The sequence below is a fragment of the Pseudomonas sp. 1152_12 genome (assembly GCF_052850675.1).
The window spans coordinates 282,743-337,799 of the sequence record NZ_VXCW01000007.1 but is presented as its reverse complement, the minus strand read 5'-3'; the positions used below and the strand labels follow the sequence as shown (position 1 = coordinate 337,799).

Annotated in this window: 50 protein-coding genes, 1 tRNA gene and 4 pseudogenes (1 of these 55 only partly in view); 31 read left to right on the top strand and 24 right to left on the bottom strand. The window is 59.4% G+C overall.

The window, feature by feature from the left end:
- Positions 1–174: 174 nt before the first annotated feature.
- From FW764_RS16070 to FW764_RS16060, 3 genes are read left to right on the top strand one after another with little or no spacing between them, the layout of a single operon-like run.
- Positions 175–834: a paraquat-inducible protein A gene (locus tag FW764_RS16070; protein WP_446434740.1), complete on the top strand. Its 660-nt coding sequence runs from the start codon at positions 175–177 to the stop codon at positions 832–834.
- Positions 821–1,444: a paraquat-inducible protein A gene (locus FW764_RS16065; protein WP_446434739.1), complete on the top strand. Its 624-nt coding sequence runs from the start codon at positions 821–823 to the stop codon at positions 1,442–1,444. The genes FW764_RS16070 and FW764_RS16065 overlap by 14 nt, the downstream gene beginning before the upstream one ends.
- Positions 1,437–3,740, top strand: a complete 2,304-nt coding sequence (locus FW764_RS16060; protein ID WP_446434738.1) for an MlaD family protein — start codon at positions 1,437–1,439, stop codon at positions 3,738–3,740. Before FW764_RS16065 ends, FW764_RS16060 begins: the two co-directional genes overlap by 8 nt.
- A 148-nt stretch (positions 3,741–3,888) precedes the next feature.
- Here the strand turns inward: FW764_RS16060 and mksF are convergent, their stop codons facing one another.
- From mksF to mksB, 3 genes are read right to left on the bottom strand one after another with little or no spacing between them, the layout of a single operon-like run.
- Positions 3,889–6,729 carry an Mks condensin complex protein MksF gene (gene mksF, locus FW764_RS16055; protein ID WP_446434737.1) on the bottom strand — a complete coding sequence of 947 codons (2,841 nt, stop codon included), beginning with the start codon at positions 6,727–6,729 and terminating at the stop codon, positions 3,889–3,891.
- A complete protein-coding gene (gene mksE, locus FW764_RS16050) occupies positions 6,726–7,433 on the bottom strand; it encodes an Mks condensin complex protein MksE (protein ID WP_446434736.1) in 708 nt (235 codons plus the stop codon). The genes mksF and mksE overlap by 4 nt, the downstream gene beginning before the upstream one ends.
- A complete protein-coding gene (gene mksB / locus FW764_RS16045) occupies positions 7,423–8,700 on the bottom strand; it encodes an Mks condensin complex protein MksB (RefSeq protein WP_446434735.1) in 1,278 nt (425 codons plus the stop codon). The genes mksE and mksB overlap by 11 nt, the downstream gene beginning before the upstream one ends.
- 187 nt (positions 8,701–8,887) lie before the next feature.
- Between mksB and FW764_RS16040 the strand changes: the two genes are divergently transcribed.
- Together FW764_RS16040 and rimI are read left to right on the top strand one after the other, a co-directional pair.
- Positions 8,888–9,631, top strand: a complete 744-nt coding sequence (locus tag FW764_RS16040) for an energy transducer TonB (RefSeq protein WP_446434754.1) — start codon at positions 8,888–8,890, stop codon at positions 9,629–9,631.
- Positions 9,624–10,076 carry a ribosomal protein S18-alanine N-acetyltransferase gene (gene rimI / locus FW764_RS16035; RefSeq protein ID WP_446434734.1) on the top strand — a complete coding sequence of 151 codons (453 nt, stop codon included), beginning with the start codon at positions 9,624–9,626 and terminating at the stop codon, positions 10,074–10,076. The genes FW764_RS16040 and rimI overlap by 8 nt, the downstream gene beginning before the upstream one ends.
- A 50-nt stretch (positions 10,077–10,126) precedes the next feature.
- On the opposite strand, the gene FW764_RS16030 is transcribed toward rimI, so the two are convergent.
- Positions 10,127–10,531, bottom strand: coding sequence for a serine kinase/phosphatase (locus FW764_RS16030; RefSeq protein WP_446434733.1), 405 nt, complete (start codon positions 10,529–10,531; stop codon positions 10,127–10,129).
- Between the two features lie 139 nt (positions 10,532–10,670).
- Between FW764_RS16030 and can the strand changes: the two genes are divergently transcribed.
- Positions 10,671–11,315, top strand: a complete 645-nt coding sequence (gene can, locus FW764_RS16025) for a carbonate dehydratase (RefSeq protein ID WP_083360301.1) — start codon at positions 10,671–10,673, stop codon at positions 11,313–11,315.
- On the opposite strand, the gene FW764_RS16020 is transcribed toward can, so the two are convergent.
- The 5 genes from FW764_RS16020 to FW764_RS16000 all read right to left on the bottom strand — a co-directional run bounded on the left by FW764_RS16020 (position 11,312) and on the right by FW764_RS16000 (position 17,037).
- Positions 11,312–11,836: an SET domain-containing protein-lysine N-methyltransferase gene (locus tag FW764_RS16020; protein ID WP_446434732.1), complete on the bottom strand. Its 525-nt coding sequence runs from the start codon at positions 11,834–11,836 to the stop codon at positions 11,312–11,314. The two genes, can and FW764_RS16020, sit on opposite strands and share 4 nt — an antisense overlap.
- Before the next feature lie 146 nt (positions 11,837–11,982).
- The gene (locus tag FW764_RS16015; RefSeq protein WP_446434731.1) at positions 11,983–13,152 is read right to left on the bottom strand and encodes a hypothetical protein; all 1,170 of its coding nucleotides are present in this window, start codon (positions 13,150–13,152) and stop codon (positions 11,983–11,985) included.
- 122 nt (positions 13,153–13,274) lie between these two features.
- A complete protein-coding gene (acpA, locus tag FW764_RS16010) occupies positions 13,275–14,975 on the bottom strand; it encodes an acid phosphatase (protein ID WP_446434730.1) in 1,701 nt (566 codons plus the stop codon).
- Positions 14,976–15,072: 97 nt separating this feature from the next.
- Positions 15,073–15,393, bottom strand: coding sequence for a hypothetical protein (locus FW764_RS16005; protein ID WP_446434729.1), 321 nt, complete (start codon positions 15,391–15,393; stop codon positions 15,073–15,075).
- A 225-nt stretch (positions 15,394–15,618) separates the two neighbouring features.
- Complete coding sequence (locus FW764_RS16000) at positions 15,619–17,037, bottom strand: short-chain fatty acid transporter (protein ID WP_446434728.1); 1,419 nt, start codon at positions 17,035–17,037, stop codon at positions 15,619–15,621.
- A 186-nt stretch (positions 17,038–17,223) separates the two neighbouring features.
- Between FW764_RS16000 and FW764_RS15995 the strand changes: the two genes are divergently transcribed.
- The gene (locus tag FW764_RS15995) at positions 17,224–18,513 is read left to right on the top strand and encodes an MFS transporter (protein ID WP_446434727.1); all 1,290 of its coding nucleotides are present in this window, start codon (positions 17,224–17,226) and stop codon (positions 18,511–18,513) included.
- Positions 18,514–18,516: 3 nt separating this feature from the next.
- Here the strand turns inward: FW764_RS15995 and FW764_RS15990 are convergent, their stop codons facing one another.
- Complete coding sequence (locus FW764_RS15990; protein WP_446434726.1) at positions 18,517–19,887, bottom strand: GntT/GntP/DsdX family permease; 1,371 nt, start codon at positions 19,885–19,887, stop codon at positions 18,517–18,519.
- A gap of 216 nt (positions 19,888–20,103) precedes the next feature.
- Here FW764_RS15990 and FW764_RS15985 point away from each other — a divergent pair, with 216 nt between their 5' ends.
- The 4 genes from FW764_RS15985 (at position 20,104) to FW764_RS15970 (ending at position 26,638) form a co-directional block, all read left to right on the top strand.
- Positions 20,104–21,009 (top strand): cation diffusion facilitator family transporter, encoded by a 906-nt coding sequence (locus FW764_RS15985; RefSeq protein WP_446434725.1) that lies wholly within the window; start codon positions 20,104–20,106, stop codon positions 21,007–21,009.
- Positions 21,010–21,118: 109 nt separating this feature from the next.
- Positions 21,119–22,357, top strand: coding sequence for a TolC family protein (locus FW764_RS15980; protein WP_446434724.1), 1,239 nt, complete (start codon positions 21,119–21,121; stop codon positions 22,355–22,357).
- 18 nt (positions 22,358–22,375) lie between these two features.
- Positions 22,376–23,485, top strand: coding sequence for an efflux RND transporter periplasmic adaptor subunit (locus FW764_RS15975; RefSeq protein ID WP_446434723.1), 1,110 nt, complete (start codon positions 22,376–22,378; stop codon positions 23,483–23,485).
- Between the two features lie 18 nt (positions 23,486–23,503).
- Positions 23,504–26,638 (top strand): CusA/CzcA family heavy metal efflux RND transporter, encoded by a 3,135-nt coding sequence (locus tag FW764_RS15970; protein WP_446434722.1) that lies wholly within the window; start codon positions 23,504–23,506, stop codon positions 26,636–26,638.
- Positions 26,639–26,760: 122 nt separating this feature from the next.
- Here the strand turns inward: FW764_RS15970 and FW764_RS15965 are convergent, their stop codons facing one another.
- The 3 genes from FW764_RS15965 to FW764_RS15955 form a co-directional block, all read right to left on the bottom strand.
- Positions 26,761–28,146 carry a heavy metal sensor histidine kinase gene (locus FW764_RS15965; RefSeq protein ID WP_446434721.1) on the bottom strand — a complete coding sequence of 462 codons (1,386 nt, stop codon included), beginning with the start codon at positions 28,144–28,146 and terminating at the stop codon, positions 26,761–26,763.
- Positions 28,143–28,817, bottom strand: coding sequence for a heavy metal response regulator transcription factor (locus tag FW764_RS15960; RefSeq protein ID WP_446434720.1), 675 nt, complete (start codon positions 28,815–28,817; stop codon positions 28,143–28,145). Before FW764_RS15960 ends, FW764_RS15965 begins: the two co-directional genes overlap by 4 nt.
- A 357-nt stretch (positions 28,818–29,174) precedes the next feature.
- Positions 29,175–30,494, bottom strand: coding sequence for an OprD family porin (locus FW764_RS15955; RefSeq protein ID WP_446434719.1), 1,320 nt, complete (start codon positions 30,492–30,494; stop codon positions 29,175–29,177).
- 226 nt (positions 30,495–30,720) lie between these two features.
- On the opposite strand from FW764_RS15955, the gene FW764_RS15950 reads away from it, so the two are divergent.
- From FW764_RS15950 to FW764_RS15935, 4 genes and pseudogenes are all read left to right on the top strand, one after another.
- Positions 30,721–31,053 carry a DUF2790 domain-containing protein gene (locus FW764_RS15950; protein WP_446434718.1) on the top strand — a complete coding sequence of 111 codons (333 nt, stop codon included), beginning with the start codon at positions 30,721–30,723 and terminating at the stop codon, positions 31,051–31,053.
- A 62-nt stretch (positions 31,054–31,115) separates the two neighbouring features.
- A pseudogene (locus FW764_RS15945) lies at positions 31,116–31,934 on the top strand (PAS domain-containing protein); the annotation flags it as partial.
- A gap of 108 nt (positions 31,935–32,042) precedes the next feature.
- On the top strand, positions 32,043–32,474 hold the full coding sequence (locus FW764_RS15940; RefSeq protein WP_408003456.1) for a methyl-accepting chemotaxis protein: 432 nt from the start codon (positions 32,043–32,045) through the stop codon (positions 32,472–32,474).
- Between the two features lie 50 nt (positions 32,475–32,524).
- Positions 32,525–32,752: pseudogene (locus FW764_RS15935) on the top strand (flavin reductase family protein); the annotation flags it as partial.
- A gap of 7 nt (positions 32,753–32,759) precedes the next feature.
- Here FW764_RS15935 and FW764_RS15930 read toward each other — a convergent pair.
- Positions 32,760–32,981 (bottom strand): annotated as a pseudogene (locus FW764_RS15930) (LysR family transcriptional regulator); the annotation flags it as partial.
- Between FW764_RS15930 and FW764_RS15925 the strand changes: the two are divergent.
- A pseudogene (locus FW764_RS15925) lies at positions 32,981–33,214 on the top strand (MFS transporter); the annotation flags it as partial. The pseudogenes FW764_RS15930 and FW764_RS15925 sit on opposite strands and share 1 nt — an antisense overlap.
- A gap of 117 nt (positions 33,215–33,331) precedes the next feature.
- Here the strand turns inward: FW764_RS15925 and FW764_RS15920 are convergent.
- Positions 33,332–34,141, bottom strand: coding sequence for an AraC family transcriptional regulator (locus FW764_RS15920; RefSeq protein WP_446434717.1), 810 nt, complete (start codon positions 34,139–34,141; stop codon positions 33,332–33,334).
- A gap of 193 nt (positions 34,142–34,334) precedes the next feature.
- Here FW764_RS15920 and FW764_RS15915 point away from each other — a divergent pair, with 193 nt between their 5' ends.
- Genes FW764_RS15915 through ddlA form a run of 4 tightly spaced genes read left to right on the top strand, consistent with a single transcriptional unit; the run spans position 34,335 to position 36,929 of the window.
- A complete protein-coding gene (locus tag FW764_RS15915) occupies positions 34,335–34,898 on the top strand; it encodes a DUF2975 domain-containing protein (protein WP_446434716.1) in 564 nt (187 codons plus the stop codon).
- A gap of 7 nt (positions 34,899–34,905) precedes the next feature.
- Positions 34,906–35,124 carry a helix-turn-helix domain-containing protein gene (locus FW764_RS15910; RefSeq protein ID WP_446434715.1) on the top strand — a complete coding sequence of 73 codons (219 nt, stop codon included), beginning with the start codon at positions 34,906–34,908 and terminating at the stop codon, positions 35,122–35,124.
- A gap of 30 nt (positions 35,125–35,154) precedes the next feature.
- Positions 35,155–35,790: a LysE family translocator gene (locus FW764_RS15905; RefSeq protein ID WP_446434714.1), complete on the top strand. Its 636-nt coding sequence runs from the start codon at positions 35,155–35,157 to the stop codon at positions 35,788–35,790.
- Positions 35,791–35,834: 44 nt separating this feature from the next.
- Positions 35,835–36,929 carry a D-alanine--D-alanine ligase gene (ddlA, locus tag FW764_RS15900; protein WP_446434713.1) on the top strand — a complete coding sequence of 365 codons (1,095 nt, stop codon included), beginning with the start codon at positions 35,835–35,837 and terminating at the stop codon, positions 36,927–36,929.
- Positions 36,930–36,952: 23 nt separating this feature from the next.
- On the opposite strand, the gene pgeF is transcribed toward ddlA, so the two are convergent.
- The 7 genes from pgeF to FW764_RS15865 all read right to left on the bottom strand — a co-directional run bounded on the left by pgeF (position 36,953) and on the right by FW764_RS15865 (position 43,040).
- Positions 36,953–37,675 (bottom strand): peptidoglycan editing factor PgeF, encoded by a 723-nt coding sequence (gene pgeF, locus FW764_RS15895; protein ID WP_446434712.1) that lies wholly within the window; start codon positions 37,673–37,675, stop codon positions 36,953–36,955.
- Positions 37,676–37,698: 23 nt separating this feature from the next.
- Positions 37,699–39,528 (bottom strand): gamma-glutamyltransferase, encoded by a 1,830-nt coding sequence (gene ggt / locus FW764_RS15890; RefSeq protein WP_446434711.1) that lies wholly within the window; start codon positions 39,526–39,528, stop codon positions 37,699–37,701.
- 37 nt (positions 39,529–39,565) lie between these two features.
- Positions 39,566–40,345, bottom strand: coding sequence for a PhzF family phenazine biosynthesis protein (locus FW764_RS15885; RefSeq protein WP_446434710.1), 780 nt, complete (start codon positions 40,343–40,345; stop codon positions 39,566–39,568).
- 101 nt (positions 40,346–40,446) lie between these two features.
- Positions 40,447–41,280, bottom strand: coding sequence for an EamA family transporter (locus FW764_RS15880; RefSeq protein WP_446434709.1), 834 nt, complete (start codon positions 41,278–41,280; stop codon positions 40,447–40,449).
- Positions 41,277–41,843, bottom strand: a complete 567-nt coding sequence (locus tag FW764_RS15875; RefSeq protein ID WP_446434708.1) for a GNAT family N-acetyltransferase — start codon at positions 41,841–41,843, stop codon at positions 41,277–41,279. Before FW764_RS15875 ends, FW764_RS15880 begins: the two co-directional genes overlap by 4 nt.
- 95 nt (positions 41,844–41,938) lie before the next feature.
- A tRNA-Met gene (locus FW764_RS15870) sits at positions 41,939–42,015 on the bottom strand.
- Positions 42,016–42,488: 473 nt separating this feature from the next.
- Positions 42,489–43,040, bottom strand: a complete 552-nt coding sequence (locus FW764_RS15865; RefSeq protein ID WP_446434707.1) for an RNA polymerase sigma factor — start codon at positions 43,038–43,040, stop codon at positions 42,489–42,491.
- A 262-nt stretch (positions 43,041–43,302) separates the two neighbouring features.
- Between FW764_RS15865 and FW764_RS15860 the strand changes: the two genes are divergently transcribed.
- The 11 genes from FW764_RS15860 to sctU are packed head-to-tail and all read left to right on the top strand — an operon-like array spanning position 43,303 to position 53,412.
- Complete coding sequence (locus FW764_RS15860; RefSeq protein WP_446434706.1) at positions 43,303–44,358, top strand: TyeA family type III secretion system gatekeeper subunit; 1,056 nt, start codon at positions 43,303–43,305, stop codon at positions 44,356–44,358.
- Positions 44,355–46,448, top strand: coding sequence for a type III secretion system export apparatus subunit SctV (gene sctV / locus FW764_RS15855; protein WP_446434705.1), 2,094 nt, complete (start codon positions 44,355–44,357; stop codon positions 46,446–46,448). Before FW764_RS15860 ends, sctV begins: the two co-directional genes overlap by 4 nt.
- A 37-nt stretch (positions 46,449–46,485) precedes the next feature.
- Positions 46,486–47,379: an FHA domain-containing protein gene (locus FW764_RS15850; protein ID WP_446434704.1), complete on the top strand. Its 894-nt coding sequence runs from the start codon at positions 46,486–46,488 to the stop codon at positions 47,377–47,379.
- The gene (locus tag FW764_RS15845) at positions 47,376–48,734 is read left to right on the top strand and encodes a FliI/YscN family ATPase (RefSeq protein ID WP_446434703.1); all 1,359 of its coding nucleotides are present in this window, start codon (positions 47,376–47,378) and stop codon (positions 48,732–48,734) included. The genes FW764_RS15850 and FW764_RS15845 overlap by 4 nt, the downstream gene beginning before the upstream one ends.
- Positions 48,721–49,158: a type III secretion system stalk subunit SctO gene (gene sctO / locus FW764_RS15840; RefSeq protein WP_446434702.1), complete on the top strand. Its 438-nt coding sequence runs from the start codon at positions 48,721–48,723 to the stop codon at positions 49,156–49,158. Before FW764_RS15845 ends, sctO begins: the two co-directional genes overlap by 14 nt.
- On the top strand, positions 49,130–49,588 hold the full coding sequence (locus FW764_RS15835; protein ID WP_446434701.1) for a type III secretion system HrpP C-terminal domain-containing protein: 459 nt from the start codon (positions 49,130–49,132) through the stop codon (positions 49,586–49,588). Before sctO ends, FW764_RS15835 begins: the two co-directional genes overlap by 29 nt.
- Entirely contained in the window at positions 49,585–50,598 is a 1,014-nt protein-coding gene (locus FW764_RS15830; RefSeq protein WP_446434700.1) for a FliM/FliN family flagellar motor switch protein, read from the top strand. The genes FW764_RS15835 and FW764_RS15830 overlap by 4 nt, the downstream gene beginning before the upstream one ends.
- Positions 50,595–51,248, top strand: coding sequence for a type III secretion system export apparatus subunit SctR (sctR, locus tag FW764_RS15825; protein WP_446434699.1), 654 nt, complete (start codon positions 50,595–50,597; stop codon positions 51,246–51,248). The genes FW764_RS15830 and sctR overlap by 4 nt, the downstream gene beginning before the upstream one ends.
- Before the next feature lie 7 nt (positions 51,249–51,255).
- Positions 51,256–51,519, top strand: a complete 264-nt coding sequence (sctS, locus tag FW764_RS15820; RefSeq protein WP_446434698.1) for a type III secretion system export apparatus subunit SctS — start codon at positions 51,256–51,258, stop codon at positions 51,517–51,519.
- 10 nt (positions 51,520–51,529) lie between these two features.
- Entirely contained in the window at positions 51,530–52,318 is a 789-nt protein-coding gene (gene sctT, locus FW764_RS15815) for a type III secretion system export apparatus subunit SctT (protein WP_446434753.1), read from the top strand.
- A complete protein-coding gene (gene sctU, locus FW764_RS15810) occupies positions 52,315–53,412 on the top strand; it encodes a type III secretion system export apparatus subunit SctU (RefSeq protein WP_446434697.1) in 1,098 nt (365 codons plus the stop codon). Before sctT ends, sctU begins: the two co-directional genes overlap by 4 nt.
- A 48-nt stretch (positions 53,413–53,460) precedes the next feature.
- On the opposite strand, the gene hrpT is transcribed toward sctU, so the two are convergent.
- Both hrpT and sctC read right to left on the bottom strand, forming a co-directional pair.
- Positions 53,461–53,664, bottom strand: coding sequence for an HrpT family type III secretion system protein (hrpT, locus tag FW764_RS15805; protein WP_446434696.1), 204 nt, complete (start codon positions 53,662–53,664; stop codon positions 53,461–53,463).
- Positions 53,661–55,057, bottom strand: the 3' portion of a protein-coding gene (sctC, locus tag FW764_RS15800) for a type III secretion system outer membrane ring subunit SctC (RefSeq protein WP_446434695.1). The gene runs 733 nt beyond the window's last position; 1,397 of the gene's 2,130 nt are visible here — the last part of the coding sequence; its start codon lies beyond the right edge, outside the window — the gene reads right to left on this strand; the stop codon is at positions 53,661–53,663. Before sctC ends, hrpT begins: the two co-directional genes overlap by 4 nt.

Sequence of the window (55,057 nt, the reverse complement as noted above, 5' to 3'; positions counted from 1 at the left end):
GTGAATGGGCTCATTCAACATTAGCGCGAATGGTGCGGGCAGCCAGTTAAAGCAACGTTCTGATTGCCTGCTTTCACCGGCCCCCCGAGCTCTTCCCGACAAATTTGCACAGTTATTTCTGAACCAGACCACTAGAATAGGCACCTAACCTTTTTTACAGTTCGAGCCCTATCTATGCCCGATCCAGTTGATACCCTCAAGGTGTCGGACTTACCACTGGAGGATCTGGTGGCATGCCATGAGTGCGACTTGCTGATGCGCAAACCCGTACTCGCCCTCGGTGAAAAAGCCCAATGCCCGCGCTGCGGTTACGAGTTATATGCGCACCGCCACAACGTCGTTGAACGAAGCCTGGCCTTGGTGCTTGCCGCGTTATTGCTGTACGTCCCCGCGAACTTTTTACCCATCATGCAGCTCAATCTACTCGGGCAGTCCTCAGAAGACACCGTATGGAGTGGTGTTGTCGGCCTTTTCGATACCGGTATGCAAGGCGTCGCAGCCGTGGTGTTTCTGTGCAGCATGGGCATTCCCCTGCTTAAGTTGCTCTGCCAATTGGCGGTTCTGCTCAGCATTCGCTGGAAGATCGGTCGCAGTTATGGGCTGTTGCTCTACCGCATTTATCATCACCTGAAGGATTGGGGGATGTTGGAGGTTTACTTGATGGGCGTGCTCGTTGCGATCGTCAAACTCGCCGACATGGCCTCCATCACGGTAGGCCTGGGGCTTATCTGTTTCGTCAGTCTATTAATGGTTCAAGTACTGCTTGAGGTGGTGATGTCGCCCCACCAGATCTGGCAAGCGCTGTCAGGAGAGGATGATCATGCGGGCGATTGATGCGGGCATTCTGATTTGTACCGAGTGCCACGAGTTGAACAAGCAAGAGGCTGACACAGAGGAGCAACTCTGCACCCGTTGCGGTGCGCTGGTCCATACCCGTCGCCCCAACAGTCTCACGCGTACCTGGGCATTACTGATCACGGCGGCGATCTTGTACATCCCGGCCAACTTATTACCCATCATGACCGTCAATTCCCTTGGCCAGGGCGATCCTAGTACCATCATGGCCGGTGTGATCCAGCTGGTTCAGCACGGTATGTTCCCCATCGCAGCCGTAGTGTTTATCGCCAGTATCCTCGTGCCGACATTCAAGCTGGTGGGCATTGGCCTACTGTTGTTTTCGGTGCAGCGGCATCAACCGCTGAGCGCGCGACAACGCATTGTCATGTACCGCTTTATCGAATTCATTGGCCGCTGGTCCATGCTGGATATCTTTGTGATCGCTATCCTGGTGGCGGTTGTTAACTTTGGGCGACTTGCCAGTGTCGAGGCCAATCTCGGTGCAGCAGCGTTCGCCAGTGTGGTGATCTTGACGATGCTTGCCGCAGTAACTTTTGATCCCCGACTGATTTGGGACAACACGGAGTCGGACGACGACCATGAGTGATTTGCCAAAAGCTAAAACCCGCCCAGCCTCCAACTGGTCGGCCATTTGGGTGTTGCCGTTGGTGGCCCTGATCATCGGCGGCTGGCTGGGATGGCGTGCCTATTCCCAACAGGGCATCGAGATCCAGGTGCGCTTTGAAAGCGGCGAGGGCATCCAGGTCAACAAGACCGAGGTAGTCTACAAAGGCATGACCGTGGGCAAGGTCAAGACTCTGGCGCTGGACGACGAGGGCAGCAATCGCGGGGTGATCGCTACCATCGAGATGAACAAGGATGTCGAGCAATACCTCAAGACCAACACGCGCTTCTGGCTGGTCAAACCCAGCGTCAGCCTCGCTGGCATCACCGGCTTGGAAACCCTGGTCTCCGGTAACTACATTGCCGCCAGCCCTGGCGATGGGGAGCCCACACGCAAGTTCAAGGCCCTGTCCGAAGAGCCGCCGTTATCCGATGCCAAGCCCGGCTTGCACTTGACCATCAAAGCCGATCGCCTCGGCTCGCTCAACCGTGGCAGCCCGGTGTTCTACAAGCAGATCCAGGTCGGCCAGGTTAAAAGCTACCTGCTGTCAGAGGACCAGAGCACCGTCGAGATCAAGGTCTACATCGAGCCGACCTACGCCAGCCTGGTGCGCAAACATACGCGCTTCTGGAACGCCAGTGGCATCAGCATCGACGCCAACCTCTCCGGCGTGAAAGTGCGCAGCGAATCCCTCTCCAGCATCGTTGCCGGTGGCATCGCATTCGCCACGCCCGAGAATCGCAAGGACAGCCCTCCGACCGATCCGAGCCTGCCGTTCCGTCTATACGAAGACTTCGACGCCGCCGCCGCAGGCCTCAAGGTCAAGGTCAAACTCACCGACTTCGAAGGCCTGCAGGCCGGGCGCACCCCGGTCATGTACAAAGGCATCCAGGTCGGTAGCCTGAAAACCCTGAAGATCGACCCGGACCTGTCCAGTGCCAACGCCGAGTTGACCCTCGACCCACTTGCCGAAGACTATCTGGTGCATGACACCCAGTTCTGGGTGGTAAAGCCGTCGATCTCCCTGGCGGGTATTACCGGCCTGGAAGCCTTGGTCAAAGGTAACTACATCGCCATTCGCCCCGGTGACAAAGGCAGTGCTCCGCAGCGTGAGTTTGTCGCCCGGGCCAAGGCGCCACCGCTGGACCTGCGTTCCCCAGGCCTGCACATGGTGCTGTTCACTGACAATCTCGGCTCGCTGGATGTCGGCAGCCCGATTCTCTACAAGCAGGTCAAGGTCGGTTCGGTGCAGAGCTACCAGTTCTCGCGCAAGAACAAGCAACTGGTGATTGGCGTTCACATCGAGAAGGAATACGAAAACCTGGTCAACGGCTCGACACGCTTCTGGAATGCCAGCGGCGTCACGCTGACAGGCGGACTCACCGGCGGTATCCAAGTAAAAAGCGAATCCCTGGCCAGCCTGATGGCCGGCGGTATCGCCTTCGAAACACCAGAGCCAAACGTGCCGCTGAAAAAGCGCATCCCACGTTTCCGTTTGTTTACCGATCGAGAGGCTGCCAATCAACATGGCACCTTGGTGACCATCAAGGTTGATCGCGCCGACGGTTTGCGCGTCGGCACGCCGGTACGCTTCAAGGGCCTGGACGTAGGCAAAATCGAGAGCGTTGATCTGAGTGCCGATATGCAGTCCGTGTTGCTCAGTGCACGCATTACCCAAGTGGCTGATCGAATCGCACGCACCGGCAGCCAGTTCTGGGTGGTCAAGCCTGAGCTGGGTCTGATGAAAACTTCGAACCTGGAAACCCTGGTGACCGGCCAGTACATCGAAGTACAGCCGTCAGCGAAAAACGCGGGGCCACAAAAGAGCTTCATCGCCTTGGAAAAACCACCAGAGGCAGTTCATCAGGAGGAAGGCTTGAGCCTGGTACTCAGCGCCGCACGCCGTGGCTCGTTGAAGGAGGGCGTCCCCGTCACCTACCGCGAAGTCACGGTCGGCAAAGTCACCGGCTACGAGCTGGGCCAGACCGCCGACCGCGTACTGATCCATATCCTGATCGAGCCCAAGTACGCGCCACTGGTACGTAGCGGCAGCCGCTTTTGGAACACCAGCGGCTTCGGTCTCGACTTTGGCCTGTTCAAAGGCGCGACGGTACGTACCGAATCCCTGGAGACCCTGGTCGCGGGCGGAATCGCCTTCGCAACGCCAGATGGCGAGCGCATGGGCAACGCTGCACGGCCGCAGCAGACTTTCCCGCTGTTCGACAAGTTTGAGGACGAGTGGCTGACGTGGGCGCCTAAAATCCCGCTCGGCAAATAAACCGAGGCGCGGCCATCGCGGGCAAGCCCGGCTCCCACATTCAACCGCATTTATCTTGTAGGAATGCGGTCAGCTGAGGCCGCAACAGGCGACAAAAAAGGCCCCTGGATTCTCACCCAGGGGCCTTTTTGCATTTCAGTTCAACCGATCAAACCTCATCCAGCTCCGGCTCATCCGCCTGCACATTCACCGTGGCCTTTACTGCATCATGACGACGGATGTACTTCCAGTCCGCCTCATCAATGTAGATGCCATTCGGTCCGCTGCCGCCTTCCAGGTCGATCGCCACTTGGGCGGACACCTGTGGCTTCACACTGGCTAGGATCGGCACGAAACCCAGCTGCAAGCTGGTTTCCAGCAGCGCCGCCTGGTTCTTCTCATCGATGTCCGCCGCTTCGTCGAGGTAGTACGGCAAACGCACACGTCCGGCTTGATCGCGGTCCATCAAGTGCAGCAACAAGTACATGTTGGTCAGCGCTTTGATGGTCATGGTGGTGCCGTTGGACGCCGCACCGTCGATGTCGGTGTGAATCACCGGCTGGCCGTGCACCTTGGTGATCTCGAAAGCCAGCTCAAACAAGTCCTTGAGGCCCAACTGGTTGTGGTTGGCCGCCACCAGGCGCGCGAGGTATTCCTTGGCCTCCTCGTTCTTGTTGTCCTGCTCAGCGCTTTGGCTTAAGTCGAACACCGACAGCGTCTCGCCTTCCTCATACTGACCGGCACTGTGGATGATCTGGTCGATGTGCTTCAGGGCTTCCTTGTTCGGCGCCAGCACGATGCGGAAGCTCTGCAGGTTGGACACCTGACGCTTGTTGATCTCACGGTTGAACAGTGCCAACTGGTGTTCCAGGCTGTCGTAGTCGCTGCGGATATTGCGCAGGGTTCGCGCGATATCGGTGACGGCTGCACGGCGCGCCTTACCCAAGGTCAAGGCTTCATCGGTGCGGTGCGCATAGGCGTTGATCAGCAGGTGCAGGCGACGCTCCATATCATCTTCACTGTCGAACTTGGCCACACCTTTGAGGCGGACCTGCGCATACAACGCGTCGATCTGCCCATCGGCGCGCAGCAAACCTTGCCAGCTGTCCTGATAGTCATTGAGCAGTGGCAACAGGTTGTCCATGGAGTCGTCTACCGGGTCCATGAACGGCGTCCCGAACGGCAAGTCCGCCGGCAACAGCTGGCGACGACGCAGTGCGTCATCCAGCGTGCGTTGCTTGGCTTCCATATCGCCGATCTGCCGGCCGACCAGTTGCAGCTTGGCCGACAGTTGCTGCACGCGTTCGGTGAAGGCGTCACTGGAGCGCTTCAACTCGTCCTGCGCGGCTTCCATCTGCGCCAGCTGTTCCAGCTTCTCGCCTTCTTCAGCGCTGAGGGTTTGCGTGCGTCGGAAATCTTCCAGCGCCTTTTGCGCATCCAGCACTTGCTGGTACAGCGCTTCGGTCTGGGTCTTGCTCGCCGCACGGTCAGAGGCTACAGCCTGCTGCGTCTTAAGCTGCTTGAGTTCCTTTTCCAGGCGCTCTTTCTGGTCACGCAACGCCGCGCGGTCCGCCAGCGCCTGCAACGCAGGTGGCTCGATGTGCGAGATGTCGATGGACAGCCCCGGCACTTCAAAATGCTCGCCCTTGAAGCCGTCGAGGATTTGCTCCAGGGATTTGACCCATTGGCCGTCCTCATCCAGCGTGATGCCATGCTCGCCCAATGGCAGGCTGAACAGCGAACTGTTGAACAGACGCATCAGGCGCTCGACATCCTGCTGTGAGAATTCTTCGCGCAGTTTGGCGTAGCTGTTGTTGTCCGCGTGATCAAGCTGCTGCTTGACCGACTTCAGGCGTTTTTCCAGGTCGCGCAGACGCTCGTCCAGGTCCTCGGCGCTGAACTGTCGCGACTGCGCCAAGGCGCCCGCCAATTCATCGTGGGCATCCTTGGCAGCCAGCAGTTGCTGCTCCAGCACTTTGACGTCATCGACTAACGCAAAGCGATGTTTGAGCACCGACAGCTCGCCCAGCCAACGCTGAATACCGCTGATTTCTCGCTCCAGGCGCATCAGCTCCTGGGTGCCGCCACGCTGGTCGTTTTGCAGCGAGTCCTGCTCGTTGCGGTAATGCTCGGCCTGGATGGTCAGCTCTTCCTTGCGTGCACTGGCGTAGTCCGACCAGGTGCCGAGCAAGGAGTCCAGCAACGGCGACAGGCGATGCAGTTTGCCGCGCAAAATGTCGCGCTGTTTCACACCATTGGCCAGGGCTTCAACCAACGGGCCGGCAGCCACCAGCGAGTTGTAGTCCTGCTCCATGCGTCGCACATCGCGGAAGGCTTCTTCGCACGCCGCGATGTAATCGACGCTGCCCGAACGCAAGCTGTGCTCGAAGGCATCCAGGAACAATTGCTTGAGCTTGGCCGCTGTGATTTCGCGCATGTGCAGCAGGTTGATAAACAGCGCGCGAAAGGTTTTCAGGCTCTGCTCGCTGGTCGAGCGCAGCGGGATCAGGGTCAGGTCCAGCGGGATAGACGTGTGGCCGCCCACCAGCAAACGCCGTAGTTCATCCGGCTTGAGTTCGTAGGCTTTCAGGCCTTCGCGTTCAAGGTTGGTGAACAGCTCTTTCTGACGCAGGCAGGTGTCGTTTTTTTGGTAGTGGGCCAGGTCCAGCTTGCCGGCATAGGCAAAGAACTGGTGACCAAAACCACCGCCAGGGCCACGCCCGACCACGCCGATCACATGTGGGCCGTGGGGCAGCGAGACTTCCACAAGGATGTAGCTGGTGTCGGTGGCAAAGTAGAAACGCCGCGATTGCTCCAGGGTGTACTTGCCGAAACTCATGTCCGACATACGCGCCAGAATCGGGAATTGCAGGGCGTTGATCGACGCGGATTTACCCAGGTTGTTCGCGCCATACACCGACAGCGGCTCTTCCAGCGGGAACAGGCCCAAACTGTAACCGGCGGTGTTCAATAGGGCGAAGCGGCGGATGCCGTAGCGTTCCTTACTCATGCATCGGTCTCCTGTTCTTCGGCAATCGCACGGGCCATGGCGTCTTCTTCGCTTTCTTCGTCAAAGTCGCTCAAGTCCAGCGGGTCATCGGTTTTCAGTAGTTTCTCATCGCTGTCTTCGTCGATGATCACCGGCGCCGGCAATGGCAACACGCTGTGTACGCTGGCCGCGAGGTCACGGTCTTGTTGCACCGACAGGCACACGTCGAGGAAACGGTGCATCGGCGGCAGGAAGCGATAAACGCCGTTGTCTTCAGTGGCAAAACCCAGTTGGGTCATGCGGCGCATGATTTTTTCTTCGAGTTCTTCCTGGGTCTGCACTTCGGCCTGGATAAACAGGTCGCGGTACTTCTCCAGCAACGACGGCAATTCATCGCGGCCCAGGCTGCCACCGTCGAGCACGGCGATCGGGTCGCGGCCCTGGTCGGCTAAATGCTCGACGATGATGAAGGTGAACAACGCCAGGCGCTGGGCGGTCTTGTTGACCTGCGCGCTGGCGATGGCGGAGTCCGGCACGAAGTAATAGAAGCCACGGGTATCGCACACCAGTTCAAAGCCCAGGGCCTTGAACAGCGTGCGGTACTGGTCCTGGAAGTTCGACAGTTGTGCGTACAGCTCCGGGTCACGGCGGCTGACGTGGTAACCCTTGAACAGCTCGCGAAAGATCGGCGCCAGCTGGGACAGTTCGGATAGATCAAGATGCATTAGGTGTACTCGCAGAATTCTCGGCCATATCAGAGCCGGCCGGGAGCAGGGCGAATGAGCGCAGGCTGACCTGGTGCTCGTATGTGTGGTAGTCGCGGCGTTCCAGGCGTTCGCGCTTGAAGCGTTTCTCGCGTGAAAGTCGCGAGAACCAGTACAACAATTCGTCGGTGGCGCCGTCCGGCTCCTGCTCCAGCAGCCAGGTCATCAGGTCCGGCATTGGCAGTGCGTCTTCGCAGCGCTCGAGCATTTCCTTGACCGTACGCGGTGCACGCTGGGCTTCGCCCTTGTGGGATTTGTGCGCCTTGGGGAAACGCGCTGGCTTCGGCTCGAAATTCGCCAGGGCATACACATAGGCCTCGACCTGGCTGGCACTGCCGAGGAAGGTGCTTTGCGGCCGCGTGAACATCGGCATCGCCGCTTGCGGCACCGCGTCCAACCCTTTACGGCGGATGGCCGACAACGCCAGTGCCGCGCCACGGGTCACAGCGTTGTGCCGGCGTGCTTCTTCACGCAATGGCAACAGCAGCTCGCGGGCGTGACGCAAGGTCAACTGAGCGCTGGTCTGCATTTCGAGGATGCGCGCGTGGGTGCGCAGCAGCATGTCATCATCCACCAGGTGGCCGAGACGCTGCTGCTCGGTGAGCATGCGCAACAGCACGTTCTCGACCTTGCGCACGCCCTGTTCGAAGGCGCCGTCGGCGTTCACCAGTTGGATCATCGGTTCGACGTATTCGTCCCAGGTCGCCAGGACCTCGGCGTAACGCTGGCGCAATGGGATCTGCCGGTCGCTGGTCTTGGCACGGTCGGCCACGGCCGCCAGGGCTTGTTCGTCGTTGGCGAGTTTTTTCAGCACGTCGCGTACGCGCATATCCAGCAGGCGCAACTGACGGGCCAGGTCGTGGCCATCACGGATGTCAAAGGCATCCTGGATATAACCGGCCAGGCGCTCGAGGTGGCGCAGGTAGGCTTCGATTTCCAGGCACAGGCCAAGCCGGTGCTCCTTGCGAAGATAGGCGAGGAAGTCGTGGATCTGTGCATTGAGCTCGAAACGGTTCGGGCTCTTGGCGACAGGCACCAGGATATCCAGGCGAATCCACACGTCCAGCAGGCTGGTGATGTCCTGGGGCGTGCTGTCCAGTTGTTGGGCGGCCAATTGCGCGCGCAGCTCGCCCAGGCTCAAGGTGCCTTGGTCGAAGTGTTCGCACAGTGGTTCAAGTAAGGCCCAGTGTTCGGCGAGGGCGCGCAGGACGCGCTTGGGTTCGATCATCGGAATGGCCAGCTGGTTGGCGATTAAAAGTCGCGATTGTACTGCATCAGGCGCGGGATTTATCCACAGCCGGTCAGTGCACAGTGGGCGATTGTTGCCGAACAGCGGTAGAATCCCCGCTCTTTACTTATCCACAAGTGGCCGAGCTGTGCTTATCGAGTCCCGACGTCGCGCCTACTTGACCGCCATGCAGGTGGTCAACTGGCTGCCCCGCACCGAACTGCCGTTTGCCGCACCGTCGCGGCCTGAGCTGCTGCAAGCGCTTGAGCCCTATGAGGCGTTCGAGGTTTCGGGCGAGGAAGCGGCTACGCCGGTCGCCGTGGTCAAGCCCGTCCCCGAGGTGCGTCCTGCCGTTGAGCGGGTGAAAATTGAAGTGCCGCGCCCATCGCCAATCGCCAAGCCGGCAGTGGCCGAAGAAACGGCCCCGGTGGCCAAGGCGCCCGTGGTGCCGCCGCCGCGTTTTGCCCTGCAATTGCTGCGGGCCGGGCGTTGCCTGCTGCTGGTGGAGTTACCCACCGGTGAGCGCTTCCAGACCCGCGACCCTGCCTACATGCTGCTAAAAGACATGCTGCGCGCCGCCGGCCTGCCCGATAGCCCGCAAATCGTCGGCGACCCGGTGCGCTGGCCGTTGCTGGTGCGCGGCAACATGGATCAGGGCCCGGAAGCCGCGCGGGATTTTGTCCAAGGTTTCGTGTCTGCGCGCCTGGAAGACGAACCCTGCGTGTGCCTGTGGCTGATCGGCCTGCCCGCCGTACGGTTTGCTGGCGAAGCGAATGCCGAAGCTTGGTACCGCGAACTGCAGGTCGAAGGCCTGGGGGCCGTTTGGGCCCTGCCGGGCCTGGAATTATTAATGGAAGAGCCACAGCGTAAGGCTGATGTCTGGCAAGCCATGCGCCGGCTGATGGCGCGCTGGAAAAGTACCGATGAGTGAAGCTTTATCGTTCCGCCCGATGACCGAGGCGGACCTCGATGCCGTACTTAAGATTGAATACGCGGCGTTCAGCCATCCCTGGACCCGTGGGATTTTTCTCGATGGGCTGGGCAAGTACCAGATCTGGCTGATGTTTGAAGGTGAGCAGCAGGTGGGCCACGGTGTGGTGCAGATCATCCTGGATGAAGCGCACTTGTTGAATATCACCGTCAAACCGGAAAACCAGGGCCGTGGCCTGGGGTTGGCGCTGCTGGAGCACCTGATGTCCCGCGCGTATGCCGCCAGTGCTCGCGAATGTTTCCTGGAAGTGCGCGACAGCAATACCGGAGCGTTCCGCCTCTATGAGCGTTATGGGTTTAACGAAGTTGGCCGTCGGCGAGACTACTACCCGGCCGTGGGCGGCCGCGAAGATGCCGTCGTGATGGCCTGTACGCTAGTCGACTGAATACAAAAGCCAATGTGGGAGCGGGCTCCCACATTTTGACCCGTGCTGTTTCAGCGGTTGCCGTCGACCGGATCAATATCGGCCAACTCAGCCTCATCCAGCCCATTGCCGGCGCCGATTTCCTCTTTATCGACGATGCTCAGATCGTAATCCGCAGGGCTGTCTTCACCTTCCTCCCGTGCATCGCGCGCGCCATCTTCGTGGATCAGGGTTTCCGGGCTCATATCATCGTCGGTCGACTCATGATCATCCGTCGACGCCCCGGTCATCCCTGCTTCGCGCACCCGTTCGTCGGGTAACAGATGCTCGCGCTCACTAGGTGGGATCTCATCACCGATTTCCGCCGTTGGCCCTTCCTCGTCAAAATCCAGCTCGCGCATGGAACCCATGCGGTCTTCGTTGTCGTCAATCGGTTCCGGCTGCGTAGCGCCGTAGGGACGTCGTGATTCAGTCATGGCCATTCCTCATACTGTGGGGCTTATAGTGTGTGGACAGGTACGGCGACCTAAAGATTCAAGCTAATTGCGGCTGGGCGTGACCCGGACGAGCGGTTGTCTGTCACACAGCTGCGCATCATTCCTGAGGCTTTCCCTGATGAACGAACTACAAAACTTGCTTGATAACAACGAACGCTGGGCGGATGCGATCAAACAGGAAGATCCCGAATTCTTCGCCAAGCTCGCCCGCCAGCAAACCCCGGAATACCTGTGGATCGGCTGCTCCGACGCCCGTGTGCCGGCCAACGAAATCGTCGGCATGCTGCCGGGTGATCTGTTCGTGCACCGCAACGTGGCCAACGTGGTGCTGCACACCGACCTCAATTGCCTGTCGGTGATCCAGTACGCGGTCGATGTGCTCAAGGTCAAACACATCCTTGTCACCGGCCACTACGGCTGCGGCGGCGTACGCGCCTCGATGCAGGACCGCCAATTCGGTTTGATCGACGGCTGGCTGCGCACCATTCGTGACCTCTACTACGAAAACCGCGACCTGCTAGCCCAATTGCCGACCGAAGAAGAGCGTGTGGACCGCCTTTGCGAGCTGAACGTGATTCAGCAGGTGGCCAACGTCGGTCACACCAGCATTGTGCAGAACGCCTGGCACCGTGGGCAGAGCCTGTCGATCCACGGCTGCATCTACGGCATCAAGGATGGCCGCTGGAAGAGTTTGAACACCACCATCAGTGGTTTTGAACAGTTGCCGCCGCAATACCGCCTGCGCCCGTTAGGTGAAGCTTAAGGCCGTTTGTGACGGTCCCGCAGCTCCAGGAACAGTTTGCCTTCCGCGCTGAGCTGTTCCTCTGGGCCTTTGATCCAGCCCCGGCAGTTGGGGCTGGCGCATTCGCAGGCGAACTGGCGAGGCAGCACGTCGCCGGTCTTGGCGTAGTCGATGCTCAGCCACGTATTGGCGGGTATAGGCATGACTGACCAGAGCTCCAGGTAGGAGGTGTCGAAATACACATTCGGATCGCAGGCGTGGTGCAGTTGACCGCACACCCAGGGGTCATACAGCCGGATGCGTGCAGATAGCTGGAACGTATGCTGACGGCATTCGCTCAAAGCGTAGCCAAACACTCTGGCAATGAGGGTGCGGCTGTCGAAATCAACGCGGGATTTAATGCCGATAGCTTCGCCGCTCTGATCGCGAACTACCTCAAATTGTCGGGTCGATGGGTATCCGCATTCCGCCAGCGTGGTCGCAAAGGGGTAAAGACAGTCACTGTCCACGCTGGCAGCCTTGTCCTTGGCTTGACTTTTCATCACTCTCCTTGAGTGGGCTGCATCGACTTGCGAAGGGGACTGACCGCCAGTCTTGCAGCGAATGGGCCCGCCTCAAGACTCGCTTAACAGATAGCCGATTGCTACTGTCAACGTTGACAGTAGCAATCGGCTATTTTTTATGCGCACTACAGCGCTGGCGCAGTGATTGCGGGGGCCGGAGCGGCATTCTTTAGCTGTTTCAACTGAGCCTTGATGGCGGGCGTGGCGCATTTGGCGTTGGCTTGCTCCGGGGGCAGGTTGCGTACCGAGGTGTAGAACAACTCACAGGTCTGCTCCTTGCGCGTGGCCTGCCAGGTGTTCATGCATGCCTTTAACAACACATTCGGATCGCTGGCGGGTTTCTGCCCCATGCCGGCTTGCCAGCAGGCGGCGCTCAAATCTTGCCCCATCACCTTTAAACCGGCCTCGTCGGCTTTTTGTTCATTGCCGTCGTAGGTGGCCGGGTCTGCCGCGTACCAGATGTAGCTCGGGTGATTGGCGCCCAGTACCGACACGGTTTTGCCCGCTGCCGGGCTGATCTGCACCAGGCCCAGCACGCCCACCGTCTGGCCGTACTGTTGCTTGATCCAGCTGCGCACCGGGGCGCCGAACGCCACCATCGGCAATGAGTCGCTGGCGCGCAGGCTCAGCTCTGCGACCATGCGGGTCTGATAGTCGGTGAAGTAGCTGTAGACGGTCTCCAGGTCCTTACCCGCGTTGGACGGCGCGGCGATCGGTGCGATATCGATGATGGTCTGGTAAGCCGGGGTTTCGGTGGCCGGGATGCCGTTGTCGGTGAGCAACGTGGCCCATCGGTCAGTGGTGGCAGATTCCAGGTAGTCCTGGGCCTGGGTCAGCGAATAATCCGGCGGGAAGTGCAGCAGCTCGATGCTTTTGCGGTTTTCCAGCGCCATGCCCAGCGGCAGGAACAGGTACCAGTTATAGGCCCATTTGCCGTCGGCGTTGAGTTTGCTGGCGCCTTGATAGGCAAGATCAGCGGTATTGAGCAACGTGGTCAGAGGCTGGCCATAATGGTCGGGTACACCGCTGAAGGTGGCTGAGACCTGGCCCTCGTGGGTCTTCACGCTGACCTTGGCGCGGCTGTAGCCGTCGCGCTGCAGGCTCTGATTCAAGTAGTGCTCGGCGGTCTGCTCCAGTGTCCAAGGTCGAAAGCAGATCACGTTGCAGTTATTGGGGAACGCGAACAACTGGGTGACGCGTTGCGTGCTGCCCAGTGGTACTTCGATATCGGCCTGTACGACCGCACTGGCCAGCAGTGCGGCCAGGGTGAAGGACAGCCTGGTCGGTTTAAACATAGTTGGTTCCTTGTCAGCGAAAGCCCGTCTGCGCGGGTTGAAAGCCCACCTCCACACAGTAGCGGTTGACCAGGAAAACCGCGTGTTAAATCGCCAGGCGTGTCGCTATTGGATAAGAAAACCTACGCCTTGAATGCCAACGTGTTGCTCAAGTCGCCCATGGGCTTCTGGCCGCGGGCAATCATCGCGTCATCACGCAGCTTGAGACCGTCCAGTTTCTCCAACTGGAACACACGGGTGATCAAACGCAGGATCGACGCCGTGTCGTACACCGTATGGTCCACTGTGCCTTTGCGCGCAAAGGGTGAGACCACCACCGCCGGAATCCGCGTGCCCGGGCCCCAGCGGTCGCCTTTGGGCGGTGCAACGTGGTCCCACCAGCCGCCGTTTTCATCGACGGTGATGATTACCACCATGTTTTTCCATTGTGGGCTTTCCTGCAGGACCTTCAGGGCACGGGTGATATGGCGATCACCCGAGGCCACGTCGGCGTAACCGGCGTGCATGTTGAGGTTGCCCTGAGGTTTGTAGAAGGCCACCGCCGGCAGTGTTCCCGCCTGGGCATCCGCCAGGAAGTGATTGGTGCTCGGTTCATCACCCAAGCCGCCATCGCGCAGGCGTTTCTTGCGCTCAACCGGGTTTTGCGGGCCTTGCTGCTTGAAGTAGTTGAACGGCTGATGGTGATACTGAAAACTCGGAATCTTCGGGATCGCTGCCGAATCCTTGTGTTCGTCAATCGTCGCCTGCCAAGCACCGCCGTACCAGGCCCAGTCGACGTTTTTCTTCGACAGCTTGTCGCCGATGTGGTCGTGAGACTGCGGCACCAGCACGCTGGGCAAGTCGGGTTTGGCGTAGTCCGGGCGTTCCGGGTCGCGGATCCAGGTCGGCCAATACGGTGGTGCCATGGTGTTCACTGCGTAGCCGTCCGGCGTCAGCGCACTGGGGCCGAATTGCGGCGGGCCGGTCATGGCACTGGCCGGGGACTTGTCCAGCGGCTTGAGGCGCGTGTCGGTGGGGTCGTCGCTCTGAAGCGTGGCGATCTGCGATTTGGCCACTGAATTGGCAGCATCCGGGTAAAACGGCACTTGAGCGCTGATCAAATACTGGTGGTTGAGGTAAGAACCACCAAAGGCGCCCTGGAAGAAGTTGTCGCAGAGCACGAACTCCTTGGCGACGTCCCACAGGCGCAGTGAGTAGCGCGTTTGAGGGTAATGGCCAAACGTCAGCGCGCCCGAGTCGGCCCAGGCGACAAACTGGTCGTTCTTGCCACCATTGATCTGCATCTGGTTCTGATAAAACACGTGCCACAGGTCGCGGGTGATCAGGCTCAACGGCAGGTCTTCGCCGTCCGGGCCCTTCAATGCGTAAGGTGCGTTGGGCAAGTGTTCTTGATATTGGGTAGCGACGGGGTAAACCACGCCGTCGATCGTCTGCGGCCCAAGCTGAGTAACGCCGCCCCACACTTGCGGCAGCGTTTGCAGCAGGCTGCCGTCACGGTCACGTTGCTGGTAGTCAGCGGGTTTGAGTGCTGACAGCGGGCTCTCTACGCCAGGGAAATCGGCAAACAGGTTGTTGAAACTACGGTTTTCGCCGTAGATCACCACCACATTCTTCACGTTGTCGTGCAGGGCCTTGTCCAGCTCTTGCGACGTGAGTGGGCGCACTTGCGGTTTGCCCGAGGGCGCGCCGGTATTGCCGCAGGCACCCAAGGTCGCGCCGACTCCCAGTACCGCCGCGCCTCCCAGGAAGCGCCGGCGGCTGGTATCCACCGGTGGTAGGGCTGTGGAATCGGAGGAAGGGCGATCTTGGTGCTCGTCACTCATTACAGGGAGTCCTTGCTGGCTAGTTGTTGCAAGATATTTCGCCAGGACGGTAGCAACCGAATATGACCGAACGAAGACAGCGATTTGAATCCGGCAATTACAACAGGCGCAGCGCCAACTGGCTACCCGCGCGCAAGTACTCCACCTGAGCCGTTACCGCATCCTTGACGATGGCTTCGCCGGTATCGGTCAACCTGGCTTTCTTCGCATCGATGACGCTGGTCTGCAGCAGTTGCATGGCGACATCCACGGCTTTTTGGAAGGCTGTCACGTTGTTGTGCAGACCAAACTCTTTGATCACGGCAGCCATGCGCCGATCCGCATCGTCTCGCAGGGTTATGTACTCAACGACCGATACGTTGTCGTCCTTATAAATATCATTGATCAACTCTTCCAGTGATTTGGACAGGGGCGTCATCGGATTTTCCTTGGCGATTGGTGAGGGGGAATCCGAGTCAGGTTAGTCAACGGCGTTGGGGATAGAAGTCAGGCGTTGTCGACACGCAGAGTGGGACGAACCCCACGCGTTGGATCAGAGAGGCGGCTTGCGGCTTGTTATCAGTAACCCTGCGATATGAATTCAATAGTCAAGGAGCGAATACCTATTGTGGGAGCGAGCAAGCCCACTCCCACACTGACCGCATCAGGGCATGACGGGCGGCAAATACTTCAATGTCGTCCCCAGCGCCCATAGCAGGAACAGCACCAGCGGCGTGTGCACCAGCAACTGCACAAACGAAAACCCGATCAAGTCCCGGGCCTTTAGCCCCAACACACCGAGCAGCGGCAGCATATAGAACGGGTTGATCAGGTTTGGCAGCGCTTCAGCTGCGTTGTAGATCTGCACCGCCCAGCCCAGGTGATATTGCAGGTCAGTGGCGACTTGCATCACGTAAGGCGCTTCGATGATCCACTTGCCGCCGCCCGACGGGATAAAGAAGCCCAGCACCGCCGAGTACACGCCCATCAACAGCGCATAAGTGTCGTGGGAGGCGATGGAGGTGAAGAAGGTCGAGATATGGTGCGCCAGGGTTTGGCCGTCGCCGCCCTTGACCACGGTCATCAGTGCCGCGATGGAGCCGTACAGCGGAAACTGGATCAGCACGCCGGTGGTGGTCGGCACCGCACGCGCCACCGCATCGAGGAAGCTGCGTGGGCGCCAGTGCAGTAGCGCACCGACCATGATGAACAGGAAGTTGTAGGTGTTCAGCCCCGAGATAGCGCTAATTGCTGGCTTGGTCGAAAATTCATGAAACAGCCAGCCGGCCGCCAGCAGCGCCAGCAAAATGGTCAGCAGCGGGCTGTGTTCCAGCCATTCGCCCGGGCGGGTTGGCGCTTGAATTTTGGGCAGGTTGAAGGCCGGGTCGACGCCGCATGCTTTTGCATCACGGGCGCTGTTCGGGCCGGGCGCGGTGGCGTAGGCGATGATCAACGACACCACGATCAGCGCCAGCAGCATCACCCCGGATTGCCATAGGAAGATGGTCTCGGTGAACGGAATCACCCCAGTAATCGACAGAATCGACGGCGGTAAGCTGGCCGGGTTGGCCTGCAATTGCGCGGCCGACGACGACAGCCCCAGCGCCCACACCGCGCCCAGGCCCAAGTAGGCGGCAGCACCTGCCGCGCGGTAATCCATGCGTAAATCCGTGCGCCGGGCCAGTGCGCGCACCAGCAAACCGCCAAACACCAAGGACAAGCCCCAGTTGAGCAGGGAGGCAACCATCGAGATCAACGCCACCCAGGCCACGGCCGAGCGGCCGTTCTTCGGGATACGCGCCAGGCGGTCGATCAGTTTCACCGCTGGCGGTGAGCTGGCCACCACATAACCGCCGATCACAACAAAGGCCATCTGCATCGTGAATGGGATCAGGCTCCAGAACCCATCACCAAAGGCTTTGGCGGCTTCGGTCGGCGCGGCGCCCATGCCCAGGGTCGCCACGGCGACGATGATCACCGCAAGGGCGGCAAACACCCAGGAGTCAGGAAACCAGCGTTCGGCGAAATTGGAACAACGCAGGGCAAATCGGGCATAGCGGCTTTCTTCGATAGCATCGGCCACGAGTCTTTCCTCTTGTATTTATTATGGTGTTGGCAGTTTTTACGGCATGTTCCGCTACGGCCATTGATATGGGAATGCAGTTATCTTCATCGATCCATGAGGAAAACAAATATATCTGTCGTGATTGCCATCATTGGGTTCAGCTCATAACCTGCACGCCATTTTGTTTGTCTGCCGAGCCTCCACATGACTGCCACCTTTTCTCCACAGGCGCAGCGTTTTTCCCGCTCCGACTACAAAACCCTGGGCCTGGCAGCCCTCGGCGGCGCCCTGGAAATCTACGACTTCATCATCTTCGTATTCTTTGCGCTGACCCTCAGCCAACTGTTTTTCCCGCCGGAGATGCCCGAGTGGCTGCGCCTGCTGCAAAGCTTCGGCATCTTCGTCACCGGCTACCTGGCGCGCCCGCTGGGCGGCATCTTGATGGCGCACTTCGCCGATCACCTGGGGCGCAAGCGCGTGTTCAGCCTGAGCATCCTGATGATGGCCTTGCCCTGCTTACTGATCGGGATCATGCCGACCTACGCGCAAATCGGTTATTTCGCCCCTTTGATCCTGCTGGTGCTGCGGGTGCTGCAAGGTGCAGCAGTGGGCGGCGAGGTGCCCAGCGCCTGGACCTTCGTCGCCGAACACGCGCCAATCCAGCATCGTGGCTATGCCTTGGGCTTCCTGCAGGCCGGTCTGACCTTCGGCTACCTGCTCGGCGCGCTGACTGCCACACTGCTGGCGCACGTTTTCACCCCCGCTGAAATCCTCGATTACGCCTGGCGCTTCCCATTCCTGCTCGGTGGCGTGTTCGGCGTGATCGGCGTGTGGCTGCGCCGCTGGCTCAACGAAACCCCGGTGTTCCTCGAAATGCAGGCGCGCCGCCAGGCCGCTGCCGAACTGCCACTGCGCGCCGTGCTGCGCGACCATCGCGCCGTGTTGCTGCCGGCGATGATCCTCACCTGCGTGCTCACCTCGGCGGTGGTGGTGCTGGTGGTCATCACCCCAACCATGATGCAAAAAACCTTCGGCATGAGCCCCAGCCACACCTTCGCCTTGAGTGCATTGGGCATCGTCTTTCTGAATATCGGCTGTGTCCTGGCCGGCCTGTTGGTGGACCGCATCGGCGCCTGGCTCGCGGTGCTGGTTTACAGCCTGTTGCTGCCGGTGGGCATTGCGGTGTTGTACGCCAGCCTGATCAACGGCGGCGTGTGGCTGGGCGCGGCGTATGCCGTGGCGGGCTTGAGTTGCGGAGTTGTGGGCGCGGTGCCTTCGGTGATGGTCGGCCTGTTCCCGGCGCAGGTGAGGGTGTCGGGGATTTCCTTCACCTACAACATCGCTTACGCGCTGTGGGCGAGTACCACGCCGCTGTTGTTGATTGCGTTGATGCCGACGAGCCCGTGGATCTGCGTGGGTTATTGCGTGGTGATGGGCGCTGTCGGGGTGGCGAGTGTGGCGCTGTTCGGCAAGCGCCACACGCTGGCTACCTGAGGTTCAAGTCAGAAAGTGCCACAGCACCAGCGTACCCACCAAGCCGACGACGGAAACGATGGTCTGCAACACCGACCACACCCAGATCGTCTGCTTCAGTTGCAAGCCAAAGTACTCACGCACCATCCAGAACCCGGCGTCGTTGACGTGGCAAAAGAACACCGAGCCGGCGCCAATCGCCAGCGCCACCAATGAACTCTGGGTCGCTGCCAAACCCGCCATCATCGGCGCGAGAATGCCCGCCGTGGTGGTGGTGGCGACGGTCGCCGAGCCGGTGGCTTGGCGCAGGGCCACGGCAATCAACCAAGCCAGCAGCAGGTACGGCATGTGTGCGCCTTCGGCGACCTTGCTGATGGTCTGGCTGACGCCGGCGTCCAATAAAGTTTGCTTGAGGCCGCCACCGGCGCCGATGGTCAGCAGCAGCACGGCGATGGGGGCGAGGGCTCTGCGCAGGGTGTTGCCAACGTCGGCGCGCGGCATGCCGGCGGCCCAGCCCAGGCAGATCACGGCGGCGATAACGGCCAGGCCGAGGGCGATCAGTGGCTCACCGAGGAATTTCAAGGTCAAAGCCACTGGGTTTTCCGGTGACATGGCGACTTTGGCCAAGGTGCTGCCGAGCATCAAAATCACCGGCAACAAAATGATCAGCAACGACACGCCAAAACTTGGCTGGCGCGGCGCCTTGGGCGGCGCGCTGAACAACGCGCCGATGTCGGCCGGTTCAGCCACGTGCATGCGCTTGGACAGCCAGTTGCCGTAGAGCGGGCCCGCGAGGATGACCGCCGGCACAGCCAGGCAGAAACCCAGCAACATGGTCAGGCCCAGGTCGGCGTGCAACGCGCTCACTGCAATCAGCGGCCCAGGATGCGGTGGCATCAGGGCGTGCAGGGTGGTCATGCCTGCCAACGCTGGAATGGCGATTTTCAGCAGCGGCTGGTTCGAGCGTTTGGCCATGACGAAGATGATCGGCACCATCATGACCAGGCCGACTTCGAAGAACAGCGGCAGGCCAATCACCATCGCCACCAGCGCCATTACCCACGGCAGCGACTTGCCTTTACCCAGCCCGAGCAAGGTGGTGGCGATACGGTCGGCCGCCCCGGATTCGGCCATCAGCGCACCGAGCATCGAGCCCAGCGCAATGATAATCCCCGCTTCACCGAGGATCGCCCCAGCGCCTTTGCTGAACGCCTTGGCAACTTCTTCCGGTGGCAACCCGGCACCGACACCGGCGATAAACGTGCCGATCAGAATCGACAGGAAGGGCGGCAGCTTGGTCGCGCTGATCAACACAATGATGCTGGCGATGGCCAGTAAGACGCAAAGCATGAGGCGGGTGTCGTGAACCATCCACGCAGCAGTCGATAACTCCAAGGCGGGACTCCTTATCGAACAGGTTGGCTAATGTATTTCTATTTGTTTCCTTCTCGAAAAGCATACCTGATACAAGTGTTCCAGCGCGTTCATGGGCGATTTTGGTGCGGGTCATGTAACGGTGAGCTGTCACGCGGATGACAAATTTGCAACCCGTGCGCGGGGATTTCGCCTACAGCGCTATGATCAACGGATTAAACCTTTTGAGGCCCTTTCATGAGCGCAGGACATAACCACGGCCAAGTACGCGCCGGCCACGAGCGGCTTTTATGGATCGCCCTCGGTCTGACCAGCAGTTTCATGATTGCCGAGGTGATCGGTGCGTTTATCACCGGCAGCCTGGCGCTGTTATCCGATGCCGCGCACATGATGACCGACGCCTTGGCACTGGCGATTTCCCTCGTGGCCATCCAGGTCGCCAAGCGCGCGGCGGACCGCAAGCGCACCTTTGGCTATGCACGTTTCGAAATCCTGGCGGCGGCGTTCAATGCGCTGCTGCTGTTCGGCGTCGCGTTTTACATTTTGTATGAGGCTTATCAACGCTTGCAGGCACCGGCTGAAATCCAGTCCACCGGCATGTTGGTGATTGCCGTGCTGGGGCTGATCGTCAACTTGATCTGCATGAAGCTGCTCAGCGCCGCCAGCGGTGAAAGCTTGAATGTGAAGGGCGCTTACCTGGAGGTCTGGAGCGACATGCTTGGCTCTATCGGCGTGATCATCGCAGCGTTGGTGATCATGTTTACCGGTTGGGGCTGGATCGACTCCGTGGTCGCGGCGGCTATTGGTTTCTGGGTGTTGCCGCGCACCTGGACCCTGCTTAAGGAGAGCATGAACGTGCTGCTGCAAGGCGTGCCGGACGGCATTGATATCGATCAGGTCGAGCAGGCCATTCGCAGCGTACCAGGGGTCAAGGACGTGCACGACTTGCACATTTGGGCCCTCACCAGTGGCAAAAATGTGTTGAGTTCTCACTTGGTGGCGAACTCGGCGCTCGGCACCGAGCAGCAGATCCTCACGCTTGTGACGGAAATGCTGCACGAACAATTCGATATTTCCCACGTCACCTTGCAGGTTGAAGGCGAAGGGTTTCATCACGACGAACATGACGACCTGCACGCCTGATCCTCGCTAACGGATTTGTAATGTTCTACCCACCGCCCTGATAAGTACCGAAAGCTACATTGCCCCCGCTGGGAGATCTCAGCGACTTCATGGGCGTGGAACTTTCGTTATGGCACTTTCCGTTAGAACACTGTTGGCTGTTAAAACATTTCTGGGCGCAGCAGCGTTTTGGGTGGCCGTAAGCGTTGCCCAGGCGCAAACCCTCACGCTCGATGCAGCCCTGCAAACCGCCTTCGCCAACAACCCCGACCTGGCGGCTGCGCAATGGGAAATCGACATTGCCCAAGCCGCTCGCCAACAGGCCGGCTTGATCCCCAACCCGGTGGCCTCCTGGGATGCCGAGGACACGCGCCGCAACACGCGCACCACCACGATTAAACTCAGCCAAACCCTGGAACTGGGCGGTAAGCGCGGTGCGCGGATTGATGTGGCCACGCGCGCGCAGGATGCCGCCGCGCTGACCTTGGAGCAACGTCGCAACGGCCTGCGTGCCGATGTGATCGACAGTTACTACGCGGCCCTGCGTGCCCAAGAGCGCCTCGACCTGGCGCAACGCTCGATGGCGTTGGCCCAGCGCGGCCTGGTGGTTGCCAACGGCCGCGTCACCGCCGGCAAATCATCGCCGGTGGAAGCTACCCGCGCACAGGTGCAGTTATCCGAGATCCGCCTGGAGTTGAACCGCGCGCGGGTCGGCCTCAGCGATGCCTATCGCCGCCTTGCCGCCAGCACCGGCAGCACTACGCCCGACTTCCAGGCCGTGGCCACTCAGGGCCAGTCCGCACCACCCTTGCCGGCCTCCGCACAACTGCTGGCGCGGCTTGAGCAAACCACCGAACTGCGCCTGGCCGACATGCAAATTATCCAGAGCGAAGCCAGCGTGGGCCTGGAAAAAGCCCTGCGCATTCCCGACCTTGATGTGTCCATCGGTAGCCAGTACGACGCCAGCGTGCGCGAGCGGGTGAACCTGGTGGGCGTGTCGATGCCGATCCCGCTGTTCAACCGCAACCAAGGCAACGTGCTCGCCGCCAGCCGCCGCGCCGATCAAGCCCGCGACCTGCGCAACGCCGTCGAACTGCGCCTGCGTACCGAAACCCGCCAGGCCCTGGACCTGTGGCAAACCGCCAACACAGAAGTGCGCACGTTCAACCAACAAATCCTGCCCGCCGCCCAAAGCGCGGTGGACAGTGCCACTCGCGGTTTCGAGATGGGCAAATTCAACTTCCTCGACGTGCTCGACGCCCAGCGCACCTTGATCGCAGCCCGCACCCAATACCTCACGGCGACCGCCCAAGCGACCGACGCTTGGGTACGCATCGAACGGATTTACGGCGACCTCGCCCAGTTTTGATTTTTTCTGGAGTCTTTTATGAAGCATAAACACGGTGTGGCGCTTGCCATCGCCTTGGGCCTGATGCTGTCTGGTTTTGCACATGCCGATGAGGAAGAAGAAGGCAAACTCGAACTCACCGAGCAGCAGATACTGGCCGCGGGTATCCAGCTCGCCAAGGCCCAACCCCGCGCGATCAGCACCCTACTGACGCTGCCGGGAGAAGTGCGTTTTGACGAGGATCGGACCTCGCACATCGTTCCGCGTGCGGCTGGTGTGGTGGAGGAGGTCAAGGTCAACCTCGGCCAGTCGGTGAAGAAAGGCGAGCTGTTGGCGGTGATCTCCAGCCAGCAGATTTCTGATCAGCGCAGCGAACTGGCGGCCAGTGAGCGCCGGGTCGAACTGGCGCGCACCACCTTCCAGCGCGAGCGTCAACTGTGGAAGGACGAGATTTCCGCCGAGCAGGATTACCTGCTGGCGCGCCAGACCTTGCAGGAAGCGGAGATCGCCCTGAACAACGCTCGTCAGAAGATGACCGCACTCAGCGGCAGCGCAGTACGGGTCGGAGGTAATCGCTATGAACTGCGCGCGCCGTTTGCTGGCGTAGTGGTAGAGAAGCACTTGGGCGTTGGTGAAGTGGTCGGCGAAACCAGCAACGCTTTCACGCTTTCGGATTTGTCCCAGGTGTGGGTCACCTTCGGCGTGTTTCCCAAGGACTTGAACAAAGTGCGCGTGGGTAAGCCGGTGAAAGTCAGCTCCACGGAAATGGGCACTGAAGTGCAGGGTACGGTGGCGTACGTCGGTAACCTGCTCGGCGAGCAGACGCGTACCGCCACCGTGCGCGTGACCGTGCCCAACCCCGATGACGCCTGGCGCCCAGGGCTGTTTGTCACCGTGCAATTGGCCACCGACACCTACCAGGCCAAGGTTACCGTACCGCAAACCGCGATTCAGACCGTGGAGGACAAACCTTCAGTGTTCGTGCGTACTGCGGACGGTTTCATCACACGCCACCTTGAGCTGGGCGTGAGTGAAAACGGCTACGTCGAAGTGCGTCAGGGCCTCGAGGCCGGGGCGCAGGTGGCCACCGAAGGCAGTTTCATCCTCAAGTCCGAACTGGGTAAAGGCTCGGCCGAGCACGCCCATTGATCCTGCGAGTGATTCCCCATGTTTGAGCGCCTTATCCAATTCGCCATCGAGCAGCGCATCATCGTGCTGCTGGCGGTGCTGTTGATGGCCGGTGTCGGCATCGCTAGCTATCAGAAGTTGCCCATCGACGCGGTGCCCGACATCACCAATGTGCAGGTGCAGATCAACTCGGCGGCAGCCGGATTTTCGCCGCTGGAAACCGAACAGCGCATTACCTTTCCGATCGAAACCGCCATGGCCGGGTTGCCCGGCTTGCAGCAGACGCGTTCGTTGTCGCGCTCCGGCTTATCCCAGGTCACGGTGATCTTCAAAGACGGCACCGACCTGTTCTTTGCCCGCCAATTGGTCAACGAGCGCCTGCAAGTAGCCCGCGAACAATTGCCCACCGGCATCGAAACGGCGATGGGGCCGATTTCCACCGGGCTTGGGGAAATTTTCCTATGGACCGTCGAAACTGAAGACGGCGCACTCAAGGACGATGGCACGCCTTACACGCCGACCGACTTGCGGGTGATTCAGGACTGGATCATCAAGCCGCAACTGCGCAACGTACCGGGTGTGGCCGAGATCAACACGATTGGCGGCTTTGCCAAGGAATACCAGATTGCTCCGGACCCAAAACGCCTGGCGGCCTACAACCTGACCCTGGCCGATTTGGTTACTTCGCTTGAGCGCAACAACGCTAACGTTGGCGCCGGTTATATCGAGCGCAGCGGCGAGCAGCTATTGATTCGCGCACCGGGGCAAGTGGCGTCTATCGATGACATTGCCAACATCGTCATCACCACGTCGGACGGGACGCCGATCCGCGTGCGCAATGTGGCGCAAGTCGAAATCGGCCGTGAGCTGCGTACTGGCGCCGCCACGGAAAATGGCCGTGAAGTGGTGCTGGGCACGGTGTTTATGTTGATCGGTGAAAACAGCCGTACCGTGTCCCAGGCGGTGGCGAAAAAACTTGAAGAGATCAACCGTTCACTGCCCCAGGGTGTGGTCGCCGTTACCGTCTACGACCGTACAAACCTGGTGGAAAAAGCCATTGCCACCGTGAAGAAAAACCTCTTCGAAGGTGCGCTACTGGTGGTCGCGGTGCTGTTCCTGTTCTTGGGCAATATCCGCGCGGCGTTGATTACCGCGATGGTGATCCCGCTGGCGATGCTGTTCACGTTTACCGGGATGTTCACTCACAAAGTCAGCGCCAACCTGATGAGTCTTGGCGCGTTGGACTTCGGCATTATTGTCGACGGCGCGGTGGTGATCGTCGAAAACGCCATCCGCCGACTGGCCCATGCGCAGCAGCGCCACGGGCGCCTGTTGACTCGCAGTGAGCGCCTGCACGAGGTATTCGCGGCTGCCAAGGAAGCGCGGCGAGCACTGATCTACGGGCAACTGATCATCATGGTCGTGTACCTGCCGATTTTCGCGCTCACCGGCGTGGCCGGGAAGATGTTCCATCCCATGGCGTTTACCGTAGTGATTGCGCTGCTCGGCGCGATGATTCTATCGGTAACCTTCGTGCCCGCCGCGATTGCGCTGTTCGTGACCGGCAAGGTCAAGGAAGAGGAAAACCTGGTAATGCGCACGGCGCGTCGGGTTTATGCGCCAGTGTTGGACGGGGTGATGAAGCGCCGTGCACTGGTGTTTGGTTTGGCGGTGTTGACCATCGTCGCCTCAGGGGCAGTGGCCAGCCGTATGGGCAGTGAATTTATCCCCAGCCTCAGCGAGGGCGACTTTGCCCAACAGGCGTTGCGCGTACCCGGCACCAGCCTGACGCAATCGGTGCAAATGCAGCAGCAACTGGAAAAAACCTTGATGGCGCAGGTGCCGGAAATCGAGCGGGTCTTTGCGCGCACCGGCACTGCGGAAATCGCTTCGGACCCTATGCCCCCGAATATTTCCGACAGCTATGTGATGCTCAAACCCAAGGAGCAATGGCCGGATCCGAAGAAGTCCCGCGAGGCACTGATCGAAGACATCCAGCGCGCCAGTGCGATTGTGCCGGGCAGTGCGTATGAACTGTCGCAACCGATCCAGCTGCGTTTCAACGAGCTGATTTCCGGGGTGCGCAGTGACGTGGCGGTGAAGGTATTTGGTGACGACATGGCGGTACTCAACAAGACCGCCGGGGAAATCGCCGAGACCTTGCAGAAACTTGAGGGCGCATCGGAAGTGAAGGTGGAGCAGACCTCCGGGCTGCCGGTGCTGACCATCAATATCGACCGCGACAAGGCCGCGCGTTTCGGCCTGAACGTGGGCGATGTGCAGGACACTATTGCTGTCGCTGTCGGTGGGCGCCAGGCCGGTACGTTGTATGAAGGTGACCGCCGCTTCGACATGGTTGTGCGTTTGTCTGACGCGTTGCGCACCGATATCGACGGCTTGTCGCGACTGTTGATTCCGGTGCCCGCGCTCGCCAGTAATGCTTCGGGGCAGTTGGGCTTTATCGCCTTGTCCCAGGTCGCCAGTTTGGATTTGGTACTCGGCCCGAACCAGATCAGCCGCGAGAATGGCAAGCGCCTGGTGATCGTCAGCGCCAACGTGCGCGGACGGGATATCGGTTCGTTTGTGGAAGAGGCCGAGACGGCGATCAGCACCCAGGTGAAGGTGCCGGCGGGTTACTGGACGACATGGGGCGGCCAGTTCGAACAATTGAAGGAAGCCTCCGAGCGTTTGCGCATCGTGGTGCCGGTGGCGTTGCTGTTAGTGTTCGGGCTGCTGTTCATGATGTTCAACAACCTCAAGGATGGCCTGCTGGTGTTTACTGGGATTCCGTTCGCGTTGACCGGTGGGATCATGGCGTTGTGGCTGCGCGATATTCCGTTGTCGATCTCGGCGGGCGTGGGCTTTATTGCGCTGTCGGGGGTGGCGGTGCTGAACGGGCTGGTGATGATTGCCTTCATTCGCAACCTGCGCGAGGAAGGGCGCTCATTGTCGGTGGCGATTAACGAAGGGGCATTGACGCGGTTGCGGCCGGTGTTGATGACCGCGTTGGTGGCATCCCTGGGGTTTATCCCGATGGCCTTGGCCACTGGCACCGGGGCCGAAGTACAACGTCCGTTGGCGACGGTGGTGATCGGCGGGATTATTTCTTCTACGTTGCTGACCTTGCTGGTGCTGCCGGCTTTGTATCAGTGGGCGCATCGCCAGGAGGAATGATGCGGGGGGAGCGGGCTTGCTGTATTGAATGGGCTTGCCGTGGCGAGCGGGTTTGTTGTGGTAAGTCCGCTCGTCACAACAGCCCCGCTTGTCACAACAGGAGGGCTGGCCCTAGAGGCGGCTTAGACCCGAGGAAACAACAGGCGAAACAAGGTAAAGCCACCGGGCAAGCTGCGCACATCGGCCTGACCTTGGTGCAGGGTCATGATCGACCGTACGATCGCCAGGCCCAGCCCGGTGCCACCTTCGGTGCGTGCGCGGCTGCTGTCGACACGGTAGAAGCGTTCGAACAGGTGCGGCAGGTGTTGCGCTTCAATCCCCGGGCCAGGGTTGCTGACAGACAACGATACGCTGTTGCCGTAAGCCTCCACCAGCAACGAGATATGCGCGCCTGATGGGCTATGGCGGATCGCATTGGACAGCAGGTTCGAGAGCGCACGTTGAATCATCAGGCGATCGCCGTGTACCTGGGCCTCGCCGCTGAGGGTCAGGGTCAGTTGTTTGTCTTCGGCACTCAGGGCGAACAAGTCCATCACTCGATGGGCCTCGTCCGCCAGCGATACTGCGGTAAACGAAGCCCGCGCTGCCGGGTGGCTGACCTGGGCCAGGAACAGCATGTCGCAGACGATGCGCGCCAGGCGCTCCAGCTCTTCGGTGCTGGATTCCAGCACCGCTTTGTATTCCTCTGGAGGGCGTTGGCGCGACAGCGTTACCTGGGCCTTGCCCATCAGGTTGGTCAGCGGCGCGCGTAATTCATGGGCGAGGTCATCGGAGAATTGCGAGAGCTGCTGCACACCGGCGTCCAGGCGGTTGAGCATCACGTTGAAACCTTGCGCCAACTCGCCCAGCTCGTGGGGCAGGTTGTCGACGGACAAGCGATGGGTCAGGTCCTGGGTGGTGACTTTGGCCGCCACATGGCTGAACTGCTTCAATGGCGCCAAACCACGCTGTACCAGCCACCAGGCCCCCATGCCGATCAGGATCAGCAACATGGGCAAGGCAATCACTGTGGCGCGCAGGTAGGCACTGAGCAACGCTTGGTCGTCCATGCGGTCCAGCGACAGTAACACGCGTACGCGCTCCCCGCTGGCCAGGCGCATCAGGCTGGAGGCGCTGAGTACTTGGTTGCCATTGTTGTCGGCCCAGTTGAGGTAACCGAGGGTTTCTCGTGGCGTAAACGCTGTCAGCAATGGTTCCTGCGGTTTGGCCCCAGCGCTCAATAGCACGCTGTCATCGGGGGCGGTGCCGACGATGGTCAGGTAGAAGTTGTCGTGACCGATCACCAGGTCCATCAGCGAATGCGGGCGGGCGCGGATACCGTTGGCGTTAAGGCCCTGAGACAGGCTGTGCTGAATCTGTTCCATTTTGCTTTCCAGGCCCTTGCGGGCCAATTTTTCCAGCTCGTGCGTCAACGCCACGTAAGCCAGGGTGGCTAGCAACAACACCAGGCCCGCGCCCATCAGGCTGACCGTCAGCCCCAGACGCATCGACAGACTGCTGGTTTTCATTGGCGCGCCTCCAGCACATAACCCACGCCACGAATGGTGTGGATAAGTTTGACCTCGCTCTGGTCATCGACCTTGGCGCGCAGGCGGCTGATGGAGACTTCCACAACGTTGGTGTCGCAGTCGAAATTCATGTCCCAGACCAGCGAGATAATCTGCGTACGCGTCAGCACTTCGCCGGTCTGGCGCATCAGTACCTGCAGCAACGCGAATTCCTTGGTGGTCAAGTCGATGCGGCGTGTGCCGCGGTAGGCGCGATGGCGGCGAGGGTCCAGTTCCAGGTCCAATACGCGGAATACGTCCGGCTGCGGGATATGCTCGCTACGGCGCAACAGCGTGCGCACGCGCGCCAGCAACTCGGGAAACTCGAAGGGTTTGACTAAGTAATCATCGGCGCCCATGTCCAGGCCTTTGATTTTGTCGGCCAGCCGGCCACGGGCGGTCAGCATCATCACGCGTTGGCTTCCGTTGCGGCGCAATTGCGCCAGTACTTCCCAGCCATCCTTGCCCGGCAGGTTGACGTCGAGGATGACCAACTCGTAGGCGTGCTGCGCGGCCAGGTGCAGGCCGTCAATGCCATTGGACGCGCAGTCGACCACATAGCCACTTTCATTCAGGCCTTGCTGCAGGTAGTCGGCGGTTTTTTGCTCGTCCTCAACTACAAGGATACGCATGGGGGTTTACCTTTTACTGGAAGAGAAGGGTTCCATTTCCTTATGGATGGGGTGTTTTGGGAGTAGGAAAATTCTGAAGTGTGAAGTAGCTTCAGGGTCAACTGCGACCATTGGCCGCAACTAAGTCGCTGCGCAAAAAAAAACGCCCCAAAGGGGCGTTAAAAATTCATCTCTTTCCAAAGGAGCTACAAAAAAGCTTCTGAGATGAATGTTGCTCGGTGCAAATAAGTTGAGGCGAGTATAGGAAGTTCAACTTAACGGGAAGCTGAGGCTAATATTACAGTTTTGATAATTATCAAATTGTGAGCAAATGTTAGTTAAAGGCGAACGAATGTAAGCGTGCGCGGTGATGATTGCTCAGAGTGCCAGCAGTGGGTATTCGGCAATCAAGCGAACCTCTTCCAAGTCCGACTCAAACGCACTGGAGCGTACGGTGGCTTGGCGCAAACGCAGCGACAAGTCCTTCAAACTGCCACTTTGCACCACATATTTGGCCTCGATATCACGCTCCCAGCGGCGTTGATTGGTCAGCGGGTTGCCTGCCGAGTCACGACGCATATACACCGCGTTGGCATTGCTGTAGTCGGCGCCGGTGCCTTTTGCGTAACGGGTCATGAATGACAGGCCGGGAATGCCGAACGCCTGCATATCCAGGTCGTAACGTGCCATCCACGAACGTTCTTTGGGCGAGTTGAAGTCGCTGTACTGGATCGAGTTGTTGAGGAAAATCGAATCCGATTGGCGCAGGTAATCGAAGTCGTCATCGCCATTGTTGCGCTGGTGCGATACGGCCACGCTGTGGGCGCCGACCTTTACCCCGAGCCGGGCGCTCCAGATGTTGTTATCAAATTTACCGAGCAGCTTTTTGCCTTCGTCTACGGCCTTGTAATAGTTGACGTCACCGAACAAAGACACGTCGTCGTTCAGTGGGTAACTGGCGGCGCTGCCGATGTAATACTGGTCCCAGGCGTCCTTCAAACGGCTGCTGTACAGGCTGACACTCAGGTGTTTGTTGACGGCGTAGTCACCGCCGAAATAGCCGATCCAAGGCGAGTCGACCTTGCCTGCATAGAACGTCGAAAAGCCTTTGTTCATGCCGCTTTCGCTTGGCTGGCTCATACCGCTCAGGCGTCCGCCCTGAAGGTTCAGGCCTTCAAAGCTGGTGTTGTGTGCGGTGACGCCGCGAAAACTTTCCGGTAATAACCGCGAGTCGCCGGCGGCCACCACCGGGGTGGCGGGGAATACATCGCCAGCCTTGATAACGGTATCCAGCACGCGAAATTTCGCTGCGCCGCCGAATTTACTGTAGCTGCTTTCAGGGTGATTATTGCTGTCCACCGGCAATACACCAAACGAGCCCTTGCCGCCGCTGCGGCCTGTGCCCGAGTCGAGTTTCAGGCCATACATGGCAAACGCTTCCAGGCCGAACCCAACAGTACCTTGGGTAAAACCGGATTCGAATTTGCCCACCAACCCCTGTGCCCAGGCCTCGGAATAGCCATTCCCGGTGGGGCTGGACTGGCCCTTGCGGTCATCTCGGTTGAAGTAAAAATTTCGCGCCAGCACGTTGACGCTGCTGCCTTCGATAAAACCTTCGGGCTTGTCCTCATCCGCCACGGCGGCCAGGGGCAGCGCAGCAATCAAGAAAAAGGGAAGAGTGTAGTAAGTAATGCTCATGTTTCGCTCCTTGGTGTTGGCAGTTTTCAGCTTCTTATAGAGGTGGGCGTTCTTATTGATCTGGCCCGGGCTGATAGTTGCAAACCGCGGATAACGAACGGGTGGCGTGAACATTACAATTCTGGAAACTTACGGCCACCTAACAGATAAGTAATGTTGCAGTGAACATGGCGACAGGCTTGGTTGATTAGTCTCGTTACTGAACTTTTCAAGCGAGGAACCTGTTATGAACTTTTATAAAATTGGCTTGGGTGTATTAACGGCAGTCTTGTCATTCGGTGCGCTGGCCGAAGGTGGGGGCGATCGCACCTTTGCCCTGATGATGGAGCGCAATGAGAAAGCCATGGCGGCCTACGCCGAAAGAAAGGGCAAGCCGGTGCCTGAGGTACAGGCCTACCGCTATGGCATGACGCTGGACATTGCCAAGGTGGTCAACGTCACACCGCCGATCCGCTCGTGCAATGCGGTGCCGTCGCGCATGACTTATGAAGACTCCAGCGGCAAGCTCAATACCCTTGAGTATCAAGTGATGGGCATCTGCCGACACAACGGCGGTTGATGGGGCCAAAAAACAGTTGGGAGCGGCGCAAAAAAACGCTTTAGAAAACGCCGGCAGCGCCGATGCAGGTGAGAATCCTCTCCCAATATGACCATCGGTGCCTCATGTTCAACACCCGTTTGAAGCAGGAGCTGTCGGCTCTTCGTGAAGAGTTGTCCAGCTTGCAGCAGGTCAAGGAGAGCCTGGAAAGCGAAATGCTGTGCCTGACGCTGGATGCTGAAGGCCGGGTGGCGTGGGCGAACGTCAACTTCCTGCGAGAACTGTCGTACCAAGCTACAAACATACTGGGGCGCCACATTGATGAGCTGGTGCCCGCCTATCTGCGTCAGGACGAATTTCAGCTGCGCTTCAAGAATGCCCTGATGCGCGGCGAACACTTCGCCGGCGCCGTACGCCTGATGCGTGGCAACGGCAAGGAGGCGTGGCTGCGCTCGATCCTGCAGCCGGTGCGCAACTCGGAAGGGCGCATCAAACATTTTTCGATTTTTTCCAGCGACCTCACTCGCACCATCGAGGCGTCGCGCGAGCACGAGAACCTGATGACCGCGCTGGTGCGTTCCACCGCGGTCATCGAGTTCGACCTCGGCGGGCATGTGCTCACCGCCAATGACCGATTCCTGAGCGGCATGGGCTACAGCCTGGCGCAAATCCAGGGCAAACATCACCGTATGTTCTGCGAGCCGCAGGAATACAACAGCCCGGAGTATCAGCACTTCTGGAAACGTTTGAATGCCGGTGAGATTGTTGCCGCGCGCTTCAAGCGGGTCGACAGCCATGGCCGTGTCGTGTGGTTGGAGGCGACCTACAACCCGGTGCTGGATGCCAATGAACGGTTGTACAAGGTGGTCAAGTTCGCCACGGTGATCACCGATCAAGTTAATCAAGAGCAAGCGGTGGCCGAGGCTGCCAACATCGCTTACAGCACCTCGCTGCAAACCGACAATAGCGCCCAACGCGGCACCGCTGTGGTGACGCAGGCGGTGGATGTAATGCGTGATCTGGCCAAGCACATGCAGCAGGCCGGTGATGGTATCGAGGCGCTGAATCAGCAATCACAAGTGATCGGCACCATCGTCAAGACCATCAGCGGCATTGCCGAGCAAACCAACCTGCTGGCGCTCAACGCGGCCATCGAAGCGGCGCGTGCCGGCGAGCAGGGCCGAGGCTTTGCGGTGGTGGCTGATGAAGTTCGTCAATTGGCCTCGCGTACCAGCAAGGCCACCGAGGAAATTGTCGGTGTGGTACGTCAGAACCAAGACATGGCCCGTGACGCCGTGTCCTTGATGACCGAGGGGCGCCTGCAAGCCGAGCAAGGTTTGGCGCTGGCCGCCGAGGCAGGCACGGTGATCGTGGAAATCCAGGACGGTGCGCAAAAAGTGGTTAGCGCGGTTGGGCAGTTCGCCAATCAGCTGTCGAGCTGACCCGCAGGGCTTGTGCTTGAGGTATCGTAGGTTTTTGTTGCTTGAAGAGCCTGGAAGGTTGTGTCGCCTGGCTGGAATGCCGCCTGCTGCCCGGGCCTCACAACCAATAGACCTACGATTTATTCCTCGGCGAAGTGGTCGCCGCCTTTGCCGATGAGCGTGTGTTCAGCGAAGGGCACTGGCACTTCGAGGGCCATGATGAGTTGCGCACCTTGCACCCTATCGCTGGCGGGAATTTCCTCAGCATCGGCGAGCCCATTGTTGGGCGCCAGCTGTAAGCATCACCAGCGCGCCGTCTACCAGTGCATCGCCAATATCAAAAATCAGCCGCCCTTCGACGCTCACATCCTGCACTTTGCCATCGATCATGAACTGCCAATCGACCATGCGCCCGCTGTGCAAATTGCGCACGGTGAGGCAGTTGTGGTGCTTGAGCTCGTCGACGTTTTGCGGGGTGCCGAAGCGCGCCAGGTAGGCAGGCGAGGCCACGGTGACCCAGCGCAACGGCAGCGGGGCTGGGCATTCGGCCGGGTGAGCAGGGCGTGGCGGCAGGCATGGCGTCCACCAGCCAGAAGATTGGCGGGGCGTTGGGCCTGGCAGTGCTGGTGTCGATGGCGAATGCCGGTGGGATCGAACTGGCGTTGTGGTGGAGCGCAGGGATTGCGTGGGTAGGTGCGCTGTTGGCGCTGCGCCTCAAGCACCATGTTCCAGCGTCGAACTCGATGTTGGAAACAATATAAATCAAAGGTGGGAGCTGGCTTGTCGGCGATGACATCAACGGGTTATGCCTGATGCACCGAGGTCTCTGCATCGCAGGCAAGCCAGCTCCCAGATTGATTGGATTTCAAGCCAGTGGCTCAGCGCCCGAGCATCTTCACCCAACGCGATGGCGGCATGCCGTAGGTGCTGCGAAATTGCCGGGTCATATGGCTCTGGTCGGTAAAACCTGCAGTCAGCGCCGCATCCACCAATGATTGCCCTTGGGCCAGCAGGCTGCGCACCAGGTCCAAGCGGCGCATGGTCAGGTAGCGATAGGGGCTGGTGCCGAACAACAAGCGAAAATCCCGCGACAGAGCCCAGCGATCTCGACCGCAATGGTCGGCCATTTCATCCAGGGTGATGCTGCGGCCCAAGGCGCTGTGGATAAATTCGCGGGCGCGCTCGGCGGCGACGTAATCGAAAGATTTACGGCTGATGATCACCCCCGATGCTGCGCTCAGCGCTTGCGCCAAGTCGTACAAAGCGTCCTGCTCCTGCATCGGGTCAATCGGGCAGTCCAGGCTTTGCAGCAATACTTCGCTGGCGCGGAACAGCCGTGGGTCAGTCGACAACCCCTTGTGGATAAACGGTAACGGCCTGCCGCCGAGAATCTGTTGGACCAGCGCCGGCTCCACATAAATCATGCGGTACTTGAAGCCTTCCACACTGCTGGCACGGCCGTCATGGCACTCATCCGGGTGAATCACCATGGTGGTGCCGGGCAAGCTGTGGGTCATGCAGCCGCGGTAGTGATAACTCTGCACGCCGAACAGCGTGCGCCCGATGGCGTAGGTGTCGTGGCGATGCGGGTCGAACGCAAAGCCTGCAAAGTACGCTTCGATACGGTCCAGGCCGCTGGCGTGCGGGGCGCGGTGCAGCCAATCGAGGGTAGAAGTGGGTTGGCCCATGGTGAAAGGTCACAAGTAAAGGTGGAAACACGTTAACCCAGTGTGGTGCGGGTTGTCTGCCGAGGTCTTGTACGATCGTGCGTGTATTGGATGAAGCCTTTTGTAAGGTTAGTATTGCTAAGCATTAAAAAATGATTGTTTTACGATAATTTATCTATTATTTTGCACCTTCGCTCACCTACCGAGGTTGTTTATGAATACTCAACGTCTGGCCCAATTCAGCCAGCGCATGTCGCTGCTTACCCTCTTGCTGATTGTCGTTATGCTGGTGCTCAACACTGCCGTGTGGCTGTTTCCGGTGCTGGGATCTTCCGCCGATGGCCTGGGGTTTGGCTTTGCCTTGAGTGACCGTCTGATCGAGGCGCACGCCGCTAAAGTTGCGCTGTTCCCGTGGTGGCAGACAGCGGGTGGCATTGTGCTTTCCACCATCCCATTGATGGCGTTGGCGTCAGGCTTGAACCATCTGCGCCAACTGTTTCGCAAATACGCTCGGGGTGAGTACTTTTCCAGTGCTGCGGCGCAGCACTTGGGCAAAGTTGGGCGAGCAGTTGCGTTATGGGTGCTGCTGGACTTTTTATGCGAGCCGTTGCTCAGTGTCTGGGTCACGATGAATGAGCCGGTCGGCCAGCGATTGATTACGCTTAGTGTCACCGCGCCAAGCTTCGTCGCGTTGTTTCTCGCTGCCTGTATCGCAGTAATCGCGCGTATCCTGTGGCAGGCCAGTGAAGTGGACTCTGAAAACCGCACCTTTGTTTGAGATCGAAATGCCCATTGTGATTGAACTGGACGTTATGCTTGCCCGGCGCAAGGTCAAATCCAAAGACCTCGCGGCCGCCATAGGGATTACCGAACAGAACTTGTCGTTGCTCAAACAAGGCAAGGTCAAGGGCATACGGCTGGGCACGTTGGATGCTATCTGTACCTACTTGGACTGCCAGCCTGGCGACTTGTTGGTGCACACGGCTGAGCCTGCTGTCGAATAGGTTTAACCACTGATGAAGAGGGATCGCCCCATGCTGTTCTCCGACTTGCCGTACGCAGCACCGTTGTTGTCGCTGGGGCTGCTTTGGGCTGTCGCGGTGGTGACGCCGGGGCCGAACTTCTTCAACACTGCCCAACTGGCGGCGAGTTGCTCGCGTCGTCATGGTGTGGTGGCGTCCGCCGGGGTGGCCACGGGCACGGTGATCTGGGGGCTGGCAGGCGGCTTGGGCATCAAGTCGCTGTTCACCGCTGCGCCCATGCTCTATCTGGCCTTCAAGATCATCGGCGGCTGCTACCTGATCTACCTGGGGCTGAAACTGTTCAAGCGTTCGGCCCCCATTAATCAGGCGGCATTGCCTGACGAGCCCAAGCGCTCGCTGTTCTCTGCCTGGCGCTTCGGTTTGCTGGGCAACTTGTCCAACCCCAAGGCCGCACTGTTCGTCGCCACGGCCTTCGCCTCGACCATGCCACCCTCACCGTCGCCGACGTTGTTGGCGCTGGCGGTCATCACTATGGCCACCTTGTCGTTCAGTTGGTACACCAGCGTAGCCCTGGTGTTTTCCAGCGAGCGCATGGCTAACCTTTACAGCCGTTCACGCAAGTGGCTCGACCGGTTTGCCGGTGGGTGCTACCTGTTGTTTGGCGCACATCTGGTAGCGAATCGCTGACCGCTCATGGTAAGAAGCCTTACTTTCAACAGTGAGGTCGAGTCATGAGCAAGGTGCGGGTAGGTATTATTTTTGGTGGCCGTTCGGCCGAGCACGAAGTCTCATTGCAATCGGCGCGCAATATTGTCGATGCGCTGGACCGTTCGCGCTTCGAGCCCGTGCTGATCGGCATCGACAAGTCCGGCCACTGGCACCTCAACGACACTTCGAACTTCCTGATCAACCAGGAAAACCCGGCGTTGATCGCCCTCAATCAATCCAACCGCGAACTGGCGGTGGTGCCGGGCAAGGCCAGCCAGCAAGTGGTGGAAACCTCGGGTCAGGGCTTGCTGCAACACATCGATGTAATCTTCCCAATCGTCCACGGCACCCTCGGTGAAGATGGCTGCCTGCAAGGCCTACTGCGCATGGCCGACCTCCCTTTCGTTGGCTCCGACGTACTGGGCTCGGCTGTGTGCATGGACAAGGACATCAGCAAACGCCTGCTGCGCGATGCTGGCATTGCCGTCACCCCGTTCATCACCCTGACCCGTGGCAACGCGGCGCGCACCTCCTTTGAGACAGCGGCGAGCAAGCTTGGCTTGCCGATGTTCGTCAAACCCGCCAACCAAGGCTCCTCGGTGGGCGTGAGCAAAGTCGCCGACGCCGCCGAGTACCACACTGCCGTCGAGCTGGCCTTGGGCTTTGATGAAAAAGTGTTGGTGGAATCCGCCGTTCAAGGCCGCGAAATCGAATGCGCCGTGCTCGGCAATGACAACCCTATCGCCAGCGGCTGCGGCGAGATCGTGGTGAGCAGCGGCTTCTATTCCTATGACAGCAAATACATCGACGCTCAAGCTGCCCAAGTGGTGGTGCCTGCGGATATCAGTGTCGACGCCTGTGAGCAAATTCGTCGCCTGGCCATCGAAGCGTTTGAGGTGTTGGGTTGTGCCGGGTTGGCACGGGTCGATGTGTTCCTCACCGACGACGGTGAAGTGCTGATCAATGAAGTCAACTCACTCCCCGGTTTCACCCGCATCAGCATGTACCCAAAACTGTGGCAGGCGGCGGGGATGAGTTATAGCGAGCTGGTAAGCCGGTTGATTGAGCTGGCGCAGGAGCGGCATGCGGGGCGTAAAGGACTGAAGATCAGCCGCTGATTGTTGTGGCTGGCAGCGGGGCTTTAGGCTTCTCGAGCTATCCAAGAATAAATTAACGTCTTCGCCTCCTCAGGGTTATGAGTCCTTCTGCGGTAGCTGGCGAAGGTCGGTGACGTGCAATAAGTGCACACATCACTGACTTCGATCTGTTCACGCTTAAGCCCCGCCGCTTGCAACAACATCACCCCGTAACCACTCAAGTCAAACCACGCGCTGCCTGTTTGCCTCGCATGTGGCGGTGCCAGGTGCGGCGTCAGCCGTGGCGTCGGTTGCACGAAGCTCCATGGCGCCTGCACGTCATGCCACAAGTGGCCTTGGTCCGCCTGAAACTGCGCAATAAACTCCTCGCTCACCTCATAGCAGCACGGTTTGATCGACGGCCCGATAGCCACCTGCAAGTGGTCGGCGGCAAACCCTTCGGCAGCGAAGCGCTTTAGGGTGTTGGCGATGATTGCCCGTTGCAACCCTTTCCAGCCGCCATGCACGGCGGCAACCATTTCACCGCTTTTCGAGGCGATGAGAATGGGCAGGCAATCGGCGGTAATCACTGCAATCGGCTGATGCTCGCGTGTGAACACGCCATCGGCCTCAACGGTATTGGCCACCTGATCTGCCTGCCATTCAATTACCGACGCACTGTGCACCTGCTTGCAGATGAACACTTCTTCCGGGCGCTGCGGGTCATCGATCAAACAAAAACCATGGTCGACGCCGGGAATGGCGCCGAGATTATTTGCCTGTTGCAAGGGGATCTCTCCACTCAATAAAGTCAGTCGCCGACTGCTTCGCCTTCACGTCGAGGGTCCGCGCCGCCGCTCAGCGACACCTTGCCCTGGGCATCGCGCGTGCGAACGATGGCCTGGACGCCGCTGGTCATATCGATTTCGCTCAACGCGTGGCCCTTGTCCTTCAGCGCCTGTTTCAACCCAGGGCTGAACAAGCCGGCTTCCAACTCGGTAGCGCCGTTGCGGCTGCCGAAGTTAGGCAGGCTGATGGCCGCTTGCGAGTCGAGGTTCCAGTCGAGCATCGCCACCAGGGACTTGCTCACGTATTCGATGATCTGCGAACCGCCCGGTGAGCCCACCGTGGCCAGTAACTCGCCGCTCTTGCGGTCGAACACCAACGTCGGAGCCATGGACGAGCGTGGGCGTTTGCCGGGCTCGACGCGGTTGGCCACCGGCTGACCGTTTTCTTCAGGGATGAACGAGAAGTCGGTCATTTGGTTGTTGAGCAAAAAGCCCTGGACCATCACATGCGAACCGAACGCCGCTTCCACCGTGGTGGTCATCGACACGGCGCCGCCCAGGTCATCCACCGCCACCACTTGCGAGGTGGAAATGCGTAACGGCGAGCGATCCGGCGCGTATGCCACTTGGACACCCGCAGGCGTGCCCGGTTTGGCGATGCCCATGCTGCGTTCGCCGATCAGTGCGGCGCGTTTGGCCAGGTAGTCCGGGGCGACAAGGCCTGCGGTCGGCACTGGCACAAAGTCGGCGTCGGCCACGTACAAACCACGGTCGGCGAACGCCAGGCGACCTGCTTCGGCGAGCAGGTGCACGGCTTCAGGTGTGGGTTCAAGGCCGGCCGGCGATGCGCTTTTCACCGGTGTCATCGGCGCGATGGCCTGGCGCGGATCACGATTTTCCAGGGCCTGCAACGTACCGAGGATCTGCGCGATTGCAATCCCGCCCGACGATGGCGGTGGCATGCCGCACACCTGATACTGTTTGTAGTCGGTGCACAGCGGCGTGCGCTCCTTGGCGGTGTAGGCCTTGAGGTCGGCTTGCGACAGGCTGCCCGCATTGCGGTTGCCCTGGACCTTACGCGCGATCTCATCAGCAATCGGCCCGTGATACAGCGCGTCCGGTCCTTCCTTGGCGATGCGCTTGAACACAGCGGCCAGCGCCGGGTTTTTCAACAGGGTGCCGGTGGCTTTAGGCGTGCCATCGGCATTCAGAAAATAGGCCGCCATTTCGGGTGATTGCGCGATGTAGCGGTCGGCTGTGATCAGCGCGTGCAGGCGCGGGGAAATCGCGAATCCTTGCTCTGAGAGACGAATCGCCGGTTCAAACAGCTTGGCCCATTGCAGGTGCCCGGTCTTCTTGTGAGCCATTTCCAGTGCACGCAACACTCCCGGCGTGCCCACTGAGCGCCCGCCAATCTGCGCCTCGGGAAACGCCATCGGCGTGCCGTCCGCTTTTAGGAACAGGCGCTCAGTCGCACCGGCCGGCGCGGTTTCGCGGCCGTCATACGCGTGCACGTTTTTGCCGTCCCACAACATGATGAACGCGCCGCCGCCGATGCCGGAAGACTGCGGTTCCACCAGGGTCAGCACCGCCTGCATAGCGATTGCCGCATCAATTGCCGAACCGCCCTGGCGCAACATCTCGCGCCCAGCTTCGGCGGCTAGTGGGTTGGCGGCGGCGGCCATATGGCGCTCGGCGTGGCGGGGGGTGAGGTCGGTGCGATAACCTGAACCCAACTCCGGCGCTGGCGGTTGTTCATTGATGGGGGCTTGACAGCCGGCCAGAGCGAGGGCTGTGGCAATCACTGACAGTTGACGGCGGGTAATCGAAAACACGCGCTGAACTCCGTTCATTTTGAGAATGATCTGTTGTCCTTGGGTACTCTGTTTTTTACAGGTAAATCACGCCCTGCAGGTAGAGCACCGCATGGCCCGAGATGATCACTCGGTCGCCCTTTAGTTCACAATGCAGTTGCCCACGGCGCTTGCCGCCTTGTTCGGCGGTCAATTGCGATCGACCCAAACGATCGGCCCAGAAAGGTGCCAGCGAGGTGTGCGCAGAGCCTGTGACCGGGTCTTCATTGACGCCCACGTTCGGGCCGAACCAGCGCGAAACAAAATCAAACCGGGTACTTTTGGCTGTCACCGCGATCCCGCGTTTGGGCAGGCCTTTGAGGCGCGCGAAGTCGGGTGTCAGGGCGGCGATTTGAGCTTCGTCGTCGACCAACACGATGTAGTCATCGGTGGCAAATACCTCGGCGTGCTCAATCCCCAATGCGCTCAGCATCCCGCTGGGCGGCTCGCAGCGCTGGGGTTGTTTAGCCGGGAAATCCATCGCCAGTTCGTCGCCATTACGCGTCACGCGAAGCTCGCCGCTGCGGGTGGCAAAGCGCAACACTTCAGGTGCATCCGCCAGTTGATGAATCAGCACCCAGGCCGCTGCGAGCGTGGCATGGCCGCACAGGTCCACTTCGACTTCCGGCGTGAACCAGCGCAATTCATAAAAATCGCCACGGGGGACGAAGTAGACGGTTTCGGAGAGGTTGTTTTCAGCGGCAATATTTTGCAGTTGTTCGTCGGGCAGCCACTCGGTCAGCGGGCAGACGGCTGCCGGGTTGCCACCGAAAGGATGTTGGCTGAAAGCGTCGACTTGGTAGATGTCCAATTTCATCGGGGGCACTCCGTCTTGTGGAGGCTGGACACTAACAGTGGGTCAGGAGGGCGTCAAAATACAGATACGCAGTTTTTTTGAGCGCACGCACCCTGGCCTGCTCAGCCCAGGCGCAACAGCATCGCCCCGGCGGCAATGACACATGCGGCAACAATGCGAGCGCGGCTCAGATGCTCTTTCAGCACCCATGCCGAAATCCCCACGCCGAACAGGATAGACGTTTCCCGCAGCGCTGAAACGGTGGCGATGGGGGCAGCAGTCATGGCCCAAAGCGCCAGACCATAAGACGCTATCGTGCCCACACCGCCGATGATGCCCAGGCGCCAGTTACGGCTTACGTAGTCACTGAACACGCTGCGCCGGGCCGCTAAAGCCCATGCGGCAAGCGGAATGCCGGTCAGCAGGAAGATCCACAGTGTATAGGCCACCGGCGTGCCGGACTTGCGCACGCCCAAGCCGTCGATAAGGGTGTAGCTGGCGATTACACCCGCGTTGATCAGCGCCAGAATCAAGCCTTTTCGCTGTCCTGATAACGGCGTTACAGCCATGCTCAAGATGCCCAGAGCGATCACCGCAATGCCGAGCCAGGCAAATGCCGACAAGGGCTCCGCCAACACAAACACACTCACCGTCGCCACCACCAACGGCGCGGTGCCGCGCATGATCGGGTAGGTCTGGCTCATGTCGGCAATGCGGTAAGTCAAGGCAACCAGCACGAAATACAGCACTTGGAGAATCACCGACGCGCCGATGAACGGCCAGCTTTCTGGCGCCGGCAGCGCCAGAAACGGAATGGCCGCCAACGCGATCAACGAGGCGACGGACGCAATCAGGCAGGTGGTCAACAGCTTGTCGACGCCACCTTTGACCACGGCATTCCAGGTGGCGTGGAGCGCGGCGCCCAGCAGGATGATGGCGAATACGCTGAGGCTCATGGGGCGTGGCCTGCACTGTTGATCAGCGACGTCAGCACATGGTCCGCCCACACGCCATTAATCTTCAGATAGGCCCGCGCTTCACCCTCGCGCTCAAACCCCAGCCGTTTCAGCAAGCGTGCGCTGCGTTGGTTTTCAGGGCGGTAATTGGCCATGATTCGATGCAGTTTCATGGCATCGAACACATACGCAATCGCGGCTTTCAACGCTTCGTGCATCAGCCCGTGACCCTGCGCCGATTCGTCGAGCGCGTAGCCCAGGTGACACGCTTCAAATGCACCGCGCACGACGTTGGTGAAGTTACAGGCGCCGATGATATGGCCGTCGCGCAGTATCAACAGGTGCAACGCTTCGCCGCTGGCAGTTTTCTTGGCCAGGGTTTCTAGGCGCCAGGTGATGGCCTCGAGTGCAAAAAACTCATCGCCGCGCGTGGGTTCCCAGGGTTGAAGGTAAGCGCGGTTTCGCAGCAGATACGTTTGCAGGGCGCCAGCGTGAGATGGGCAAGCGACTTGCAGCGACAGCCGTTCGGTGGTGATGCCGTGGGTGAGGAAGTGGGGGTTCACGTATCGCCTCCTTGTGGTTGGGGGCGAGTATGCCTCAGGGCTTTTCTTCAGGCATAAAAAAACGGCCTACCTTTCGGTAAGCCGTTTTTAGTACTTGGTGGCTACACAGGGACTTGAACCCCGGACCCCAGCATTATGAATGCTATGCTCTAACCAACTGAGCTATGTAGCCAAGTGGCGCGCATTATTCGCGTAGAACGGAAATGCGTCAAGCGTTTATTTTGAATTTTTATCTACGCTTTCAACTGTTTAACCGAAAATGCCGAGTCTGGCGACGAGTGGCTCTGGGATTTCCACGTCTGTGGGCTACACAAAAAACGCCTTCGGGGGCAGGCTTGACTGCGATTGCGGTAGGTCAGCCGATGACGAGGCTGAATCTGCCGCCGTGATCGCAGGCAAGCCAGCTCTTATATTTGACCGGTGTTAAGCGTTATTGCGCGCATGGTTGCGGGTGATTGCAGCAGCCGAGGTGTTGGCTGAGGTGCTGCGGATCAGGGGGAGATGTAGAGCGGGTTATCCTCAGCGCTGAGGTTTTCGTTGACGACGAGCCAATCAGGCAGCTGGCGATCTAGTTGCCGCGCATGTAGAGGTGTAATTCGGTTGGGCAGATATCCCTGCCGCCCAACGATTACCCTTTAGAGGGCCTTACGGTTGCGACGGGTTATGCGTGACGCGCTTGAGGTGCTCACGTGCCCGTGACAGGCGTGAGCGAACAGTGCCGATGGGGATGTCCAATACGTCGGCGGTGTCCTGGTAGCTGCCGTCGGTCTCCAGTGAGGCGTACAGCGTTTTGCGCATTTCTGTCGGCAGATGGTCGATGGCCGTTAGGGTTTTCTCCAGTCGGCGGTTGATCTCGAATTCCCAATCCAGGTTGTTGTTTTCCTCTTGGCCATGCCAAAGCGACTCATCGAATTCGCAATGCACCGGTTTGGCATACAGGCGTCGGAAATGGTTGCGCACCAGGTTTTGCGCAATGCCGCACATCCAGGTGCTGAGGGTTGCCTGACCACTGAAGCGCTCCCGGTTGCGCCAGGCCTCCAGGTACGTCAGTTGCAGGATGTCGTCCGCATCTTCTGGGTTGAGTACGCGCTTGTGGATGAAGCGTCGAAGTTTTTTTTGTTGGTCGTCCGTCAGGTGATGCATGAATTGAGGCGAGCTGCCAACAAGGTGCGCTAAAGCTTCAATTGAGAGAGTCATGATTTTTCCTCAGGGTAGGCATTATCGAAATGGCTTCGATACGAATCCCTTTTGCACTGGCTGTGCCAAAGAAAAAAATCTCTCAACATTTTGATTTATATAGATAAATATATTGAGGTTAGGTTTTTTTGCGCAGTAATTTGCAAAATGCGCCGATGATTTGTGCCGGTCTTTTCAAAAGTGCCGAACGTCGAGTTTTGATGGAACCGTATCGGCAGGCCTCGCCACATAGGGACACACTCCTTCCCTTCTTGGCATGCTTATGAAAGTCGAATCCCCTAAAGATGCGCCCTCTACCCTGCGCCTGGATCAATCCGCCGCTGCGCCTGTTTCTACGCCCGCGCCCGAGAAGGTCAATGAGCTTGCTCGGCTCTTTGACCAAGAAGTGGTTGTTGATAACCGAGCCCAGTGGGCGAAGTCGATACACGTCCCTCCACCCGAGCGGCTTGCACAACTTTATGAACAGTTGGGTCATCCGGCTCAGGAATCCTTGGCCGCTATTTCCCGGCGGTTCAGACAGCAGTTGCCGTACCATCCCAGTGTCGACAAGTTGCTGGAGCTTGCCGAGGGCGACCCTGCGCGTGCATTTGTGGTGCTCAAGCATCTGGAGGCTCACGCCAACAGTGAAGGGCGTCTATCCGAAGCAACCATGGCGCGGGAGGCTGTTGCTCTACTGACGGTCGGTTTCAAAGGGGAAATCCAGGCAGGTCTTACATTCGCCATGGCGTTGCTGGAGGCGGGTGGCGATCCGCAAGAGCGCCAAGCCCTGCGTGCTCTTTACTACTCCAGTGTGGCCACGCGCCAATCCTTGGTGACGATGATGCAGGCCCTGCTGGGTGTATACGGTGTCGATACGTTTTCGGACCGGCTCAGCAGCATGCGTAAAGCGTTGGCTGACGATATCGCGGTACTGGTTTCGTCAATGACCACGCCCCGATTGCGCACCTTGTTGCTGGCCCTGCAAAGCTGTGGGCAGTTGAGTACCGTGTTGGCCGGTTGCCAGGCGTTGAACGAGCGCCTGGGCATAGACTACGACGCCGTAAGCCTGCTGCAGCGCTTGCTGGGGTACGCTGGCAGCGGTATCGACGCCAGCGAAATCCTGCGGTTTGGGCATGATCTGGGCAGTGGTCTGAACACGCGGCAAGTGGTGCTCCTCAACGCGCTATACCCCCTGATTCGGGAGTTGCCGTTGGCCCTGTGGCCCGACAGTCGAGTACGTCAAGGGGCCCTGGACAGCTTTCTGTCGGTGATGGGCGAGCTGGACCGGATTGAGCGCGGCCCCCAACAGTTCGCCGGTGGCCTGGGGACGTTGGCGTGACTGCACTGTCGGCCATCAACAACGTCTTGCTCAAGGTGGCACAACGTGCCGAAGTGCTGGGCGCGGTGGTGGTGCTGGGCATTGTGTTTATCTTTATCGTGCCGTTGCCCACCTGGCTGGTGGATATTCTGATTGCGGTCAACATCTGCATATCCTGTCTGTTGATCGTGTTGGCGCTGTACTTGCCAGGCCCCCTGGCGTTTTCGTCGTTTCCGTCGATTTTGCTGCTGACCACCATGTTTCGCCTGGCGCTGTCGATTGCCACTACGCGTCTGATCCTGCTGGAGCAAGACGCTGGCGACATCGTCGAAGCCTTCGGCAATTTTGTGGTGGGCGGCAACCTGGCGGTAGGGATGGTGATCTTCCTGATCCTGACCCTGGTCAACTTCCTAGTCATCACCAAGGGCTCGGAACGGGTTGCCGAAGTCGCAGCGCGGTTCAGCCTGGACGCGATGCCGGGTAAACAGATGTCCATCGACAGTGACCTGCGTGCGGGCCTGATTGACGGCATGCAAGCGCGCGAAAAACGCGAGCAGTTATCCCGCGAGAGCCAATTGTTCGGCGCCATGGACGGGGCCATGAAGTTCGTCAAGGGCGACGCTGTCGCCGGTTTGATTATCGTCGTGGTCAACCTGTTGGGTGGTTTCACCACCGGCATGTTTCAACACGACTTGAGCGCTGCCGAGTCGATACGACTGTATTCGGTACTGACCATTGGCGATGGCTTGATTGCGCAGATTCCTGCGCTGCTGATCTCCCTGACTGCCGGCATGATCATCACCCGTGTGGCGCCGGATGGGCGCAGGGGTATCACTAACATGGGCGCGGAAATCGCCCGGCAAATGACCAGTGAGCCCAAGAGCTGGATGATTGCATCGGTAGGGATGCTCGCGTTTGCAATAGTGCCCGGCATGCCCACGTTGGTTTTTATTCTGCTCTCGGCGGTCACCGGTTCCCTGGGTTATTACTTGATGCGTCAGCGACAGCGAGCGGAAACGCCTACTGACGAGGCAGCCGAAGCCGTCCGGCCTGAAGAGAACGGGGAAGAGGACTTGCGCGGGTTCGATCCATCGAGGCCTTACCTGTTGCAATTTCATCCCGCCTTGCGCGGGACACCTGAGGTTACGGATCTTATTCACGGAATCCGTCAGGCACGAAATGCGCTCGTCGCCAATATCGGTCTCACATTGCCGCCGTTTGAAGTCGAACTCGATGAATCGCTGGCCACCGATGAAATGCGTTTTTGCGTGCATGAAGTACCGATGATCAAGGCTTCGGTTGTCACCCACCTGGCCGTTGAGCGTAAGTCGCTGGCGGTTGAACCTGAGCACGCTGTGCCGGGGCTTGCCGAACGTGATGAACAGGACTGGCTCTGGCTGGCACCTGATGATCCTCTGCTGGATGACCCGCAACTGGAGCGCTTTACGGCCACGAGCCTGATCATCGAACGTATGAGGCAGGCGATGATGCTCAGCGGTCCGCAGTTCTTGGGCATTCAGGAAAGCAAGGCGATCCTCGGTTGGCTTGAGCACAACCAGTCAGAACTGGTGCAGGAGCTGCAGCGCATCATGCCGCTCTCGCGGTTTTCAGCGGTGTTGCAACGCTTGGCCAGTGAGGGTGTACCGCTGCGTGCCGTGCGGCTGATTGTGGAGTCGCTGATCGAGTACGGCCAGCATGAGCGTGAACCCGACGCCCTCGCCGACTATGCACGCATTGCCCTCAAGGCGCAGATCTTCCACCAGTACAGTGAGAGCGATGGTCTGCATGCCTGGTTGCTGTCGCCGCATACCGAGAACACCTTGCGCGAAGCGTTGCGCCAGACCCAGACCGGTGTGTTCTTTGCGCTGGATAACGAAAGCAGTGCCGCATTGATCAACCTCCTCAACCAGGCCTTTACCATACGCGCCAAGAGCAAGAGCGTGATGTTGGTGGCGCAGGACCTGCGTAGCCCCTTGCGTACCTTGCTGCTGGAAGAGTTCAACCATGTGCCGGTGCTGTCCTTCGCGGAGTTGGGAAGCACGTCCAAGGTGAAAGTATTGGGGCGCTTCGATCTTGGTCAAGATGAGCTGATGCGTGGTGCCGCGGCATGAGTCCCAAGCCAGGTTCAACGCACGGGAGGGCCCGATAATGTTTGAGTTACGGGTGCTCAATGGTCGGAACCAGGGGGCTGCATTGCCGCTGTTTGGTGAGCAGTGGAGCATCGGTGCTCACCCTGACGCTGACCTGATGCTGAATGATCCGGGCATCGCCGAGCATCACGCGCGCTTACGACTGATCGACTCAAACTGGTCAGTGCAGGCCGAGGCCGGGCTGCTGCACGGCGATGAGGGGCAAGTGCTGGCGCAGATCGCTAGCCTGGCACTGAACACACCGTTTTCAGTTGGGGCTATCCGACTGTGTGTCACCTTGGCGGATCAACCATGGCCTGAAATACCCGCGCCAACGCCATCGCCGCGCACTCCCGACGCGCCGCGGACGCTGCCGTTATCGTCGATCTCGCACGCGCAGCAAAAACGACTGATCAGTGTAGTGCTGGTGGTTGCAATCATCGTCGTAGTGGTGGGCATAGCTTCCACGGTGGAGCGTGGCGCCCAGGCTTCGTTGATGCCTCCCGTGGTCGCCAAACACGAGCTGGCCACGCCGTTTGAAGTGCGCCAGCAGTTGGTGAAGATGCTCAATGAGCGTGAGTTGAGCCAACGGGTCAGCTTGCAGGTGATCAATGGGCAAGTCGCGCTCAACGGCGACGTTTCCCAGGACGATGTGGAACTGGTGTCGCGCATGCTCAGTCGTTTTGGTGAGCTGTTTGACAGTGCAGTGCCGGTGATTAGTCGCGTGCGTGTACGCGACGGGGCGCTGCCGTTCAAGATTGTTCAGATCGTCGGCGGGCCTAATGGCCATGTCGTGCTGGAAGAGGGCAGCCGGCTGTTCGTCGGTGATGAAGTGGACGGTTTGCGCCTGGTGCTGATCGACAATAGCAAGGTGGTTTTCGATGGCGCGCAGCGTTACGAGGTACGTTGGTGAGCACGCAAATTCAGGCGCGTCTTGAGGCCTGGCAGGAGCGCCAGACGCAGTCGCTGACCAACTTGATGCCGGTGACCATGCGCGGGCGCGTGCAACGCGTCAACGGCATGCTGTTGCAGTGCCGATTGCCCAGCGCGCGTATCGGTGACTTGTGCCAGGTTGAAAAGTCTGCCGACGAATACATGCTGGCTGAGATCATCGGTTTCGATCAGCAGGATGCCGTACTCAGTGCCTTGGGTAACCTGGAAGGAATACGTGTGGGCGCCAGCGTGCAGCGTCTGGGGGTGTCGCATCGGGTACGGGTCAGTGATGAGTTGTTGGGCCAGGTGCTGGATGGTTTCGGGCGGCCGATAACCGGCGTTGGCCCCAGTGCTTTTGTCGACACCGACGGCCCGGATGCGAGCATGGTGTTGTGTGAAGCCCCGTTGCCGACCGAGCGGCCGAGGATCAATCGGGCCTTGGCGACGGGCGTGCGCTCGATCGATGGCTTGCTGACGCTTGGCGAGGGCCAGCGTGTGGGCCTGTTCGCCGGTGCCGGGTGTGGCAAGACCACTTTGCTGGCGGAGATTGCCCGTAACGTCGAGTGCGATGTGATTGTGTTTGGCCTGATCGGCGAGCGTGGTCGAGAGCTGCGGGAATTTCTCGACCATGAGTTGGACGATCAGTTGCGGGCCAAGGCCGTGCTGGTGTGCGCGACGTCCGACCGTTCGAGTATGGAGCGCGCCCGCGCAGCGTTTACCGCCACGGCGCTGGCTGAGGGCTATCGACGCAAGGGCAAACGGGTGTTGCTGCTGATCGACTCCTTGACGCGTTTTGCCCGTGCTCAGCGAGAGATCGGCCTGGCCGCCGGTGAACCCCTGGGCCGCGGCGGCCTACCGCCTTCGGTGTACAGCTTGTTGCCGCGCTTGGTGGAGCGCGCCGGGCTGACCCGCGACGGCGTTATCACCGCGATCTATACGGTACTGATCGAACAGGACTCAATGAGTGACCCCGTGGCTGACGAGGTTCGCTCGCTGCTCGACGGCCATATTGTTTTGTCCCGCAAGCTGGCAGAGCGCGGTCACTACCCGGCGGTTGATGTACTGGCCAGCCTTTCGCGGATTTTGAGCAACGTCGCCGCGCCTGAGCATATCCAGGCGGGTACAGGGCTGCGCCGCCTGTTGTCGGCGTACCAGCAGATCGAGCTGATGCTGAAGCTGGGCGAGTACCAGGCCGGCAGTGATGCGCTGACTGACTTGGCGGTGGACAGCCGTTCAGCGGTGGATGGCTTTTTGCGCCAGGACTTGCGTGAGCCTTCACCGATGGAAACGACGTTGGATCAACTGACGGAGCTGACCGCCTATGTTCCTTTCTGAGTTGGAAACCCTACGGCGTCTGCGCAAACACCGGGCGGACCGGGCCGAGCGCGAATTGGGCGAGGCTAAAAGGCATCAACGAGCGCTGCAATTGCAAGTTGAGCAGGCACAGCAAGTCCTTGAGCAAACGCGTCTGCAGGAGGCCGAGGAAGGCGCGCAGCTGTTGAGCAAGCATCAAGGCCAAGTGATCTCGTTTCAGGCACTCAAGTCATGGAATACCCAAGAGCGCTCGTTGTCCGCCAGTACGCTGCGCGAAGAGGCGCAATTACATGAGTTGCACGGGCAGCAGGAGCAGCAAGTGATTCACATCGAAGGCATGCAAAAGCAGGTCAGTCGATGTTTGCGCGAGGTCGAAAAACTTTGGGAATTATCCCAGTTACTGCTGCAGGAGAGTCATGAAACGATTACCTCTGAGCAGGTTTAACCGGCCCCGCATGCGTGAGCAGAGGGAAGATCGTGAGAGAGGGATTGAGGCCGTGGTGCCCTGGGTTCATGTGCACTTATTCACCCAGTTTTTCGCCAAGGATGATGGCCCAGCTGGCTATGCTTCGCGCTTGCCTGCACGGAGTGCGGGGGCAGATAAAGTAATGATCGAGGCATTGACGGAGCAGTTGGCGCTTCGCGTTCAGGGCGTCACGCAGTGGCCGTTGCTGGCGGTGCTTTACCTGCCACGGCTGGGGCGAATCAACGCCAGTGTCCAACGACAGCCGGGTGCTTGGAACATCGAGCTGGAAGCCGAAGAACCGCGCACGGCGGATTGGCTCGGCACTGTGAAAAAACGCTATCAGGACAGGCTGGCCGAGGCGTTGGGGCAGCCTGTTGATATCCACATCAAAAGCGCGAGCGCCAAATGATCATGTCCGCTTTGACACCGCCATTGGTTGAGGGCGGAAGGGTTGCTGCGTTGCATCGGCTGGGGCGCGGGTTACGCATGCCGTTTCAGGTTGGGGAACAGCAGGGGGCGTTTGTGCTTGAGCCCGGCCGCGCTCCCGAAGGGGTAAGCCCTTTGTGGTTCGAGAGTGCCCTCGGTGTACTGGCCTTCTCGGACCCCGAGGCGATGTTCAGCCTGATGGGGGAATGCCCGATCACCCTGGCAGAGACCGGCAACGACCCGAAGTCCTGGTTTTGGGAGTTATTCCAGCATCACCTAAGCCCGCAGGTGCTGGCGCTATTCGGTTATCTGCGCTTGCTGCCTGCGCCTGAGAAGTTGGGCTTTGGTTGCCGTTTTACCGTGATGTTGGGGCCGTCCAAGGTGGCAGGTTACCTGTGGCTGGCCCCGCAAAGTTTGCTGGCGATGTGTGCGACTGGCGCTTGTCTGTCGACGGCCAGCCCATTACCGGCATCGTTTCCGTTGGCAATAGCCGTGACTGTGGGCCGCTTGAGTTTGCCCATTGCGCAATTGCGTGGCCTACGTGCGGGTGACGTGCTGATGCTTGAACACGCCTTTTTTAATGTACAGGGCCGTGGTCATTTGAATATTGGTAGTCAACGCCTGCAAGGGCGCATTGACGATGAGTCTGGCCCGTTATGCCTGAACCTTATTGCGATAGAGGAAGCGTCCATGGACGATGGATTTGTAATAGAGGAAGTCCCGGGGCCTGAATTTGATCAACCGGTGGAGGATGTCTTCGGCCGGGAACTCTTTGATGACTTGAGTATGGCGCTGACCGTGCGTTGTGGTGTCCTGAACCTGACCTTGGGCGAACTGCGCAACCTTGCTCCCGGTGCGGTGTTGGGCATCAGCGGGTATGCCCCGGGCATGGCCGGTCTGTATTACGGCGAACGGCCTATTGGTCAGGGGCAGTTGGTGGAAGTCGATGGCCGTCTTGGCTTGCAATTGTCCCGCGTGGTGTTCTCCCGATGATATTCCAGGGCGTTGACCCGGTTGTGATTGCGCTGTTTTTCGCGGCGCTGTCGTTGCTGCCGATGCTGTTGATCATTTGTACGGCGTTCTTGAAGATCGTCATTGTGCTGATGATCACCCGCAACGCTATCGGCGTTCAGCAGGTGCCTCCGAGCATGGCGATCAATGGCGTAGCGCTGGCTGCTACGCTGTTTATCATGGCCCCTGTGGGTTACCAGATCGCCGAGAACCTCAAGGGCGCGCCCCTGGACATGAGCAGTATTCAGACGGTTCAAGCGACTGGCCTTGTGGCCATAGAACCGCTGCGCGCGTTTATGAAACGCAACATTGATCCGGATGTGTTGACCCACATGCACGAAAACAGCGTGCGCTTGTGGCCACCGGAAATGTCGCAAAGCACCCAGCGCGACGACCTGATTCTATTAATCCCCTCCTTTGTGCTGTCGCAGTTGCAGGCGGGGTTCGAGATCGGCTTCCTGATCTACATTCCGTTCATCGTCATCGATTTGATTGTGTCCAACCTGCTCTTGGCGCTGGGTATGCAAATGGTCTCGCCCATGACGATTTCCCTGCCGCTCAAACTGCTGTTGTTCGTCATGGTATCCGGATGGTCACGGTTGCTCGACAGCCTTTTCCTTTCTTACCTGTGAGTGCCCTATGGAACCGATCGTGCTGTTCAAGCAGGGCATGCTGCTGGTGGTGGTGTTGTCGGCCCCACCGCTGATTGTGGCGGTGGTCGTCGGCGTGCTGACATCACTGGTTCAAGCCCTGATGCAAATACAGGATCAGACCTTGCCCTTCGGCATCAAGCTGGTCGCGGTGGGTATCACACTGATATTGACGGGGCGCTGGATTGGCGTGGAGCTGGTTCAACTGATCAACCTGATGTTCGACATGATCGCTCGCTCGGCACTGAACTGAGGGCATGCATGTGCTGCACTATCTTGAATACCTGCCAAGCGTGCTGGTTGCCATGGCGCGGATTTATCCTTGTGCCATTCTCGTGCCCGCATTCTGTTTCCAACATATCCGCGGCATGCCCCGGCACGTCATCGTGATGGTCGTGGCATTCATTCCGGCGCCAGGTATCCATGCTGTACTGGTGGGCCAAGATTACTCCGCGCTGATGATCATCGGCCTGATATTCAAGGAGGCCGCCTTGGGCATTTTGCTGGGTGTCCTGTTGGCCATGCCTTTCTGGATGTTCGAGTCAGTCGGTGCGCTCTTGGATAACCAGCGTGGCGCCCTGGCTGGCGGCCAGCTTAACCCTTCACTGGGGCCGGACGCGACGCCCGTCGGGCACCTGTTCAAACAGCTGGTGATTTACTTGCTGATCGCTGTCCTGGGCCTGAGTGTCCTGACCCAAGTGATCTGGGACAGTTATCTGATCTGGCCGGCCACGGCCTGGGTGCCGCTGCCGGCAATCAATGGTTTCAGTACTTTCCTTGGCATACTCGGCGACACCTTTACCCACATGATGCTCTACGTTGCGCCCTTTATTGCCGTGTTGTTATTTCTGGAGTTCGGCATCGCGCTATTGGGGGTCTACAGTCAGCAGTTACAGGTGAGTACGCTGGCACCACCGCTCAAGTGCCTGGCGGGCATTGGTATTTTGTTGCTGTACTTTGCCTTGCTGCAGGACCTGATCGTCGGGCGCTTGAATCTGCTGGGCGATCTTAAGCACTCACTCGGACTGATGTTCCAGGTTTTGACGCCATGAGTGACTCAGGTGAAAAGAAGCACCCAGCCTCCGCCAAAAAACTGCGCGATCAACGTAAGAAAGGCCAGGTGTCCCAAAGCCAGGATATCAGCAAGCTATTGGCGCTGACGGCCATCAGCGAGGTTGCTTTGTTCAGCGCCGAAACGAGTTTGCAGCGCTTCCAGCAGATGATGGTGTTGCCCATGTCGAGCATGGCTCAGCCCTTTGTGCGAGCGCTGGAAACCGTGCTGTTTGAAGCGCTGTTGATGTTCTTCTCATTCGCCCTGTTGATGGCTGGGATGGCAATTGCCGCGAAGCTGATCAGCAGTTGGATGCAGTTCGGGTTCCTGTTTGCGCCGGAGACCTTGAAGCTGGATTTCAATCGTCTCAACCCCCTCAAGCAGCTCAAGCAGATGTTCTCCGCTCAATCGGTCATGAATCTGTTGATGAGTATTACCAAGGCGGTGCTTCTGGGGGTGGTTATATACGTGGTGATCAGGCCTTCATTGGGCGCACTGATTAACTTGGCCAACAGTGACCTGCAAACGTACATCGTTGCGCTGATCATCCTGTTCCGTCACTTGCTGCATGCCTGCCTGGGGCTATTGCTGGTGTTGGCGCTGATTGACCTGGCGTTGCAAAAGCACTTTTTCGCCAAGCGCATGCGCATGACGCAGGTCGAGGTGGTTAAAGAGTACAAGGACATGGAGGGCGACCCCCATGTGAAGGGGCAGCGCCGTGCGTTGGCACAGCAGTTGGCCCAGGAGGAGCCGAAGGTCAAACTGCCCAAGCTGGAAGAAGCCGACATGCTGGTGGTCAACCCGACGCACTTCGCTGTCGCGCTTTATTACCGTCCCGGTAAGACGCCGCTGCCCCTGTTGGTGAACAAAGGCACCGACGATGAGGCCCGAGAGTTAATTCGGCAGGCGAAGGCCGCCGAGGTCCCGGTGATTCAGTGCGTATGGCTGGCCCGCACGCTCTACACGAACAAACTGGGAACAAGCATCCCTCGCGAAACCTTGCAGGCGGTGGCGCTGATCTATCGCACATTGCGTGAGCTGGATGATGACGCTAAGCGCGAAACCCTTGAGTTGCCGGAGCTTGACCTGCGCTGATCAACACCAGGTACACCTGGTGTTGATCGTTGAGAAGTAACCGAAGACTCAACGTTCCAGCGAGATCGTTTGGTAGTCCGACCGTTCACCGGACGGCCCTGGCTCGACGCGCATCTGCGCAGGCCACCAGATCACCATTGTATCCTTGGTCGCTTGCGGGCGGGAGCAGGAGTCGCCTTTGCAGGTGGGGCTGCAGCCGGCGATGAGCAGCACTGTGCTGATCAGGGCGATGCACAACAAGCGGTGTTTCATGGGGTGGCCTTCTTCTGAGCGGGAGTGATCAAGGAGGGACGGGGCACGCCGATGTGTTCATCCTTCACCACCGGACGCATGGCGATAAATACCTCGGCTTCTTCACCCGGTTTGAGCCAGGCACGCGGCCACACGGTGACAGCCAAGGTTTGCGAATTGCTGCACTCCTTTTCGTCGATGCGCACAGTGCGCTTGAACTGATTACGCAGCACTATCACCGCCACATTGAACTGCGGGCCGGCATACCACTGGCTGCGTTCGGTGTTCATTGCCAGTAGATCGCGGGTGCTGCACAAAGTGTCCGGGCCCAGTGGCATAGCGGCTGCCTTGAATGCCAGCGGAACCTCCCCGCTGACGAGACGCGCCAGGGTGCTGGTGATGTCACTGCGTTTGATGACAGGCTCATGTGCGGCATAACGCCTGGCCAGCGGCTTGAGTGCGGCTTGCAGCTCTACCTGGTCGTCCTGCGGCAAATAACGCGAAGGGTCAGCCTGGTCACCGATGACGCGTGGGGTCAGGATAAACAGGCGTTCGCGGCGATTGTTCTTACGCTCGCTGGAGGAGAACAACGCCTTGCCCAACAGCGGTATATCCCCCAGCAGAGGAATCTTGTTGCGCTTGTCAGTGCTTTCGGTGACATGGAAACCACCGACCACCATTGAGCGTTTTTCCGCCATGACCGCCTGGGTGCTGACATTGCCCCGGCGTACATCGGGACCGATGCGATTGGCGTTGGATTCGTCGAAGTTTCCGTCTTCGATATCCACCATAAGGTGCACCTGATGGGTGCCGCGGGTAGTAATCACCCTGGGTACCACCTGCAGGCTGGTACCGACAGTGATGGGCAGGATGGTCGCGACCTCTGTGCCTGCGGTCAGATACTGGGTGCGGTTGAAATCAATCACTGACGGCTGGTTTTCCAGCGTGAGGACTGACGGGTTGGACACCATGGTTGCCAGGCCGCGTTGCTCCAGTGCACGTATCTTGGCAAAGAAAAGATCACGGTTTTCGATCGACAGTTGCGATGAACTCCCCGGCGCCATTCGTGTGTCGCTACTGAAGCGACTGTTGCCCCAGTTGACGCCGAATTCGCGCAGTTGAGTGCGTTCTATATCAAGAATTATTGCATCGATTTCCACCATTTTACGCGCCACGTCGAGCTGAGTAATCAGCTCGCGGTACATCGCCTGCCGCTCCGGAAGGTCATAGATCAATACGGCGTTGTTGCGCACATCGGCTTCGACGCGGATTCTGCCAGCAGACACCGGCGCTCGCGGGGTGAGTGTCGCGCCGGTTTCCAACTGCCCCTGGTTCGCTGTCTGTCCAAGCATTTGCCCCAATAGTGGGTTGTTCAACCGGGGAAAGTTGGGTGTGATGGGAGAGGGCTGTGAGC

Excerpts from the sequence above, each read along its gene's own strand:
- FW764_RS16070 (WP_446434740.1), top strand. The coding sequence starts at position 175 with ATGCCCGATCCAGTTGATACCCTCAAGGTGTCGGACTTACCACTGGAG.
- FW764_RS16065 (WP_446434739.1), top strand. The coding sequence starts at position 821 with ATGCGGGCGATTGATGCGGGCATTCTGATTTGTACCGAGTGCCACGAG.
- FW764_RS16060 (WP_446434738.1), top strand. The coding sequence starts at position 1,437 with ATGAGTGATTTGCCAAAAGCTAAAACCCGCCCAGCCTCCAACTGGTCG.
- mksF (WP_446434737.1), bottom strand. The coding sequence starts at position 6,729 with ATGAGTAAGGAACGCTACGGCATCCGCCGCTTCGCCCTATTGAACACC.
- mksE (WP_446434736.1), bottom strand. The coding sequence starts at position 7,433 with ATGCATCTTGATCTATCCGAACTGTCCCAGCTGGCGCCGATCTTTCGC.
- mksB (WP_446434735.1), bottom strand. The coding sequence starts at position 8,700 with ATGATCGAACCCAAGCGCGTCCTGCGCGCCCTCGCCGAACACTGGGCC.
- FW764_RS16040 (WP_446434754.1), top strand. The coding sequence starts at position 8,888 with ATGCAGGTGGTCAACTGGCTGCCCCGCACCGAACTGCCGTTTGCCGCA.
- rimI (WP_446434734.1), top strand. The coding sequence starts at position 9,624 with ATGAGTGAAGCTTTATCGTTCCGCCCGATGACCGAGGCGGACCTCGAT.
- FW764_RS16030 (WP_446434733.1), bottom strand. The coding sequence starts at position 10,531 with ATGACTGAATCACGACGTCCCTACGGCGCTACGCAGCCGGAACCGATT.
- can (WP_083360301.1), top strand. The coding sequence starts at position 10,671 with ATGAACGAACTACAAAACTTGCTTGATAACAACGAACGCTGGGCGGAT.
- FW764_RS16020 (WP_446434732.1), bottom strand. The coding sequence starts at position 11,836 with ATGAAAAGTCAAGCCAAGGACAAGGCTGCCAGCGTGGACAGTGACTGT.
- FW764_RS16015 (WP_446434731.1), bottom strand. The coding sequence starts at position 13,152 with ATGTTTAAACCGACCAGGCTGTCCTTCACCCTGGCCGCACTGCTGGCC.
- acpA (WP_446434730.1), bottom strand. The coding sequence starts at position 14,975 with ATGAGTGACGAGCACCAAGATCGCCCTTCCTCCGATTCCACAGCCCTA.
- FW764_RS16005 (WP_446434729.1), bottom strand. The coding sequence starts at position 15,393 with ATGACGCCCCTGTCCAAATCACTGGAAGAGTTGATCAATGATATTTAT.
- FW764_RS15995 (WP_446434727.1), top strand. The coding sequence starts at position 17,224 with ATGACTGCCACCTTTTCTCCACAGGCGCAGCGTTTTTCCCGCTCCGAC.
- FW764_RS15985 (WP_446434725.1), top strand. The coding sequence starts at position 20,104 with ATGAGCGCAGGACATAACCACGGCCAAGTACGCGCCGGCCACGAGCGG.
- FW764_RS15980 (WP_446434724.1), top strand. The coding sequence starts at position 21,119 with ATGGCACTTTCCGTTAGAACACTGTTGGCTGTTAAAACATTTCTGGGC.
- FW764_RS15975 (WP_446434723.1), top strand. The coding sequence starts at position 22,376 with ATGAAGCATAAACACGGTGTGGCGCTTGCCATCGCCTTGGGCCTGATG.
- FW764_RS15970 (WP_446434722.1), top strand. The coding sequence starts at position 23,504 with ATGTTTGAGCGCCTTATCCAATTCGCCATCGAGCAGCGCATCATCGTG.
- FW764_RS15965 (WP_446434721.1), bottom strand. The coding sequence starts at position 28,146 with ATGAAAACCAGCAGTCTGTCGATGCGTCTGGGGCTGACGGTCAGCCTG.
- FW764_RS15960 (WP_446434720.1), bottom strand. The coding sequence starts at position 28,817 with ATGCGTATCCTTGTAGTTGAGGACGAGCAAAAAACCGCCGACTACCTG.
- FW764_RS15955 (WP_446434719.1), bottom strand. The coding sequence starts at position 30,494 with ATGAGCATTACTTACTACACTCTTCCCTTTTTCTTGATTGCTGCGCTG.
- FW764_RS15950 (WP_446434718.1), top strand. The coding sequence starts at position 30,721 with ATGAACTTTTATAAAATTGGCTTGGGTGTATTAACGGCAGTCTTGTCA.
- FW764_RS15940 (WP_408003456.1), top strand. The coding sequence starts at position 32,043 with ATGCGTGATCTGGCCAAGCACATGCAGCAGGCCGGTGATGGTATCGAG.
- FW764_RS15920 (WP_446434717.1), bottom strand. The coding sequence starts at position 34,141 with ATGGGCCAACCCACTTCTACCCTCGATTGGCTGCACCGCGCCCCGCAC.
- FW764_RS15915 (WP_446434716.1), top strand. The coding sequence starts at position 34,335 with ATGAATACTCAACGTCTGGCCCAATTCAGCCAGCGCATGTCGCTGCTT.
- FW764_RS15910 (WP_446434715.1), top strand. The coding sequence starts at position 34,906 with ATGCCCATTGTGATTGAACTGGACGTTATGCTTGCCCGGCGCAAGGTC.
- FW764_RS15905 (WP_446434714.1), top strand. The coding sequence starts at position 35,155 with ATGCTGTTCTCCGACTTGCCGTACGCAGCACCGTTGTTGTCGCTGGGG.
- ddlA (WP_446434713.1), top strand. The coding sequence starts at position 35,835 with ATGAGCAAGGTGCGGGTAGGTATTATTTTTGGTGGCCGTTCGGCCGAG.
- ggt (WP_446434711.1), bottom strand. The coding sequence starts at position 39,528 with ATGAACGGAGTTCAGCGCGTGTTTTCGATTACCCGCCGTCAACTGTCA.
- FW764_RS15885 (WP_446434710.1), bottom strand. The coding sequence starts at position 40,345 with ATGAAATTGGACATCTACCAAGTCGACGCTTTCAGCCAACATCCTTTC.
- FW764_RS15880 (WP_446434709.1), bottom strand. The coding sequence starts at position 41,280 with ATGAGCCTCAGCGTATTCGCCATCATCCTGCTGGGCGCCGCGCTCCAC.
- FW764_RS15865 (WP_446434707.1), bottom strand. The coding sequence starts at position 43,040 with ATGACTCTCTCAATTGAAGCTTTAGCGCACCTTGTTGGCAGCTCGCCT.
- FW764_RS15860 (WP_446434706.1), top strand. The coding sequence starts at position 43,303 with ATGAAAGTCGAATCCCCTAAAGATGCGCCCTCTACCCTGCGCCTGGAT.
- FW764_RS15850 (WP_446434704.1), top strand. The coding sequence starts at position 46,486 with ATGTTTGAGTTACGGGTGCTCAATGGTCGGAACCAGGGGGCTGCATTG.
- sctO (WP_446434702.1), top strand. The coding sequence starts at position 48,721 with ATGTTCCTTTCTGAGTTGGAAACCCTACGGCGTCTGCGCAAACACCGG.
- FW764_RS15835 (WP_446434701.1), top strand. The coding sequence starts at position 49,130 with ATGAAACGATTACCTCTGAGCAGGTTTAACCGGCCCCGCATGCGTGAG.
- FW764_RS15830 (WP_446434700.1), top strand. The coding sequence starts at position 49,585 with ATGATCATGTCCGCTTTGACACCGCCATTGGTTGAGGGCGGAAGGGTT.
- sctR (WP_446434699.1), top strand. The coding sequence starts at position 50,595 with ATGATATTCCAGGGCGTTGACCCGGTTGTGATTGCGCTGTTTTTCGCG.
- sctS (WP_446434698.1), top strand. The coding sequence starts at position 51,256 with ATGGAACCGATCGTGCTGTTCAAGCAGGGCATGCTGCTGGTGGTGGTG.
- sctU (WP_446434697.1), top strand. The coding sequence starts at position 52,315 with ATGAGTGACTCAGGTGAAAAGAAGCACCCAGCCTCCGCCAAAAAACTG.
- hrpT (WP_446434696.1), bottom strand. The coding sequence starts at position 53,664 with ATGAAACACCGCTTGTTGTGCATCGCCCTGATCAGCACAGTGCTGCTC.